Annotated in this window: 54 protein-coding genes and 1 riboswitch (1 of these 55 only partly in view); of the genes, 31 read left to right on the top strand and 23 right to left on the bottom strand. The window is 67.9% G+C overall.

The window, feature by feature from the left end; translation table 11 throughout:
• Positions 1 to 124 precede the first annotated feature (124 nt).
• From J5T34_RS01270 to J5T34_RS01250, 5 genes are all read right to left on the bottom strand, one after another.
• Entirely contained in the window at positions 125 to 607 is a 483-nt protein-coding gene (locus J5T34_RS01270) for a hypothetical protein (RefSeq protein WP_208577790.1), read from the bottom strand.
• Entirely contained in the window at positions 597 to 1,895 is a 1,299-nt protein-coding gene (zigA, locus tag J5T34_RS01265; RefSeq protein ID WP_208577788.1) for a zinc metallochaperone GTPase ZigA, read from the bottom strand. The genes J5T34_RS01270 and zigA overlap by 11 nt, the downstream gene beginning before the upstream one ends.
• Positions 1,896 to 2,114: 219 nt before the next feature.
• The gene (gene dksA / locus J5T34_RS01260) at positions 2,115 to 2,534 is read right to left on the bottom strand and encodes an RNA polymerase-binding protein DksA (protein ID WP_144833041.1); all 420 of its coding nucleotides are present in this window, start codon (positions 2,532 to 2,534) and stop codon (positions 2,115 to 2,117) included.
• A gap of 677 nt (positions 2,535 to 3,211) precedes the next feature.
• Positions 3,212 to 4,315, bottom strand: a complete 1,104-nt coding sequence (locus J5T34_RS01255; protein WP_208577780.1) for a CobW family GTP-binding protein — start codon at positions 4,313 to 4,315, stop codon at positions 3,212 to 3,214.
• Positions 4,303 to 4,860 carry a Fur family transcriptional regulator gene (locus J5T34_RS01250; RefSeq protein WP_208577777.1) on the bottom strand — a complete coding sequence of 186 codons (558 nt, stop codon included), beginning with the start codon at positions 4,858 to 4,860 and terminating at the stop codon, positions 4,303 to 4,305. Before J5T34_RS01250 ends, J5T34_RS01255 begins: the two co-directional genes overlap by 13 nt.
• Positions 4,861 to 5,086: 226 nt before the next feature.
• Between J5T34_RS01250 and glgX the strand changes: the two genes are divergently transcribed.
• Positions 5,087 to 7,255 (top strand): glycogen debranching protein GlgX, encoded by a 2,169-nt coding sequence (gene glgX, locus J5T34_RS01245; RefSeq protein ID WP_208577775.1) that lies wholly within the window; start codon positions 5,087 to 5,089, stop codon positions 7,253 to 7,255.
• 192 nt (positions 7,256 to 7,447) lie between these two features.
• A complete protein-coding gene (locus tag J5T34_RS01240) occupies positions 7,448 to 8,434 on the top strand; it encodes a tripartite tricarboxylate transporter substrate-binding protein (RefSeq protein ID WP_149317267.1) in 987 nt (328 codons plus the stop codon).
• A 125-nt stretch (positions 8,435 to 8,559) separates the two neighbouring features.
• On the opposite strand, the gene J5T34_RS01235 is transcribed toward J5T34_RS01240, so the two are convergent.
• Together J5T34_RS01235 and J5T34_RS01230 are read right to left on the bottom strand one after the other, a co-directional pair.
• Positions 8,560 to 8,841 (bottom strand): type II toxin-antitoxin system YafQ family toxin, encoded by a 282-nt coding sequence (locus tag J5T34_RS01235; protein WP_208577773.1) that lies wholly within the window; start codon positions 8,839 to 8,841, stop codon positions 8,560 to 8,562.
• A complete protein-coding gene (locus J5T34_RS01230) occupies positions 8,828 to 9,220 on the bottom strand; it encodes a type II toxin-antitoxin system RelB/DinJ family antitoxin (RefSeq protein ID WP_279633721.1) in 393 nt (130 codons plus the stop codon). Before J5T34_RS01230 ends, J5T34_RS01235 begins: the two co-directional genes overlap by 14 nt.
• Positions 9,221 to 9,385: 165 nt before the next feature.
• Here J5T34_RS01230 and hslV point away from each other — a divergent pair, with 165 nt between their 5' ends.
• The 5 genes from hslV to J5T34_RS01205 all read left to right on the top strand — a co-directional run bounded on the left by hslV (position 9,386) and on the right by J5T34_RS01205 (position 13,058).
• The gene (gene hslV / locus J5T34_RS01225; protein WP_208577771.1) at positions 9,386 to 9,922 is read left to right on the top strand and encodes an ATP-dependent protease subunit HslV; all 537 of its coding nucleotides are present in this window, start codon (positions 9,386 to 9,388) and stop codon (positions 9,920 to 9,922) included.
• A gap of 116 nt (positions 9,923 to 10,038) precedes the next feature.
• Positions 10,039 to 11,370 (top strand): ATP-dependent protease ATPase subunit HslU, encoded by a 1,332-nt coding sequence (hslU, locus tag J5T34_RS01220; RefSeq protein WP_174107628.1) that lies wholly within the window; start codon positions 10,039 to 10,041, stop codon positions 11,368 to 11,370.
• A gap of 290 nt (positions 11,371 to 11,660) precedes the next feature.
• Entirely contained in the window at positions 11,661 to 12,245 is a 585-nt protein-coding gene (locus tag J5T34_RS01215) for a hypothetical protein (protein WP_208577769.1), read from the top strand.
• A 131-nt stretch (positions 12,246 to 12,376) separates the two neighbouring features.
• The gene (locus J5T34_RS01210; RefSeq protein ID WP_023264984.1) at positions 12,377 to 12,580 is read left to right on the top strand and encodes a CsbD family protein; all 204 of its coding nucleotides are present in this window, start codon (positions 12,377 to 12,379) and stop codon (positions 12,578 to 12,580) included.
• A gap of 160 nt (positions 12,581 to 12,740) precedes the next feature.
• Entirely contained in the window at positions 12,741 to 13,058 is a 318-nt protein-coding gene (locus tag J5T34_RS01205) for a hypothetical protein (protein ID WP_208577767.1), read from the top strand.
• A gap of 82 nt (positions 13,059 to 13,140) precedes the next feature.
• Here J5T34_RS01205 and J5T34_RS01200 read toward each other — a convergent pair whose 3' ends face one another.
• Both J5T34_RS01200 and J5T34_RS01195 read right to left on the bottom strand, forming a co-directional pair.
• On the bottom strand, positions 13,141 to 13,767 hold the full coding sequence (locus tag J5T34_RS01200; RefSeq protein WP_244258624.1) for a response regulator transcription factor: 627 nt from the start codon (positions 13,765 to 13,767) through the stop codon (positions 13,141 to 13,143).
• Positions 13,764 to 15,131 carry an ATP-binding protein gene (locus J5T34_RS01195; protein WP_208577765.1) on the bottom strand — a complete coding sequence of 456 codons (1,368 nt, stop codon included), beginning with the start codon at positions 15,129 to 15,131 and terminating at the stop codon, positions 13,764 to 13,766. Before J5T34_RS01195 ends, J5T34_RS01200 begins: the two co-directional genes overlap by 4 nt.
• Before the next feature lie 243 nt (positions 15,132 to 15,374).
• Here J5T34_RS01195 and J5T34_RS01190 point away from each other — a divergent pair, with 243 nt between their 5' ends.
• Positions 15,375 to 15,845 (top strand): copper chaperone PCu(A)C, encoded by a 471-nt coding sequence (locus J5T34_RS01190; protein ID WP_174107633.1) that lies wholly within the window; start codon positions 15,375 to 15,377, stop codon positions 15,843 to 15,845.
• A gap of 55 nt (positions 15,846 to 15,900) precedes the next feature.
• On the opposite strand, the gene J5T34_RS01185 is transcribed toward J5T34_RS01190, so the two are convergent.
• Positions 15,901 to 16,836, bottom strand: a complete 936-nt coding sequence (locus J5T34_RS01185; protein ID WP_208577763.1) for a LysR family transcriptional regulator — start codon at positions 16,834 to 16,836, stop codon at positions 15,901 to 15,903.
• 101 nt (positions 16,837 to 16,937) lie between these two features.
• Here J5T34_RS01185 and J5T34_RS01180 point away from each other — a divergent pair, with 101 nt between their 5' ends.
• A complete protein-coding gene (locus J5T34_RS01180) occupies positions 16,938 to 17,444 on the top strand; it encodes a DMT family transporter (protein WP_208577761.1) in 507 nt (168 codons plus the stop codon).
• A 35-nt stretch (positions 17,445 to 17,479) separates the two neighbouring features.
• Here J5T34_RS01180 and J5T34_RS01175 read toward each other — a convergent pair whose 3' ends face one another.
• Positions 17,480 to 17,728 (bottom strand): cysteine-rich CWC family protein, encoded by a 249-nt coding sequence (locus J5T34_RS01175; protein ID WP_208577758.1) that lies wholly within the window; start codon positions 17,726 to 17,728, stop codon positions 17,480 to 17,482.
• Between the two features lie 199 nt (positions 17,729 to 17,927).
• Between J5T34_RS01175 and argB the strand changes: the two genes are divergently transcribed.
• The 6 genes from argB (at position 17,928) to J5T34_RS01145 (ending at position 23,675) form a co-directional block, all read left to right on the top strand.
• A complete protein-coding gene (argB, locus tag J5T34_RS01170) occupies positions 17,928 to 18,845 on the top strand; it encodes an acetylglutamate kinase (protein WP_006579752.1) in 918 nt (305 codons plus the stop codon).
• 53 nt (positions 18,846 to 18,898) lie between these two features.
• Positions 18,899 to 19,870: a pyrimidine 5'-nucleotidase gene (locus J5T34_RS01165; RefSeq protein ID WP_208577756.1), complete on the top strand. Its 972-nt coding sequence runs from the start codon at positions 18,899 to 18,901 to the stop codon at positions 19,868 to 19,870.
• Positions 19,867 to 20,541 (top strand): nucleoid occlusion factor SlmA, encoded by a 675-nt coding sequence (gene slmA / locus J5T34_RS01160; RefSeq protein WP_208577747.1) that lies wholly within the window; start codon positions 19,867 to 19,869, stop codon positions 20,539 to 20,541. Before J5T34_RS01165 ends, slmA begins: the two co-directional genes overlap by 4 nt.
• Before the next feature lie 341 nt (positions 20,542 to 20,882).
• Complete coding sequence (gene metX / locus J5T34_RS01155; protein ID WP_208577738.1) at positions 20,883 to 22,112, top strand: homoserine O-succinyltransferase MetX; 1,230 nt, start codon at positions 20,883 to 20,885, stop codon at positions 22,110 to 22,112.
• Complete coding sequence (gene metW / locus J5T34_RS01150) at positions 22,109 to 22,732, top strand: methionine biosynthesis protein MetW (protein WP_006577582.1); 624 nt, start codon at positions 22,109 to 22,111, stop codon at positions 22,730 to 22,732. The genes metX and metW overlap by 4 nt, the downstream gene beginning before the upstream one ends.
• A 112-nt stretch (positions 22,733 to 22,844) precedes the next feature.
• A complete protein-coding gene (locus J5T34_RS01145; RefSeq protein WP_208577736.1) occupies positions 22,845 to 23,675 on the top strand; it encodes an acyl-CoA thioesterase in 831 nt (276 codons plus the stop codon).
• 210 nt (positions 23,676 to 23,885) lie between these two features.
• On the opposite strand, the gene J5T34_RS01140 is transcribed toward J5T34_RS01145, so the two are convergent.
• Positions 23,886 to 25,217, bottom strand: coding sequence for a muropeptide transporter (locus tag J5T34_RS01140; RefSeq protein ID WP_244258622.1), 1,332 nt, complete (start codon positions 25,215 to 25,217; stop codon positions 23,886 to 23,888).
• Between the two features lie 130 nt (positions 25,218 to 25,347).
• Between J5T34_RS01140 and J5T34_RS01135 the strand changes: the two genes are divergently transcribed.
• Entirely contained in the window at positions 25,348 to 26,328 is a 981-nt protein-coding gene (locus J5T34_RS01135) for a M48 family metallopeptidase (RefSeq protein ID WP_244258621.1), read from the top strand.
• An 81-nt stretch (positions 26,329 to 26,409) separates the two neighbouring features.
• Here J5T34_RS01135 and argC read toward each other — a convergent pair whose 3' ends face one another.
• The gene (gene argC, locus J5T34_RS01130) at positions 26,410 to 27,357 is read right to left on the bottom strand and encodes an N-acetyl-gamma-glutamyl-phosphate reductase (RefSeq protein WP_208577733.1); all 948 of its coding nucleotides are present in this window, start codon (positions 27,355 to 27,357) and stop codon (positions 26,410 to 26,412) included.
• A 95-nt stretch (positions 27,358 to 27,452) separates the two neighbouring features.
• The gene (locus J5T34_RS01125) at positions 27,453 to 28,229 is read right to left on the bottom strand and encodes an exodeoxyribonuclease III (protein ID WP_208577731.1); all 777 of its coding nucleotides are present in this window, start codon (positions 28,227 to 28,229) and stop codon (positions 27,453 to 27,455) included.
• Between the two features lie 30 nt (positions 28,230 to 28,259).
• On the opposite strand from J5T34_RS01125, the gene pyrE reads away from it, so the two are divergent.
• Positions 28,260 to 28,943 (top strand): orotate phosphoribosyltransferase, encoded by a 684-nt coding sequence (gene pyrE / locus J5T34_RS01120; protein WP_208577729.1) that lies wholly within the window; start codon positions 28,260 to 28,262, stop codon positions 28,941 to 28,943.
• Here the strand turns inward: pyrE and J5T34_RS01115 are convergent, their stop codons facing one another.
• The 5 genes from J5T34_RS01115 to J5T34_RS01095 all read right to left on the bottom strand — a co-directional run bounded on the left by J5T34_RS01115 (position 28,944) and on the right by J5T34_RS01095 (position 33,490).
• Positions 28,944 to 29,762 carry a polyphosphate kinase 2 family protein gene (locus J5T34_RS01115; protein WP_208577727.1) on the bottom strand — a complete coding sequence of 273 codons (819 nt, stop codon included), beginning with the start codon at positions 29,760 to 29,762 and terminating at the stop codon, positions 28,944 to 28,946.
• Positions 29,763 to 29,789: 27 nt separating this feature from the next.
• A complete protein-coding gene (gene dapF / locus J5T34_RS01110) occupies positions 29,790 to 30,662 on the bottom strand; it encodes a diaminopimelate epimerase (protein ID WP_208577725.1) in 873 nt (290 codons plus the stop codon).
• Between the two features lie 109 nt (positions 30,663 to 30,771).
• Positions 30,772 to 31,665, bottom strand: a complete 894-nt coding sequence (locus tag J5T34_RS01105) for a lipid A biosynthesis lauroyl acyltransferase (RefSeq protein ID WP_208577723.1) — start codon at positions 31,663 to 31,665, stop codon at positions 30,772 to 30,774.
• Positions 31,662 to 32,627: a lysophospholipid acyltransferase family protein gene (locus J5T34_RS01100; protein WP_208577720.1), complete on the bottom strand. Its 966-nt coding sequence runs from the start codon at positions 32,625 to 32,627 to the stop codon at positions 31,662 to 31,664. The genes J5T34_RS01105 and J5T34_RS01100 overlap by 4 nt, the downstream gene beginning before the upstream one ends.
• An 8-nt stretch (positions 32,628 to 32,635) precedes the next feature.
• The gene (locus J5T34_RS01095; RefSeq protein ID WP_208577718.1) at positions 32,636 to 33,490 is read right to left on the bottom strand and encodes a lysophospholipid acyltransferase family protein; all 855 of its coding nucleotides are present in this window, start codon (positions 33,488 to 33,490) and stop codon (positions 32,636 to 32,638) included.
• 287 nt (positions 33,491 to 33,777) lie between these two features.
• On the opposite strand from J5T34_RS01095, the gene metK reads away from it, so the two are divergent.
• Positions 33,778 to 34,941, top strand: coding sequence for a methionine adenosyltransferase (gene metK, locus J5T34_RS01090; RefSeq protein ID WP_208577716.1), 1,164 nt, complete (start codon positions 33,778 to 33,780; stop codon positions 34,939 to 34,941).
• A 204-nt stretch (positions 34,942 to 35,145) separates the two neighbouring features.
• On the opposite strand, the gene J5T34_RS01085 is transcribed toward metK, so the two are convergent.
• Both J5T34_RS01085 and J5T34_RS01080 read right to left on the bottom strand, forming a co-directional pair.
• Positions 35,146 to 35,568 (bottom strand): Hsp20/alpha crystallin family protein, encoded by a 423-nt coding sequence (locus J5T34_RS01085; protein WP_208577707.1) that lies wholly within the window; start codon positions 35,566 to 35,568, stop codon positions 35,146 to 35,148.
• Positions 35,569 to 35,599: 31 nt separating this feature from the next.
• The gene (locus J5T34_RS01080; RefSeq protein WP_208577705.1) at positions 35,600 to 36,115 is read right to left on the bottom strand and encodes an Hsp20/alpha crystallin family protein; all 516 of its coding nucleotides are present in this window, start codon (positions 36,113 to 36,115) and stop codon (positions 35,600 to 35,602) included.
• 230 nt (positions 36,116 to 36,345) lie between these two features.
• Here J5T34_RS01080 and J5T34_RS01075 point away from each other — a divergent pair, with 230 nt between their 5' ends.
• The 6 genes from J5T34_RS01075 (at position 36,346) to J5T34_RS01050 (ending at position 41,074) form a co-directional block, all read left to right on the top strand.
• The gene (locus tag J5T34_RS01075) at positions 36,346 to 37,308 is read left to right on the top strand and encodes a Kdo hydroxylase family protein (protein WP_208577696.1); all 963 of its coding nucleotides are present in this window, start codon (positions 36,346 to 36,348) and stop codon (positions 37,306 to 37,308) included.
• Between the two features lie 217 nt (positions 37,309 to 37,525).
• On the top strand, positions 37,526 to 39,085 hold the full coding sequence (locus J5T34_RS01070; protein ID WP_208577694.1) for a GMC family oxidoreductase: 1,560 nt from the start codon (positions 37,526 to 37,528) through the stop codon (positions 39,083 to 39,085).
• Positions 39,086 to 39,251: 166 nt separating this feature from the next.
• Complete coding sequence (locus J5T34_RS01065) at positions 39,252 to 39,698, top strand: hypothetical protein (RefSeq protein WP_208577686.1); 447 nt, start codon at positions 39,252 to 39,254, stop codon at positions 39,696 to 39,698.
• A 28-nt stretch (positions 39,699 to 39,726) separates the two neighbouring features.
• The gene (locus J5T34_RS01060; protein WP_208577684.1) at positions 39,727 to 40,131 is read left to right on the top strand and encodes a hypothetical protein; all 405 of its coding nucleotides are present in this window, start codon (positions 39,727 to 39,729) and stop codon (positions 40,129 to 40,131) included.
• Between the two features lie 63 nt (positions 40,132 to 40,194).
• Positions 40,195 to 40,590 carry a hypothetical protein gene (locus J5T34_RS01055; RefSeq protein ID WP_208577682.1) on the top strand — a complete coding sequence of 132 codons (396 nt, stop codon included), beginning with the start codon at positions 40,195 to 40,197 and terminating at the stop codon, positions 40,588 to 40,590.
• 28 nt (positions 40,591 to 40,618) lie between these two features.
• Positions 40,619 to 41,074: a hypothetical protein gene (locus J5T34_RS01050; protein WP_208577680.1), complete on the top strand. Its 456-nt coding sequence runs from the start codon at positions 40,619 to 40,621 to the stop codon at positions 41,072 to 41,074.
• Between the two features lie 37 nt (positions 41,075 to 41,111).
• Here the strand turns inward: J5T34_RS01050 and J5T34_RS01045 are convergent, their stop codons facing one another.
• The gene (locus tag J5T34_RS01045) at positions 41,112 to 42,779 is read right to left on the bottom strand and encodes an acyl-CoA dehydrogenase family protein (protein WP_208577678.1); all 1,668 of its coding nucleotides are present in this window, start codon (positions 42,777 to 42,779) and stop codon (positions 41,112 to 41,114) included.
• 257 nt (positions 42,780 to 43,036) lie between these two features.
• Positions 43,037 to 43,138: riboswitch (TPP riboswitch) on the top strand.
• Between the two features lie 103 nt (positions 43,139 to 43,241).
• On the opposite strand from J5T34_RS01045, the gene thiC reads away from it, so the two are divergent.
• The 7 genes from thiC to J5T34_RS01010 all read left to right on the top strand — a co-directional run bounded on the left by thiC (position 43,242) and on the right by J5T34_RS01010 (position 50,680).
• Positions 43,242 to 45,140, top strand: coding sequence for a phosphomethylpyrimidine synthase ThiC (gene thiC, locus J5T34_RS01040; RefSeq protein ID WP_208577668.1), 1,899 nt, complete (start codon positions 43,242 to 43,244; stop codon positions 45,138 to 45,140).
• 163 nt (positions 45,141 to 45,303) lie between these two features.
• Positions 45,304 to 46,512, top strand: a complete 1,209-nt coding sequence (locus tag J5T34_RS01035) for an FAD-dependent oxidoreductase (protein ID WP_208577665.1) — start codon at positions 45,304 to 45,306, stop codon at positions 46,510 to 46,512.
• Positions 46,513 to 46,628: 116 nt separating this feature from the next.
• On the top strand, positions 46,629 to 46,826 hold the full coding sequence (thiS, locus tag J5T34_RS01030; RefSeq protein ID WP_006579970.1) for a sulfur carrier protein ThiS: 198 nt from the start codon (positions 46,629 to 46,631) through the stop codon (positions 46,824 to 46,826).
• A 4-nt stretch (positions 46,827 to 46,830) separates the two neighbouring features.
• Entirely contained in the window at positions 46,831 to 47,658 is an 828-nt protein-coding gene (locus tag J5T34_RS01025) for a thiazole synthase (RefSeq protein ID WP_208577663.1), read from the top strand.
• Positions 47,655 to 48,824, top strand: a complete 1,170-nt coding sequence (locus J5T34_RS01020) for a thiamine phosphate synthase (protein WP_208577661.1) — start codon at positions 47,655 to 47,657, stop codon at positions 48,822 to 48,824. Before J5T34_RS01025 ends, J5T34_RS01020 begins: the two co-directional genes overlap by 4 nt.
• A 169-nt stretch (positions 48,825 to 48,993) precedes the next feature.
• Entirely contained in the window at positions 48,994 to 49,752 is a 759-nt protein-coding gene (locus tag J5T34_RS01015; protein WP_208577660.1) for a type IV toxin-antitoxin system AbiEi family antitoxin domain-containing protein, read from the top strand.
• A complete protein-coding gene (locus tag J5T34_RS01010) occupies positions 49,745 to 50,680 on the top strand; it encodes a nucleotidyl transferase AbiEii/AbiGii toxin family protein (protein ID WP_208577659.1) in 936 nt (311 codons plus the stop codon). Before J5T34_RS01015 ends, J5T34_RS01010 begins: the two co-directional genes overlap by 8 nt.
• A 31-nt stretch (positions 50,681 to 50,711) precedes the next feature.
• Here the strand turns inward: J5T34_RS01010 and J5T34_RS01005 are convergent, their stop codons facing one another.
• Positions 50,712 to 51,518, bottom strand: partial view of a sigma-54 interaction domain-containing protein gene (locus tag J5T34_RS01005; RefSeq protein ID WP_244258620.1) — the final stretch only. Its footprint extends 903 nt past the window's final position; only the last 807 of its 1,710 coding nucleotides appear in the window; its start codon lies beyond the right edge, outside the window; its stop codon occupies positions 50,712 to 50,714.

Below are 51,518 nucleotides of genomic sequence, written 5' to 3'. Positions count from 1 at the left end.
GCCTGGCGGCGCAGCGCGGCGCGCCCCGCCGCGATGGCATGGGCGCGCCGGCGTATGACCGGTCAGCGTGAACGAACGTCGGGATCGCCGGGATCGTCAACAGGCGGCCGCGGGGCGGCCGGGCTCAGGCGAAGGCGAGCGAAGAGGGCGGGGCGCGCGTCAGGAAACTGCGCTGTGGGGGCAGGTGTGGCCAACGCCAGGTGATCCCGGGCGGCACCAGCGGCTTGCCGTGCGACAGCAGCGGCATCGGTGGCGCGCCGCAGGCGCCGGCGGCTTGCGTGGCGGCGTCGAACAGCACGCAGGAATGGGTCAGCAGGCGCGGGCTGTCCGGGGCATGCCCGTCGGTGTTCGTATCGGCGGCGGCGACAGTATCGGCAAGGGAAGCGTGATCCCGGGCGGCCGTCGCCGTTGCAGGGAGAGCCTGCAATGTCCGGCCGGTCGAAACCCGCCCGGTAGCCGCGCCGCCATAGCCGCCGTGCTGGACGCGGTGAACCAGGCCGGCATGCTGCGCCAGCAACAGGCACAGCACCAGCCAGACGGCCCACAGGGCGCCGGTCCGGCGATCCGTGCCCCGGCGCCGCAGCGCGCGCAGCCAATCAGTGCGCATGGCCGCCATGGGAACCGCAGTCGCAGGGGCCGCCATCGTGATCGTGATGGTCGTGATCGCCCTCGTCGTCGAAGGCATCTTCCCAGCTGGGGAATGGATCGTCGTAAGCGGCCCACATCTCGGGACCGGCGGCCATCTCGTCGTCGCTCAGCAGGCAGGCATCGAGCGCTGCCTCGAGCGCGGCACGGTCCATGTTCTGGCCGATCAGCACCAGTTCCTGGCGCCGGTCGCCGAACGGTGCCGGCGCGCCGTCGTCCTCCGAGTCGGCGCGGATGGCGGCCAGCGTCTCGTCGTCTTGCGGCCAGTCGGCGCGATCGACCGCCGCCCACCAGGCCCCGGCACCGCCGTGGCGGCACACGCCGCCCGCCTGGCTCCAGCTGCCGGCCACGTCCATGCGGCTCGCCAGCCAGAAAAAGCCCTTCGAGCGCAGCACGTTGCCGTGCTCGCGCAGCCATTCGGTATGGATCAGATCGGCGAAGCGGCGCGGATGGAACGGGCGCCGGCGCCGGTAGACGAAACTGCCGATGCCGTAGGCCTCGGCCTCGGGCACGTGTTCGCCGCGCAGTTCCGCCTGCCAGCCGGGCGCGGCGGCCGCCGCTTCGAAGTCGAAGCGGCCGGTGTCCAGCACCTTGTCGAGCGGCACGCGGCCGAAGCTGGCCGGCACGATCTCGGCGCGCGGGTTCAGCGCGTGCAGCAGCGCCATCAGCCGTTCGCGTTCGGCTTCGTCGACCAGGTCGATCTTGTTCAGCACGATCACGTCGCAGAACTCGACCTGCTCGATCAGCAGATCGACCACGGTGCGGTCGTCCTCGTCGTCGCGGGCCTGGCCGCGGTCGCGCAGATAGTCGGCCTCGTCGAAGTCCTGCAGGAAGTGCGCGGCGTCCACCACGGTGACGATGGTGTCGAGCCGGGCCAGACTGTCCAGCGCATGGCCGTGCTCGTCTTCAAAGGTGAAAGTCTCGGCGATCGGCAGCGGTTCGGCGACGCCGGTCGATTCGACCAGCAGATAGTCGAAGCGCCCCTCTCGCGCCAGTGCGGCGATCTCGACCAGCAGGTCCTCGCGCAGCGTGCAGCAGATGCAGCCGTTGGACAGCTCGACCAGCCGCTCGCCGGCATGCGCGAGCACGCCTTCGCCGACCAGGCGCGCATCGATGTTGACGTCGGCCAGATCGTTGACGATGACCGCCACGCGCTTGCCTTCGCGGTTGGCCAGCACATGCTGCAACAGCGTGGTCTTGCCGGCGCCGAGGAAGCCGGCCAATACGGTGACGGGAAGACGGTCGGCCATGGCGGTCTGGAGGGTGGGGGATGTCGCGCCGCGGCGCGACAAGGGCCGCGGTCAGCTTATTGCAACAAGGTTGCGACTGTAGCAGAAATGCGCTGCCGCGGCACCCTTGCTGTGGCCTCGCGGCGACGCATCGAGCTGGCGTCGGGGGCGCGCCGTGCGCAAAAAGCAAACGGCCCGGTGTTCCGGGCCGTCGTCAGCGCAGATCGAGGGGCGCAGGCCTCAATCGCCGAACAGCTTCTGGCGCAGTTCGCGGCGCTGCTGGGCTTCCAGCGACAGCGTCGCGGTCGGGCGGGCCAGCAGCCGCGGCACGCCGATCGGCTCGCCGGTTTCCTCGCACCAGCCGTATTCGCCCGACTCGATGCGGGCCAGCGACTGTTCGACCTTCTTCAGCAGCTTGCGCTCGCGATCGCGCGTGCGCAGCTCCAGGGCATGTTCTTCTTCGATCGTGGCGCGGTCCGCCGGATCCGGCACGATGACCGTTTCGCGCAGATGTTCGGTGGTCTGGTCGGCGTTCTTCAGGATTTCGTCGCGCAGCTGTTCAAGGCGGTTCTTGAAAAAGGCCAGTTGGGCCTCGTTCATGTAGTCCTTGTCGTCCATCTTCAGGATTTCAGCTTCAGTCAGAAGTTTATTGCTGCTCATGGTTGCTGCTGATTCTCTTGTTGATGCGACCGGCGGCGTCGTGTTCCGCGCGGATGCAGTGTCGGTCCGCTTGCGCGGTTCGACCGTTTCACTCTGGCTGGCTGCAGTCTTGCTGCTTCGCGTGCCTCCCTTTGCCGCTCCGGTGCCGGCCTGCGCCGAGCCGTTCCGGGGGGTAGGCGCAGCTTGCTGTCCCTGCGCCTTCGTCGTATCGGCCACAGCACCAGCGGTCTTGCTGCGGCTTTCTTTGTTTTTTGCTGCGGCTACCATGGGATCCCTTTCTCGGCGTCGGTCGACATCGGTCGGCGTCGTTGCCCCAGCGGCAACGCCCTGAACGTTGCGGCACGAGATCCCGCGCGTCGACGGCCATCGCACGAGCACAGCGGCCGCACCCGAGGACGGCCGTCTGATGCTGACGACAACCGCCGTCCTGCATATGACGGGGGCGGCGGCAAGACCGCGCTGCCCGCATCACATCCGGCTTATTGTACTTGAACAAATTACCAGGAGATACGGTGGAAAACCGGACCGGATATTCGGTGTTTCACCGAGCGGCGCGCACCGCGTAGATCGGCGCAACAGCGGTGGCGTTTCACCCGGTCGGGTGCCGCACCGCCCCAGACGGTGCGCCCGCGCGGCGGGAACCGAGGCCCGGAGCGGCCTTGGCCTGGTACCGGCGATCAGGCGAGGCAGTTGGCCAGGCCCTTGAGGATGGCGTCCTTGGGCAGATCGACGCCGATGAACACCATTTTGGTGCCTGGCGTTTCGTCGTCCCATTTGCCGCCGATGTCGCTGCCCATCAGCTGGTGCACGCCCTGGAATACCACCTTGCGGTCGACCCCTTCCATATAGAGCACGCCCTTGTAGCGCAGCAGCTTCTCGCCGTAGACGGTCAGGATCCCGGACAGGAACTCCTCGAGCTTGCCGTAGTGGAACGGCTTGTCGCTGCGGAAGACGAACGAGCCGATGCGGTCGGTGTGGTGGTGGTGATGATGGTGGTTGTGCGCGTGACCGTGTTGGTCTCCATGATCATGGCCGTGGTCGTGATCGTGGTCATGGCCGCAGTCGGTGCCGCAGTGCTCGCCATGCTCGTGGTCATGGTCGTGCTCGTGCTCGTGCTCCTCGGCGCGCAGGAAGTCCGGGTCGATCTCCAGCTTGGCGTTCAGGTTGAAGCCGCGCAGGTCGAAGATCGAGTCGATCGGCGCCTCGCCGAAATGCGCGGTGCCGATTGGCGCGCGCGGGTTCATCTGCAGCAGGCGGTGGCGCAGGTCGGCCAGCTCCTGCTCCGACACCAGATCCGCCTTGGTGATGAAGATCGCATCGGCGAAACCGACCTGGCGCTGCGCCTCTTCCTGCTTGTCGAGCTGCTGGTTGCCGTGCTTGGCATCGACCAGCGTGACCACCGCGTCCAGCAGATATCGCGAAGCGATCTCGTCGTCCATGAAGAAGGTCTGCGCCACCGGGCCCGGATTGGCCACGCCTGTGGTTTCGATGACGACCCGGTCGAAATCGATCTCGCCGGCGTCGCGGCGGCCGATCAGGTCGGACAGCGCCTGCACCAGATCGCCGCGGATCGTGCAGCAGATGCAGCCGTTGCTCATCTGCACGATCTGCTCGCGGCCGTCCTGCACCAGGATCTCGTTATCGATGTTTTCCTCGCCGAACTCGTTTTCGATCACGGCGATCTTCATGCCGTGCTGTTCGTTGAGGATGCGCTTGAGCAGCGTGGTTTTGCCGCTGCCGAGAAAGCCCGTCAGGATCGTGACCGGGATCAGTTTGGACATGTTGGTTCTCCGGGATGGGGGGAAGCGTCAGCGGCACCTTCAGTGGCACCCGCGGCGGGCGCATCGGCCACGGTGTGCGCACCGCATTCCGCGCAGATGCCGTTGACGGTCAATTCGACGTGTTCGACCGCGAAGCCGCTCGGCACGCGCGGCGCGGCCTGCCGCGGCGGCGCGCTTTCCGCGTCGAGGCAGAAGGTGCGGTCGCACCGGCTGCAATGGAAATGGCTGTGCTGGCGATGGACCTCGGCACGCGCCGCCTCATGTTCGATCAGGCTGAAGCGGAAGACGCGGTCGTTGCCGGCGCGCTTTTGCGCCAGCCCCTGCTCGACCAGCCAGTCCAGCACCCGATAGACGGTAACGCGGTCGATCGCGTCGGCGCCGCCCGGAAGACGGTCGATCACGGCCTGGTGGGTCAGCGGGAGGTCGCTGTCGATGAGGCACGCCAGGATGCAGACGCGCGGTTGCGTGACGCGCGCACCCAGCGCCCGGAGGCGCTCCTGTGCCGCATCGACGGCGGCCGGCAGGCTGGGAGTGGGCGAAGACATGGGGCGATTTAACCATAGTGCCCACGGAGATGCAATTGAGTTGCGACAGCGGGCGATCCGAGAGACGCGTGGCGCCCATGTCGAGCGATGGTCCGCCCCTGTAGTTTTGACAAGGGTGCCGGACCGGCAACGGCAAATATGGGAAGCGGCGACCCGGCGTCATGGTCTGCACGCGGGCATGCGCCGTGCTCCGCACCATCGTTTCCACACGGGAGTGCCGCACGCCATGTCCAATCACACCATCAGCGAAGGCTTGCCGTTTCCCCTGGGCGCCACCTGGGACGGCGACGGCGTCAACTTCGCGCTGTTCAGCGCCCATGCCACCAGGGTCGAACTGTGCCTGTTCGACCAGAACGGCGAACGGGAGATCGAGCGCATCGCGCTGCCCGAATACACCGACGAGGTCTGGCACGTCCGCGTGCAGGGGCTGGCGCCGGGCGCCGTCTACGGCTACCGCGTGCACGGTCCTTACGATCCGGCCAACGGCCATCGCTTCAATCCGAACAAGCTGCTGCTCGACCCGTACGCCAAGGCCTATGTCGGCGAGCTGCGCTGGGACCCGGCGGTGTTCGGTTATCGAATGGGGGAGGACGACCTGAGCTTCAGCGAGGCCGACAGCGCGCCATTCATGCCGAAGTGCCAGGTCGTGGACCAGGCCTTCACCTGGGAGCACCCATTGGGCGTGCGCGTGCCGTGGGAGCGCACCATCTTCTACGAGACCCATGTGCGCGGCTATACCAGGCGCCATCCGGCCGTGCCCGAGGCGATGCGCGGCACCTTCGAGGGGTTGGGCCAGCGTGCGGTGATCGACCATATCAAGGCGCTGGGCGTGACCTCGGTCGAGCTGCTGCCGATCCATGCCTTCCTGAACGACAGCCATCTGCTCGACAAGGGCCTGACCAACTACTGGGGCTACAACACGATCGGCTTCTTCGCGCCGGATCCGCGCTTCTTCGCCCGCGGGCCGGGCGCGGTGGCGGAGCTCAAGCAGATGATCGACCGTTTCCACGAGGCCGGGCTCGAGATCATCCTCGACGTGGTCTACAACCACACCGCCGAGGGCAGCGAACTGGGCGCGACGCTGTCGTTCCGCGGCATCGACAACCTGTCGTATTACCGGCTGATGCCGGACGAGAAGCGCTACTACATCAACGACACCGGCACCGGCAACACGCTGAACCTGTCGCATCCGCGCGTGCTGCAGATGGTGATGGACAGCCTGCGCTACTGGGTCACCGAGATGCAGGTCGACGGCTTCCGCTTCGATCTGGCCACCATCCTCGGACGCGAGCCCGGCGGCTTCGACTACGGCAGCGGCTTTCTGAAGGCGTGCCGGCAGGATCCGATCCTGTCCAGCGTCAAGCTGATCGCCGAGCCCTGGGATTGCGGCCCCGGCGGCTATCAGGTCGGCGGCTTTCCGGCCGGATGGGCCGAGTGGAACGACAAGTTCCGCGACACGGTGCGCGACTTCTGGCGTGGCGAGGAGGGCGTGGCGCCGGAACTGGCGGCGCGGATTACCGCGTCCGGCGACAAGTTCAACCACAGCGGACGGCGGCCCTGGGCCAGCGTCAACTTCATCACCGCGCACGACGGCTTCACGCTGCACGACCTGGTTTCGTACAACGACAAGCACAACGAGGCCAACGGCGAGGACAACAACGACGGCACCAGCGACAACCGCTCCTGGAACTGCGGCGCGGAAGGGCCGACCGACGACACCGAGATCGTCGAGCTGCGCGAGCGCCAGAAGCGCAATCTGCTCGCGACGCTGCTGTTCGCGCAGGGCACGCCAATGATGGTCGCGGGCGACGAGTTCGGCCGCAGCCAGCAGGGCAACAACAACGCCTATTGCCAGGACAACGAGATCAGCTGGGTCGACTGGGAAATCGACGAGCGCGGCCGCGGGCTGATCGAGTTCGTGCGCAAGCTGACCGCGCTGCGACGGGCGCTGCCGGTGCTGCGGCGGGGCCGGTTCCTGACCGGCGAGTTCGACGAAGAACTGGGCGTGGCCGACGTCAAGTGGATCAGCGCCGCGGGCGACGACCTGACGCCCGAACACTGGGACGACGCCTCGATGCGCTGCTTCGGCCTGGTGATCGACGGTCGCGCGCGCGCCACCGGCATCCGCCGCCCGGCCTCGGACGCGACGCTGCTGCTGGTGTTCAATGCCTATCACGACATGGTCGAGTTCACCTTGCCGCAGATTCCCGGCAGCGACCAATGGACCTGCCTGATCGACACCAATATGCCGGTGCGCGAGGAGCTGCCGGAGTTCTCGTCCGGCGACGTCTACCAGGTCACCGGGCGCTCGGTGCTGCTGTTCGCGCTCGAGGCGCGCGGTTCCACCAAACGGGTGTTCGAGCGGCTCGAAGGCGTATTGACCGACGACGCCTGACCGGCAACGGGTCGGCGCGTGAACCCGGGCGGAGCCGCTCCGGCCCGGGTATTTCCTGATATTTGGGGCAAGTCGCCGTTGATAGCATGGCGGCTCCAAGCCGCGGCCTCCGGTGAGGCGGCCCACGTCGCCATGGAGGCAGGGCGGCATGGCAGTCTGCACGACGGGAAGTCGGGGAAATCAGGAGAAATAATGAAACACGTTGCAAAAACCGTGGCCGCCGCCCTTGCGGCCGCCGCACTGGGTCTGCCTGGCGTGGTACAGGCGCAGGACTATCCGGGCAGCCGGCCGGTCTCGGCCGTGGTGCCGTTCGCCGCGGGCGGCCCGACCGACAAGGTCGCGCGCGAGCTGGCGCAGGTCATGTCCAAGCATCTGGGCGCGACCATCGTGATCGAAAACCTCGGCGGCGCCGGCGGCACGATCGGCGCGAAGAAGGTGGCCCAGTCCAAGAACGACGGCCACACCGTGCTGATCCACCATATCGGCATGTCGACCGCCCCGGCGCTGTACCGCAATCTGGGCTTCGATCCGCTGAAGGACTTCGAGTACATCGGCGAAATCGCCGACGTGCCGATGGTGCTGGTCGGCAACAAGAACCTGCCGCCGAACACGCTGAAGGATCTGCTGCCGTACATCAAGGCCAATGCCAGCAAGCTGTCGCTCGCCAACGCCGGTATCGGCTCGGCCTCGCACCTGTGCGGCCTGCTGTTCCAGAGCGCCATCCAGACCGAACTGACCACGGTGCCGTACAAGGGCACCGCGCCGGCGCTGACCGATATCCTGGGCGGCCAGGTCAACCTGATGTGCGACCAGACCACCAATATCGCCGGCCAGCTCAAGGCCAATGCGCTCAAGCCCTATGCCGCGATGCAGCCGCGCCGCGTCGAAGCGTTCAAGGACATCCCGACCGCTGCCGAGCAGGGCCTGTCGAACATCGAGGTCAAGATCTGGCACGCGATGTACGCGCCCAAGGGCACGCCGCAGCCGGTGATCGAGAAACTGTCGGCGGCGCTGCAGAAGTCGGTGACCGACCCGGGCTTCCGCGCCAAGATGGCCGAGCTGGGCGCCGAAGCGGTACCGGCCCAGCGCGCCACGCCGGAGTCGCTGAAGACCTTCCTCGGCAACGAAATCAACAAGTGGACCCCGGTGATTCGCAAGGCCGGCGTCTATGCGGATTGAGTTGACCCGACGCTGACCGATTCGCCGCCGCTGCATCAGGCACATCAGCGGCGCGGCGGAACGGCACCCGAGGCCACGCGGCAACGCGTGGCCTTTTTGTTTGCGCTTTTTTGTGCTGCTCGCCGCTACAGGCCGAGCTCGCTGTGTGAGCCCAGCCGGACCAGTTGCAGCGTATCGTCGTCGGGCCTGCGGTAGATCAGCACCAGATCTGGCCTGATGTGGCAATCCCGAAAATCCTTCCACTCTCCGGTCAGCGCGTGGTCTCGATGCCTGGCCGCCAACGGGCGGTCCTTTGCCAGCGCGCTCACCACTTCCTTGAAGTCCGCATCCAGCGTCGCGCGATGCGGACCCTTCCTTTCCCGCTTGAAATCCCGTTTGAACTGCCCTGTCAGCTCAATCGTCCTCATTCTCCAGATCCGCCATCAGTGCCTCGACGGACGAGAATTTGCGCAGCCCGCGGGCCCGCGCTTCCTTCATCGCCGCGATCGTCGTCGGGTTGGGCGTCACCAGTTCGAAGGGAAGGGCCTTGTCGTGCGCGACGCGGGTCAGCGTCATGCGGACAACGTCCGAAACGGACAGTCCCATTGCTTCCAACACGATCGAGGCTTCCTCTTTGATATCCGCGTCGACGCGGGCGCGGACAAACGTAGTGCTTGCCATGGTGATTTCCCTTTGCTGCCTGGTAGTCGGTAACGGAATCCCTTGGAGTAGATAGGGATGAGTCGACAGCGCCGCGGTGGCGCGGCGACCGATCGATGGGAATTCCTGAGGCGCAGTGTAGCTCAATTGAGCTACAAGGCAAAGGAGATTTGATGGCGCTCCGGGAGTTCGGAGGTCACATTTCGCCACACCGGCCCGGCGTCTATAGTGGTGGAACGCTCCAGGCGCCGGCCCCTTGAATTCGACGGCGGCGCCGCCAAGTAGCTGCCTGAACCCAACTCAGAAGCCACCATGGAACAGTATCACGGCACTACCATCGTCAGCGTCCGGCGCGGCAACCAGGTTGCCCTGGGCGGTGACGGCCAGGTCACTCTCGGCAATATCGTGATGAAGGGCACCGCACGCAAGGTGCGCCGCATCTACAACGGCAAGGTCCTGGTGGGCTTCGCCGGCAGCACCGCCGATGCGTTCTCGCTGCTGGACCGTTTCGAGGCCAAGCTCGAGAAATACCAGGGCAATCTGACGCGCGCGGCGGTCGATCTGGCCAAGGACTGGCGTTCGGATCGCGCGCTGCGCCGGCTCGAGGCGATGCTGATTACCGCCGACCGCGACACCACGCTGGTGATCACCGGCAACGGCGACGTGCTCGATCCCGAAGGCGGCATCGCGGCGATCGGCTCGGGCGGTGCCTACGCCCAATCGGCGGCCAAGGCGCTGGTCGAAAACACCGAGCTGTCGCCCAAGGACGTGGTCGAGAAATCGCTGCGCATCGCCGGCGAACTCTGCATCTACACCAACACCAATTTCGTCATCGAGACGCTCGAGTGAGCGTTCGCATGACGCTTCACGCGCGTGACGCCGGCCTGGCGCACCACCGTGCGGCGGTGCGCCGTGGCGGCGCACCGACCGGCCTTCATTGAACGGATACCCGGATACCGAGACCCATGTCCCACACCATGACTCCGTCGGAAATCGTTTCCGAGCTCGACAAACACATCATTGGCCAGAACAAGGCCAAGAAGGCCGTCGCGGTGGCACTGCGCAACCGCTGGCGCCGCCAGCAGGTGGCCGACCCGCTGCGCCAGGAAATCACGCCGAAGAACATCCTGATGATCGGACCGACCGGCGTCGGCAAGACCGAGATCGCCCGGCGCCTGGCCAAGCTGGCCGACGCGCCCTTCATCAAGATCGAGGCGACCAAGTTCACCGAGGTCGGCTATGTCGGCCGCGACGTCGACACGATCGTGCGCGATCTGGTCGAAATGGCGATCAAGCAGACCCGCGAGTCCGAGATGAAGAAGGTGCGGACCAAGGCCGAGGATGCCGCCGAGGACCGCCTGCTCGACGTGCTGCTGCCCCCGCCGCGCGACATCGGCTTCGCCCAGCCCGAGGAAAAGGACTCCAATACCCGCCAGGTCTTCCGCAAGAAGCTGCGCGAGGGACAGCTCGACGACAAGGAAGTCGAGCTGGAGGTGGCCGCCGCGGTGCCGAGCCTCGACATCATGGGCCCGCCGGGCATGGAGGACATGACCGAGCAGCTGCGCAGCATGTTCGCCGGCCTGGGGCAGGGCAAGAAGCTGCGCCGCAAGATGAAGGTCAAGGAAGCGTTCAAGCTGCTGATCGACGAGGAAGCGGCCAAGCTCGTCAACGATGACGACCTGAAGCACAAGGCGCTGGCCAATGTCGAGCAGAACGGCATCGTGTTCCTCGACGAGATCGACAAGATCGCCAGCCGCAGCGAACTGGGCGGCGGCGAGGTGTCGCGCCAGGGCGTGCAGCGCGATCTGCTGCCGCTGGTCGAAGGCACCACGGTCAGCACCAAGTACGGCATGGTCCGGACCGACCATATCCTGTTCATTGCGTCGGGTGCGTTCCACCTGTCCAAGCCGAGCGATCTGATTCCGGAGCTGCAGGGGCGCTTTCCGATCCGCGTCGAGCTCGAATCGCTGTCGGTGGCCGACTTCGAGGCGATCCTGACGCAGACCGACGCCAGCCTGACCAAGCAGTACCAGGCGCTGCTGGCGACCGAACAGGTCGAACTGGTGTTCGCGCCGGACGGCATCCGCCGCCTCGCCGAGATCGCCCATTCGGTCAACGAGAAGGTCGAGAACATCGGCGCGCGCCGGTTGTACACGGTGATGGAGCGCCTGCTCGAAGACCTGTCGTTCCACGCCACCCGCTCGAGCGGCGAAACGGTGACGATCGACGCCGCCTATGTCGACGAACGGCTGGGCGATCTGTCGGCCAACGAGGATCTGTCGCGCTACGTGCTGTAACCGCGACGGGCGGGCCGTCCTGAAGCCCGCTCCAACGTCGCCAACGTCGCTCCACGAAGTCACGCGATGAAGTGCGCCTTCTCAGCCATGAGAAGGCGCATTTTTTTCGTCTGTGCCGCTCGACAGTGACGTCGTCTCCCTATGTGGGAATCGTCTTACTCCCCTTTCGGAAGCCCCCGCCTGCTTGCAAAAGCGCACCGCACATAACCTTCATATACGACGAGACAGCAAGGCGAACGTCATCGTCGTCCTTGCGAACTCAAACCGATCGACAACGACAGGAGCGCGACATGATGAAGAAATGGCTGTCTGCTGCAGTGTGTTCGATGATGGTTGCCGCACCGGCAGGCTTTGCACTGGCGCAGAGCGCGCCGTCGGGTGCCCGCGCCGACTATGACGCCGCCGTTTCGCGGGCGGACGCGGACTACAAGAACGCGAAGACGAAGTGCGATGCCCTGAAGGACAACGCCGAGGACGTCTGCGAGGCCGAGGCCAAGCGCGATCGCGACGTGGCGAAGGCCGAGGCCGAAGCGCGCCGCGACGGCACCGAAGCCGCCCGCGCCAAGGTGCTGAAGGTCAGGGCCGACCGCGAATACGAAGTCGCGAAGGAGCGCTGCGACGACAAGAAGGGCAACGACAAGGACGTTTGCGTGAAGGAAGCCAAGACGGCGCACGAGAAGGCGCTGGGCGAGGCCAAGACCACGCGTGCGGCGGCCGGCGGCGGCACGCGCACCGATGTGGCCGAGGCGCGCCGCGAGGCTCGCAAGGACACCAGCGACGCGGCCTACAAGGCCGACAAGGAGAAGTGCGACGCGATGTCGGGCGATGCCAAGGACCGCTGCGAGGCCGACGTCAAGGCGAAGTACAACCGCTGATGAGTTCCGGCCGCGGCTGATGCGGTCAACCTGGACGATGGCGAGCGGTGGGCGCGCAGGCGCTGCGGCAGCTCCGGCGCGCCCCCATCGTCTTGACCACCGACGTATCCATCCAGATTGAGGAGCAGATCATGAACTGGGACCAGATCGAAGGGAAATGGGAGCAGGCCAAAGGCAAGGTCAAGGAGAAGTGGGGCCAGCTGACCGATGACGATCTCACGCAGATCAACGGCAAGCGCGATCAGCTCGCCGGCAAGATCCAGGAGCGCTATGGCTACACCAAGGAGCGCGCCGAAGAGGAAATGCGCGAGTGGGAGCGGGATACCCGCTGGTGACATCGACCGTGACATCGGCCGTGACAGCGGCCGGTGACATCCGTTGACGGCAGGTAAGCCAGGTAAGCGTTGGTAAGCAGGCTGGCACGGTCGCCGCGACGATGAGAAGCTTGCGCCTCGTTAGCGGCCGCAGCATGGCCGTGAGAGCAGGAGGTCCAACATGAAGCATATCGGTTTGATGTCGGCAGGCGTTCTGGGCGGGCTGGTCGCGGCAACCGCGTTCCTGTGCGCCGTGCCGGACCGCAGCGAGGCCACGCGGATCGACGCCGCCTCGGCCGGCGGCAACGTCAAGGTCTCGCATGCGGTGTTCGTCAGCGAGTCCGCCGAGTACGGTGCACGCTCGAACCGGCATGCGTTCGACGCGCTGCGGGTTGGCAGCACCGGCGCGGCCGGCACCCTCGGCGCGGCCGGCATCGCCAATCGTGCGGCCAACGGCGGCGACGACCTCGGCTGGGACTACGTGCAACTGCGCCTGTGAACCGGCGCGCGGCGATGGCCGCGATGCGATGCGATGAAGAAGGGCCTGCGATTGCAGGCCCTTTTTTCGTCCGCTCGATGCCTCAGCGCGACACCGGCCGCTTGGCGAGCTTGCGTTGCAGCGTGCGCCGATGCATGTTCAGCGCGCGCGCCGTCGCCGAGATATTGCCGCCGTGTTCGGCGAGCACGCGCTGGATATGTTCCCACTCGAGCCGCGGCACCGATAACGGCAGCGGATCCTCCAGCGCGGCTTCGGCGGCGACCTCCGACACACCCGACTTCAGTGCCGCAAGGATCGAATCGACATTGGCCGGCTTGGCCAGATATTCGTCGGCCCCCTGTTTGACCGCGGCCACCGCGGTGGCGATGCTGGCGTAGCCGGTCAGCACCAGGATGCGCGCCCACGGCAGCATTGCGCGCAGCGGCGCCACCAGCTGCAGGCCGGAGTCGGCCGGCGCCGTCACGCCGGCCGCGGGCGCGGCGGCCAGATGCAGATCCAGCGTGACATAGCGAAACGCGGTCTTCTCGGCCAGCGCCAGCGCCTGTTGGCGATGGTGTGCGACCTGGACCGCGAAGCCGCGACGCGACAGCGCGCGTGCGAGCGTGTCCGAGAACACGGGGTCGTCGTCGATCACCAGGAAGGGCGCGCCGCCGTCGCCATTGTCGGCGGGGACAGCAGGGGAAAGGGAAGCGCTCGATGTCAGGCTCATGCCACGTGCTCCGATGCATCGGGGTTTGCCGGCAGCCGCAGCTCGGCCACGGTGCCGCCTTCGGGGCGATCCTGCCACAGCAGCCGCCCGCCCATCTGGCGCGCCACGCTCTGCGCCAGATAGGCGCCGATGCCCTGGCCGCCGTGCGTGCTTGCCACCGGAGCCTCGCCCAGCCGTGCACGCAACGCCGCCGGCATGCCGATGCCATGGTCGATGACCCGCAGTACCAGTTCGCCGGGTTCCCCGCTCGGTTCCGGTGCGATGGACAGACGCAACGGCAGCTCGCCGCGACCGGCGGCCTGCTGGCTGCGCGCCGCATTGTCGAGCAGGATGGTCAGCATCTGTCCGGTGCGTGCGGGCTCGATCGGCACGTCGGCGGCCTCCGCGGCGATCGCCGTCTCGACGCGCGCCTGCGGATGGCGCAACTGCCAGCCATCGGCAAAGGCGGGCAGCCACTGCCCCACCGGCTGCAGGGCACTGGCGCGGTTCGCCTCGCGCAGGCGCGCCAGGATGCCGCGGCATAGCGCCAGCTGCTGCTCGACCGTATGCAGGTCGGGCAGATAGTCGCGTATCGCGGTCTTGCCGCGCGTCGCATCGGCGGCGTCGGCGCGCAGCTCGCCGGCGATCACGGCCAGCGTTGCCAGCGGCGTGCCGATCTCGTGCGCGACCGTCGCCGCCTGCGCGTTCAGCGACTCGACCCGCGCCTCGCGCAGCAGCCGCTCGCGCGCGTCGGCCAGTTGCCCTTCGCGTTCGCGCAGCACGCCGGACAGCCGCGCGACGAACAGCGCGATCATCACCGCGCTGGCGACGAAATTGAGCCACATGCCGACCAGGTGGTAGACCACCGCATTGTCCGGGTCGTGCAGATGCAAGGGCACGTATTCGAACAGCATCAGCGAATAGCAGGCCAGGGCGTACAGCGCCAGCGCGACCACCTGCCGCCACGGCACGATCGCGGCGGCCAGCGCCAGCCCGGGCAGATAGAAGGAGACGAAGGGATTGGTGGCGCCGCCGGTGAAGAACAGGATCGCCGACAGCGCAGTCAGGTCGACCAGCAGCTGGCCCATCAGCTCGGCGTCGCCCGGCACCGAGCCGGCGCGCGCATGTTGCCGCAGCCGCCACGCGGTCAGCAGATTGAAGATCGCCTGCAGCACGAAGATCGACAGCAGCGGCCGATAGGGCAGCTCCAGCCCGGCCAGCGTCTCGGCCCACACCAGCAGCAGCCCCTGTCCGCCCAGGATGGCCCAGCGCAGCCAGTACACCCGGCGCAAGCTCAGCAGGCCGTCCCTGCCGAGGCCTGGTGCTCGGAGGGCATGGCCGTCGGAGGCGGTGGCGTGGGCGGCAGCGTGGGCAGGCATCGTCATGCCGCGAGTGTAGCAACGGTGCCGCCGCCGGCCGCCTCGTGCGACACCATGCCGCATTGGTCGCCGCGCGCGGCACTGCCAGACTGGCGGACTGCGCCGCATGCGCCGGTGCATCGTCTATGCACGGTGCCCGTGTCGCGGTGGCCCCGTGTCGGTTCATGTTCTAATCCCGTTTCTACGCGGACTTCCCGCTGCCGTTGGACCGTTTTTCGTTTGAACGAATTGCACCGAGAAAGGATAGAGATGCAAGCCAAGCTGTTCGTCGCCGCCGCATGCTGCGCGCTGTTTTCCACCGCTGCGCTCGCCCAGGTCGACATCCGCAATGCATGGGCGCGCGGCACCGTGCCGGCGCAGACGGCCACCGGCGTCTTCATGACGCTGCACGCGCACCAGAACGCGCGCCTGGTCGGGGTGTCGACGCCCGTGGCGGCGACGGCCGAGGTGCACGAGATGAAGATGGAGGGCAACGTGATGCGGATGCGCGCGCTCGACGCACTGCCGTTGCCGAAGATGGAGGACGTCGAACTGAAGCCCGGCGGCTATCACGTGATGCTGCTGGGTCTGAAGGCGCCGCTGAACGCCGGCGACAAGGTGCCCGTGACCCTGAAGATCGAGCAGGGCGGCAAGCTGATCGAGCAGCGTGTCGAGGCCGAAGTGCGCGGGCTGACCGCGCCCGCCCAGGGCGGCGGCGCGGCCGGCAACCACAAGCACTGAAACAGCAAAAGCCGGTCGGTGCATGCGCCGGCATCGGCGCCGGCCGAGCCGCCGCTCAACCGCGCAGGCTGATCGCCTCGTCCAGTCCCTGACCCGCGCCGACCGCGAGCAGCCGCTCGCGCAGCCATGCATGGCCAGGATCGGCATCGTTGCGCTCGTGCCAGATCGCGCTGAAGGTAAACCCCGGAAACGCGAACGGCGGCTCGAACACCGCGAAGCGCGGATCGTCCTCCAGCGCCGCAAGGCTGCGCCGGGCCGTGGTCAGCACGAGGTTGGTACCGGCGATCAGCGCCGGCGCGACGCTCCAGTGCGGCACCACGCAGGCGATCTTGCGGCGCCCGCCATGCTTGGCGATGGCCGCGTCGATCGGGTCGACCCGTTCGTTGTGGGCGGCCACCAGCACGTGCGAACGGGCCAGGTAGGCGACCTGGTCCAGCCGGCCATGGTCGCGCACCGTCGCCGCGTCGACGGCGCAGCCGTATTCCTCCTCGAACAGCGCCGCCATCTTGACGCCCTCCGGCTGATAGACGAACACGCCCAGCGCCAGATCGACCTCGCCATCGGCCACCTGCGCCGACATCGCTTCGCGGCTGCCCTGCGTCACCACCAGTTCGATGCCGGGCGCGGCCTTGCGGACCGCGCGCAGCAGGTTCGGCAGCACCACCATCGCGCCGTAGTCCGACATCGCCAGCCGGAAGGTGCGCCTGGCCGTGGCCGGCTGGAAGCCCGACGGTCCCAGCAGGATGCGCACCTGCGCCAGCGCCTCGGCCAGCGGTCCCGACAGTTCGTGTGCCCGCGCGGTCAGCACCAGGCCGCCCTGGCCGCGCACCAGCAGCGGGTCGTCCAGCAGCTGGCGCAGCCGCGCCAGCGCATGGCTGACCGCCGGCTGGCTCAGATGCAGCCGCAGCGCGGCGCGAGAGATATGACGTTCGGCCAGCAGGGCCTCGAGCACGACCAGCAGGTTCAGGTCGACGTTGCGCAGATTATTCATCCGGCGAATATTAAACGTTCGAAACCAGAATTGGAAATCCATCCGGCGTAGGGGCAGACTGGCGCGGTCTCTTCTTTCTTCCACCACCCCGGAGGTCGCGCATGTTGTCCTCGTCCCATCCCGTCGGCCCCGCGCTCGCTGCCGCGGTGCCCGTGCTGATCGTCGCGCTGGCCGGCGCGATGATCCCGTTGCAGGCGGGCGCCAATGCCGCGCTGGCTCGCACGCTCGGGCATCCGCTGTGGGCCACGCTGGTGTCGCTGCTGGTCAGCCTGGCCGTGGTGGTGGCGCTGATGCTGGCGCTTCGGGTCGGTCCGCCGGCCGCCGGCTGGACCACCGGGCCGGCGTGGATATGGATCGGCGGCGCGCTCGGCGTGTTCTATCTGACCGCGGCGCTGATGCTGGCGCCGCGGCTGGGCGCCAGCGGCTTTATCGCGGCGGTGGTCGCCGGGCAAATGCTGGGCTCGCTGTGGATGGACCATGCGGGCCTTGCCGGCTTTGCGGTGCGCGAACTGACGGCGCCGCGGCTCGGCGGCGCGGTGCTGATCGTGCTCGGCGTGGTCGCCATGCAGTGGAGCGGATCGACGCGGGTGGCTGGCGCGCTGGATTGATACGGCGGCTGACATGGGCCGCTGACGTAGTCCGCTCACTCCCCCGCCTGCGCCTGCCGGCGACGCAGGCAATCCGGACACAGGCAGTGCTGCCCCGGCACGATCAGCCGGGCGGGCAGCAGCGGCATTGTCGCGCACCAGCAGTGCGGCAGGCCGGCGGCATGACCGCAGACGAAACGCGCGCCGCAGGCCGCGCACTGCTCGACCGGCCGCAACTGGCCGGTCAGCACGGCAGCGGGGCCGGCGCCTGGGCCCGGGCTTTTGCCTGCGCCTTCTCCTGACATCGCAGTGGCTTCCGTTGGCGTGGTTGTTGCATGAAAAGAACGGCCGATGGGCCGTCGGACGCACCGTTGGCGCCCCGCGCGGGCCTCGGTCTGCCGTCTCGCTAGCGTGGCACCCCGTTTCTTGTAAAATTCGGGCGCCTGCCGCGGGGCGCCGGATGCGCCGCGTTGCCATGATACCTGTCGAATTTCACGGATTGCCATGACCTCCGATACCTCCGGGCCCACCGCAACCGCAGTGGCCGCCATCGCCCCCGCCCTCAAGGCCGAGATCCTTGCCGAGGCGCTGCCCTATATCCGCAAGTTCCATGGCAAGACCATCGTGGTCAAGTACGGCGGCAATGCGATGACCGAGGAGAAGCTCAAGCACGGCTTCGCGCGCGACGTGATCCTGCTGAAGCTGGTCGGCATGAACCCGGTGGTCGTCCACGGCGGCGGCCCGCAGATCGACGAGGCCCTGAAGAAGGTCGGCAAGGTCGGCACCTTCATCCAGGGCATGCGCGTCACCGACGAAGAGACCATGGAAGTGGTCGAGTGGGTGCTCGGCGGCGAGGTCCAGCAGGACATCGTGATGCTGATCAACCAGTACGGCGGCCAGGCGGTCGGCCTGACCGGCAAGGACGGCGGCCTGATCCGCGCCAAGCGGCTGAAGATGCCGGACCGCGAGAATCCGGGCGCGTTCATCGATATCGGCTATGTCGGCGACATCGAGGCGATCAACCCGGCGGTGGTCAAGGCGCTGCAGGACGACGCCTTCATCCCGGTGATCTCGCCGATCGGCTTCTCCGACGACGGCCAGGCCTACAACATCAACGCCGACGTGGTGGCCGGCAAGATGGCCGAGATCCTCAAGGCCGAGAAGCTGGTGATGATGACCAACATCCCCGGCGTGATGGACAAGAAGGGCAATCTGCTGACCGATCTGTCGGCGCGCGAAATCGAAGAGCTGTTCGCCGACGGCACCATCTCGGGCGGCATGCTCCCCAAGATCTCGTCGGCGCTTGACGCCGCCAAGAGCGGCGTGAACTCGGTGCACATCATCGATGGCCGCATCGAACACTCGCTGCTGCTGGAGATCCTGACCGAGCAGGCGTTCGGCACCATGATCCGCTCGCACTGACGCATCGCAACCAGGCGCGCGCCGTCGCTGCGGCGGCGCAGCGCCTTCCCCTCGTGCCTTCCCACGCCTCCCGCCGCTCTCCCTACCGCCTGCGGCATCGTCCGGCCGGCAACAACGCCGGCGACACGGTCTGGCTGTTCGATCTCGACAACACGCTGCACGACGCCTCGCACGCGATCTTCCCGGCGATCAATGCCGCGATGACCGCCTACGTGGCGCGCGTGCTCGCCTGCGACGAGGCCACGGCCAGCCGCGTGCGGGTCGACTACTGGCAGCGCTATGGCGCGACGCTGCTCGGCATGATCCGCCATCACGGCGTCGACCCGGCCGACTTCCTGCGCGCCGCGCACGAATTCCCCGACATCGCGCAGATGGTGCGCGTGCGCCGCGGTCTCGCAGCCCAACTGCGCCGTCTGCCCGGGCGCAAGGTGCTGCTGACCAACGCGCCGCAGGACTATGCGCACGCGGTGCTGCGCGTGGCCGGCATCGAGCACTGTTTCGAGCGCGTGATCGCGATCGAACAGATGTGGGTCCATGGCGATCTGCGTCCCAAGCCCGATCGACGCATGCTGCGCCGCCTGCTGGCGAAACTGCGGATCGCGCCGGGCCGCGCGGTGCTGGTCGAGGACACGGTCTCGCACCTGAAGCGCTATGCTGGCCTGGGCATCCGCACCGCGTGGATCACCGGCTATCTGCGTTCGACGACGCCGAGCCGCCCGCATGACGTGCCGGCCGGCGCCGCGCGCGATGCCGCGCAGCAGGCGGCGCTGCGCGCCGAGGCGCAACGCCATGCGCACGACCGCGACGCCGATCACGCGGCCCGGCAGCAGGCGGTGACGCTGGTCGCCGCCGAGAACCAGGCGCCCGTGCCGCGGCTTTCGCCGGAAGCGCAGCAGGCCGGCCGCAATGCGGGCCGCAACCCTGGTCGCCAGCGGGCCCGCATGGTGCACCGGCCCGGCTATGTGGACATAAAAGTACAATCGGTGCATCAACTCCATCGACGAATGCGGAGAAACGGGTCATGACGCAGAGCAACGAGGCAGCCGCGCCGGCCGCGAATGCGGACGAGCGGGCCGGGCAGGGCGAGGGCGGTGGCGCGGCGGAGGCGGCGGTCGCGCGCAAGCGGCCGCGCCCGGGCGAGCGCCGCGTGCAGATCCTGCAGACGCTGGCCAGCATGCTCGAACACCCGCGCTCCGAACGCATCACGACCGCCGCGCTGGCGGCCCGCCTCGGCGTCTCGGAGGCCGCGCTGTATCGGCATTTCGCCAGCAAGGCGCAGATGTTCGAGGGCCTGATCGCCTTTATCGAGCAGACCGTGTTTGGCCTGATCAACCAGATCACCGCGCAGGAGGAGCACGGCCTGCGCCAGGTGCAGGCGATCGTGCGGATGCTGCTGTCGTTCGCCGAGAAGAATCCGGGCATGACGCGCGTGCTGACCGGCGAGGCGCTGGTCGGCGAGCACGAACGCCTGCAGGAGCGCATCAATCAGCTGGTCGACCGCATCGAAGCGTCGATCCGCCAATGCCTGAAGGTCGCCGCGACGCAGGGCGCGTTTCCGCCCGACGCCGACGTGTCCGCACGCGCCGCGCTGATCGTCGCCACGGTGCAGGGGCACTGGCATCGCTATGCCAAGAGCGGCTTTCGCAAGCTGCCGGCGGGGCAGATCGACGCGCAGCTGCGGGTGCTGCTCGGCTGATCCGCTGGGCTGCAGTGCGAGACCGAAGCGCGGTTCCGATGTCCCGTTCGAGCGTGCCTTTCGCTGGTGTCTTTCGCTTTGCTCTATAATCTGCCGGTCGCGCCGATTTGATGACTGGCTTGCGGGCGCGCGGCGAGGAACATCCTCGCCACTATAAATGCGGCTAAAGAGGTTGGTCGGCGCCCCTCTCCGATAGAACCGATAAAACGGATTCCCGGGATGACGCCACCGCGCGGCGGACAGCGAAGCACCCGGCGCGACAACAACCCGACTTGGCTGCGTGATTCCAGACGCAAGACCGGTCGGGTTTTTTTATGCCCGCTTCGCACGGGCCCGCCTACATGACTGACGTTGCCTCGCCGTCCGCCAACGCGGAACCGGCCGCTTCCGCCGCCGCTGCTTCCGCCGCCGCCTCTGCCGCGCTGCACCTGCCCCTGCCGCCCGACTCGGTCGGCATCGTGACGCCGCAGCGCATGCATTTCGCCGAGCCGCTGCCGCTGCGCAACGGCTCTTCGCTGGCCAACTACGACCTGATGGTCGAAACCTACGGCACGCTCAATGCCGCGCGCACCAATGCCGTGCTGGTGTGCCACGCGCTGAACGCCTCGCACCACGTGGCCGGCGTCTACGCGCACGATCCGCGCGACGTGGGCTGGTGGGACAACATGGTCGGCCCCGGCAAGCCGCTCGACACCGATCGCTTCTTCGTGATCGGCGTCAACAATCTGGGCTCGTGCTTCGGCTCGACCGGTCCGATGAGCCTGAACCCGGCCACCGGCCAGCCGTTCGGCGCGACGTTCCCGGTGGTCACGGTCGAGGACTGGGTCAATGCGCAGGCGCGTGTGGCCGACGCCTTCGGCATCGAGCAGTTCGCCGCGGTGATGGGCGGCAGCCTGGGCGGCATGCAGGCGCTGGCCTGGAGCCTGATGTATCCGGAGCGGCTGCGCCATTGCATCGTGGTGGCCTCGACGCCGAAGCTGTCGGCGCAGAACATCGCCTTCAACGAGGTCGCGCGCAGCGCGATCCTGTCCGACCCCGACTTCCACGGCGGCAACTATTACGCGCACGGCGTCAAGCCCAAGCGCGGGCTGCGCGTGGCCCGGATGATCGGCCATATCACCTATCTGTCCGACGAGGACATGGCGGCCAAATTCGGCCGCGAGCTCAAGGCCGAGGACATCCGCTTCTCGTTCGACGTCGAATTCCAGGTCGAGAGCTATCTGCGCTACCAGGGCGACAAGTTCGCCGAGTATTTCGACGCCAATACCTATCTGCTGATCACGCGCGCGCTCGACTACTTCGATCCCGCGCTGACCTTCGGCGGCGACTTGACCCGCGCGGTCGCGCATACCAGGGCGAGCTTCCTGGTCGCCAGCTTCACCACCGACTGGCGCTTTGCGCCGAGCCGCAGCCGCGAACTGGTCAAGGCGCTGCTCGATAACAAGCGGCCGGTCAGCTACGCCGAGATCGACGCCCCGCACGGCCACGACGCCTTCCTGCTCGACGATCCGCGTTACCACAATCTGATGCGCGCCTACTACGAACGCATTGCCACGGAGATCGGCGCATGAATGCCAAGTCCATCACCGAAGCGGCCAACGGCGTGCTGGCACGGCGGCCGGATTTCCGCGCGATCGCGCGCTGGATCGAACCGAATGCGACCGTGCTCGACCTCGGCTGCGGCGACGGCAGCCTGCTGCGCGTGCTGCAGGACGAGCTCGACGTGCAGGCCTACGGCATCGAGATCCGCGACGAGGGCGTGCTGGCGTGCGCGCAGAAGGGCGTGCATGTCATCCAGCAGAACCTGGAGGGCGGGCTGGCGCTGTTCGAGGACAAGAGCTTCGACACCGTGATCCTGTCGCAGACGCTGCAGACCATCCACAACACCGCGCAGGTGCTGCGCGACACGCTGCGGGTCGGGCGCGAGTGCATCGTGTCGTTCCCGAACTTCGGCTACTGGCCGCATCGGCTGTCGGTGTTCCGCGGCCGCATGCCGGTGTCCGAGTCGCTGCCCTACCAGTGGTACGACACGCCGAACGTGCGCGTGCTGACGATCAGCGATTTCGAGGCGCTGGCACCCAAAGTGGGCTTGCGCATCCTCGATCGCGTGGTGATGCACGAAGGCATCACGGTGAACTGGGGCGTCAACTGGCGCGGCAGCCTGGCGGTCTATCGGGTCTGCTCGGCCTGAGTCGGGGCTTCGAGGAAAGCTTCGGAGGGGACGGCCGGCACTTGACGAGCGGCCACCGGGGCGACTACCGTACGGAAATTACGAACGATCGTTCGATTTTCGGCGAGGCCCCATGTCCGCGACATCCGAGCTGCATCCCTTCGACGACGCGATTGCGTTGACCCCCGCCGGCGAGCACCGCTTCGACGGCCGCACGACCGAGTCGTACTGGAACATGATCGGGCCGTACGGCGGCATCACCGCGGCGACGCTGTTGCAGGCGGCGCTGCAGCATCCGCAGCGGCTCGGCGACCCGATCGCGCTGACGGTCAATTTCGCCGGACCGATCGCCGAAGGGCCGTTCACGATCGAGGCGCGCCCCTCGCGCACCAACCGCTCGACCCAGCACTGGTCGCTGGAACTGGTACAGAACGGCGAGGTGGCGACCACCGCCAGCGCGGTGTTCGCCGTGCGGCGCGACACCTGGGGCTGCGGCGAGGCCGTCTTTCCCGAGGACGTGCCGCCCGCCGATGCCATCGCGCCGCTGCCGACCGGCTTCGCGCCGGTGCGCTGGCTCAAGTCCTACGAGATGCGGCCGGTGCGCGGGGCCAAGCCCGCGACGGCCGAGCCGGGCACCGAGCATCCCGACAGCCTGACGCAGTTCTGGCTGCGCGACCACCCGGCGCGCACGCCCGACTACGCGTCGATCGCGGCCTGGTGCGACAGCTTCTATCCGCGCATCTTCCTGAAGCGCGCCGGCTTCGTGCCGGCCGGCACGGTCTCGCTGACCACCTATTTCCACGCGGATGCCGCCACGCTGGCGGCGCTGGGCGAGCGCCACGCGCTCGGCAGCGCACGGGCCCAGGTGTTTCGGCAAGGCTTCTTCGACCAGAGCGCGCAACTGTGGAGCCCGGACGGCGAGCTGTTGGCCAGCTCGCATCAGATCGTCTACTACAAGCAGTAGACGCGCCGGCTGCCCTCTCCCCAGCCCTCTCCCGCAAGCGGGAGAGGGAGCCAGTCCGCGTGCATTGGTCGATGTCGCTTCGATGAGGTCCTCTGCCGCGGCCGCTCGCACTCGGCTCCTCTGCTACGGCCGCTCGCATTCGGCTCCCCTCTCCCGCTTGCGGGAGAGGGGTGGGGGAGAGGGCAGGGCGATCGCTGTGCCACCGAAGCATCAACCCTCGCGAACCCCCTTGCCCTCTCCCCGGCCCTCTCCCGCACGCGGGAGAGGGGGAACAACCCCAGCCTCGACAACCGGCGTGCGCGTCTGGCTTTCATACCGCTCGACGGTGCCGCGCATCGCGCGCAGCAGGAACAGCCCCGGCAGCGCGACCAGCACCGTGCCGAGATAGAACGGCGCCCAGCCGTACGATTCGACCAGATACCCCGAGGACGGCCCGACATAGACGCGCCCGACCGAGGCCAGCGCCGACAGCAGCGCGTACTGCGTCGCCGAGAACGAGCGATTGCACAGCGCCATCAGCAGCGCGACGAAGGCCGCGGTGCCCATGCCGCCGCACAGGTTCTCCACCGCGATGGTCGCGCCCATCGACCACAGATGGGCCGGGGTCACGGCCAGCAGCCAGTAGCCGAAGTTCGACACCGCCTGCAGCACGCCGAACAGCATCAGCGAGCGGTACAGGCCGAGCTTGACCATCAGCGTGCCGCCGAACAGCGCGCCGATGATGGTCGCGGCCAGGCCGAGCGTCTTGTTGACGAGCCCGACCTCGCCGGCGGAGAAGCCCACGCCGCGGATCAGGAAGGTGGTCGACAGGCTGCCCGCGAAGGCGTCGCCGAGCTTGTACAGCACGATCAGCCCCAGCAGCCACCAGGCGCCGGTGCGGCCAAAGAAATCGCGCAGCGGGCCGACCACCGCCTCCTCCAGCGAACGCGGCGCGCGCGGCGGCGACTCGGCGCGCGGCGCCCACGGCAGCGTCAGCAGGCCGACGGCCATCAGCGCCGCCATCAGCAGATACATCTGCTGCCAGCCCAGCACACGGTCCGCCAGCCACAGCGCCAGGCCGCCCGAGACCAGCATCGCCAGCCGGTAGCCGAGCACCTTGACCGCGGCGCCGGCGCCGCGCTCGGCGGGCCGCAGCACGTCGGTGCTGTAGGCGTCGAACACGATGTCCTGCGACGCCGACAGGAAGGCCACCAGCGTGGCCAGCCCCGCCAGCAGCCACAGCGCCTCGCGCGGCGGGCAGAACGCCATGCCGGCGATGCCGAGCACCAGGCCGATCTGCGTCAGCAGCAGCCAGCCGCGCCGCCGGTCCAGCAGCGGCGGCGTGTAGCGGTCCATCAGCGGCGCCCACAGGAACTTGAAGATGTACGCCTGGCCGACCAGCGAGAAGAAGCCGATGGTCTTGATGTCCAGCCCTTCGACCGTCATCCATGCCTGCAGCGTGCCGGAGGTCAGCGCCAGCGGCAGCCCGGAAGCGAAGCCGAGCGTCAGCATGGCGCCGATGCGGCGGTTGCGGAAGATATCGAGATAGTCTTGGAAGGTCATGAAGGCGGGAGCAGGGGCCGGGCCGGAACAGGTGCCGGAGTCGCCATAGGGCGCCGTGTATTATTGCATCAGCCTTCGTGATGTCTGTCGCATTCTCGTTGAAACGATGCCCCTCCCTTTGCGTCTGGCCATGTCCGCTCCCTCCGTTGCCGTTACCTCATCGCGTTCGCTTGCTGTCGCCGCGCCGCTGCGCCGGCTGACGCTGGCGGTGCTCGGCGCCGTTGCGCTGCTGGGCTCGCCGGCCATACAGGCACAGTCGGATGGCATCAACGTGCAGCGCGGCGGCGGCATGGTGCGCGAACTGGTGCCGGCCGATGCGATCGAGCAGCAGGCCTCGCAGGAATACGAGCAGATCAAGCAGGAGGCGCGCGCCAAGGGCGCGCTGGCCCCGTCCAGCGATCCGCGCCTGGCGCGCCTGCGCACCATCACCGAACGCATCCTGCCGCAGACCGGGCGCTGGAACGACCGCGCCCGCAACTGGAAGTGGGAAATCAACCTGATCAAGGCCAAGCAGGTCAATGCGTTCTGCATGCCCGGCGGCAAGATCGCGGTCTATACCGGCTTCCTCGACCAGATCAAGCCGACCGACGACGAACTGGCGATGGTGATCGGCCACGAGATCGCCCATGCGCTGCAGGAGCATGCCCGCGAGCGCGCCGCCAAGGCCGAGATCACCAACCTCGGCGCCAACGTGATTTCGCAGCTGTTCGGCTTCGGCAACCTGGGCAATCTGGCGCTGGGCACCGGCGCGCATCTGCTGACGCTGAAGTTCTCCCGCTCGGACGAGACCGAAGCCGATCTGGTCGGCATGGATATCGCGGCCCGCGCCGGCTACGATCCGCGCGCCGCGGTGACGCTGTGGCAGAAGATGGGCAAGGTGTCGCAATCGTCGGCCGCCGGTGCCAGCATGGACTTCCTGTCCACGCACCCGTCGGGCCAGTCGCGCATCGCCGAACTGCAGCGGCATCTGCCCGAGGTGCTGCCGCTGTATGCGCGCGCGATCGGGACCACGGTCGAGCGGCTGCCGGCGTACCGGACCAATATGGGGGGCCTCGCCAACGCGCCGGTCGATCGCGGCGACGAGGACAAGCAGCAGCCGCTCAAGCGGTAGCAATCCCGCCGGCAGGCTCGCCGGCGCCCCAAATGCAAACGGCCCCGAACAGGGGCCGTCTGCATGGCGAAGCGGGACGCGTCAGGCGGTCAGCCCGGTCGCCTCGTCCGCGCCGATATGCACGTTCATGCATTGGACCGCGGCGCCGGCCGCACCCTTGCCGAGGTTGTCCAGCCGCGCGATCAGCACGATGCGGTCGGCCGAGCCGAACACGAACAGGTCGACGCGGTTGGTGTCGTTGTTGGCCTGCACGTCGAAGAAGCCGTTGTCCAGGTGCTCGTCGCTGGCCGCGGGCATCACGCGCACGAACTGCTCGCCCTCGTAGTGCTTGCGGTAGATCTCGGCGACCTGCTCCGGCGTGACCTTGCGCGCCAGGCGATCCGGGAACACCGGCACCGTGACTGCCAGGCCCTTGTAGAACTTGCCGACGATCGGGCTGAAGATCGGCGCCTGCGCCAGGCCGGTCTGCACGCGCATTTCGGGCAGATGCTTGTGCTCGAGCCCCAGCGCATAGGCGCGCGGGCTGTCGAGCTTCGGATTGCCGCCCGCCTCGAAGTCCGCAATCATCTTCTTGCCGCCGCCGCTGTAGCCGGTCAGCGAGAACGCGGTGACGGGGTAGTCGGGCTGCATCACGCCGGCATCGACCAGCGGACGCACGGCCAGCACGAAGGCGCTGGCGTGGCAGCCCGGCACGGCGATGCGCTTGCTGGCGCGGATCTTCTCGCGCTGGCCGCGCACCAGTTCGGGCAGGCCGTAGGCCCAGTTGTCGGCGGTGCGGAACGCCGTGCTGGCGTCGATCACGCAGGTATTCGGATTGGTCACCAGCGACACCGCCTCGCGCGAGGCCACGTCCGGCAGGCACAGGAAGGCCACGTCGGCGGCGTTCAGGAAGCGTGCTCGCTCGGCCGGATCCTTGCGCTTGTCTTCCGCGATGCGCAGCAGTTCGACATCGGAACGGCCGGACAGATAATCGAGCAGCCGAAGGCCGGTGGTGCCTTCCTGGCCGTCGACGAACACTTTGAATGCCATGGTGGACTCGCTTGGGTATTACGGGTGAGGGTGCATTGTAGCGAGGATGCCCGGGCACCGCAGCGGCAATGCGCCCCGGCGGCTGGACGTCCCCGTTACAGCGGGAAGTCGTAGTCGATCGACAGCGGCGCGTGGTCGCTGAACTTCTCGTCCTTGTAGATCGAGCACGCCCTGGCCGTGTCGGCGATCTTCGGCGTGGCCAGGTGATAGTCGATGCGCCAGCCGACGTTCTTCGCGTAGGCCTGGCCGCGGTTGCTCCACCAGGTGTATTGCTCGGGCCGCGGGTCCAGCTTGCGGAACACGTCGACATAGCCGTGCACGTCGAACAGCTCGCCGATCCAGGCGCGCTCCTCGGGCAGGAAACCGAAGTTCTTCAGGTTGCCCTTCCAGTTCTTGATGTCGATTTCCTTGTGCGCGATGTTGACGTCGCCGCACAGCACGATCTCGCGTCCGCTGGCCTTGAGCTGCAGCAGATGGGGCAGGAAGGCCTCCATGAAGCGGTACTTGGCCATCTGCCGTTCCTCCGAGCTGGAGCCCGACGGCACGTAGACCGAGATCACGGCCAAGTGCGGATACTGCACTTCGACATAGCGGCCCTCGCTGTCGAACTCGGCGTTGCCGAATCCGGTGATCACCCGCTCGGGTTGGTGGCGGGTGTACAGCCCGACGCCGCTGTAGCCCTTCTTCTCGGCGTAGTGGAAGTAGCCGTGATAGCCGTGCGGGGCCAGGAAGGCCTCGGTCATGTCGGCGGCCTGCGCCTTGAGCTCCTGCACGCAGACCATGTCGGCGTCCTGCTTGCCCATCCAGTCGAAGAAGCCTTTCTTGCTGGCTGAGCGGATGCCGTTGAGGTTGGCACTGATAATCCGTAACATCTCGGGAAATTTTTGGAACAGAGAGAAAAGATGACGCAGCAACCCACGCCGGCGGCGGACGACCTCAGCCAGACCTTCATCCGCTTCGCGCTGGACGCGGGCGTGCTGTCCTTCGGCGAGTTCGTCACCAAGGCGGGACGCAAATCGCCGTATTTCTTCAACGCGGGGCTGTTCAACGAGGGCGCCACGCTGGGCCAGGTGGCGCAATTCTATGCGAAAACCCTGCTGGCCTCGGGTGTCGCATTCGACATGCTGTTCGGGCCGGCCTACAAGGGCATCACGCTGGCGTCGGCCACCGCGGTGGCGCTCGCCGGCATGGGCCGCAATGTCGGCTTCGCCTACAACCGCAAGGAAGCCAAGGACCACGGCGAGGGCGGCACGCTGGTCGGCGCGAAGCTGCAGGGCAAGGTGGTGATCGTTGACGACGTGATCTCGGCCGGCACCTCGGTGCGCGAGTCGGTGCAGATGATCCGCGCCGCCGGCGCCGAGCCGGCCGCGGTGCTGATCGCGCTGGACCGGATGGAGAGAAGCGGCACCGCCGAGCAGATCGGCCAGCATTCCGCGGTGCAGGACGTGCAGCGCGAATTCGGCGTGCCGGTGATTGCGATCGCCTCGCTGGCCGACCTGCTGGCCTATCTGGACGCCGCCAAGGATCCGGCGCTGTCCGCGTCGCGCGATGCGGTGGCGGCGTATCGTCAGCGCTACGGGGTCTGATTACTCGACCTTCAGCTCGTCCAGCCCCGGCGCGGACGGCGGATACGCCGGCCTGAGCCGGGCGAAGGTCTCGCGCAGGATCTCCGCGACCATCAGATTGCGGTGCGTCTTCGAATCGGCGGGAATCACATGCCAGGGCGCGTCCGGTGTCGCCGTCGCGGCGATCGCGTCCTGGTAGGCGTCCATATAGGCGTCCCAGTGCCGGCGCTCGGCCAGATCGTTGGGATCGAACTTCCAGTGCTTCTGCGGATCGGCGAGCCGCGCCTCCAGGCGCGCCTTCTGCTCGTCCTTCGAAATATGCAGGAAGCATTTGACCAGCGTGGTGCCGGTCTCGACCAGCAGGCTTTCGAAGTGGCGGATCTGCCGGTAGCGGCGTTCGCATTCGGCCGCGTCGATCCAGCCATGCACGCGCGTGATCAGCACGTCCTCGTAGTGGCTGCGGTTGAACACCGCGATTTCGCCCGCGCGCGGGACCTGGGCATGGACGCGCCACAGGTAGTCGCGCGCCTTCTCCTCCGAGGTCGGCGCCTTGAAGCCGACCACGCGCAGCCCCAGCGGATCGAAGCTGCGGAACACGCCGCGCACGGTGCCATCCTTGCCGCTGGTGTCCATGCCCTGCAGGATCACCAGCAGCTTGCGCGAGCCCTCGGCGTAGAAGATGTCCTGCTGCTCGTCCAGGTGCGTCGACAGCTCGGTCAGGCGGGCCCGGTCGCTGGTCTTGTCCCCGCTGGAGAAGGGCTTGGCGCCCGCATCGAATCGATCCAGGCGAAAGCCCTTGCCATCGGCGATGCGGTAGGGGTCGAGCGGCGTGGCTGGCATGGGCGCTTCTCCTGACAAGCGCGGGGATCAGCCGCGCGGCTGCAGCGCGTCCAGATCGATCGAGCCTTCGAATACCGTGGTGGCGGGGCCCGTCATCCGCACCGGCGTGCCGGCGCCGTCCCAGGCGATGGTCAGGTCGCCGCCGTGCGTATGCACCTTGACCGGCGAATCGAGCAGGCCGCGCCGGATGCCGGCGACCACCGCCGCGCAGGCGCCGGTGCCGCAGGCCAGCGTCTCGCCGGAGCCGCGCTCGAACACGCGCAGCCGGATCGTATTGCGGTCGACCACCTGCATGAAGCCGGCATTGACCCGCTTCGGGAACGCCGCATGGTGCTCGATCACCGGGCCGTCCTCGCGCACCGGGAAGCGTTCGGTGTCGTCCACCACCTGCACCGCGTGCGGGTTGCCCATCGACACGGCCGAGATCCACACCGTGCGGCCGTTGGTTTCGATGCCGTACAGCGTATCGCTGCCCTCGGTCCGCGTCGGCAGGCCTTCCGGCAGGAACGGGATGCGCGCCGGCTCGAACTCGGGCGCGCCCATGTCGACCGTGACCTGGCCGTCGTCCTGCAGCGTCAGCGTGATGACGCCGTTCATCACCTCGACGCGGACCGAGCGCTTGTCGGTCAGGCCATGGTCGGTGACGAAACGGACGAAGCAGCGCGCGCCGTTGCCGCAGTGCTCGACCTCGCCGCCGTCCGCGTTGAAGATCCGGTAGCGGAAGTCGACGTCGGGCCGGGTCGGCTTCTCGACGATCAGGATCTGGTCCGCACCCACGCCGAAATGCCGGCTCGCCAGCGCGCGCCACTGTTCGGCGCTCAGGTTCAGGGTCTGGTGGATGCCGTCCAGCACGACGAAGTCGTTGCCGGCGCCGTGCATCTTGGTGAACTGGATTTTCATGGCGCGGGTCGGGAAAAACCGGGAACCGGTCAGGACCGGAAACCGGGCGGCCGCGGGCGGCCGGTGTCAGTGTTTCTGGGTTTGCGGCCGCCGATATGTCGGCCGAACGTCAATATATCTCGGGTTCGCCCGGCGGGCGATGCTTGAAGCGTTTGTGCACCCAGTAGTACTCGGCGATGCGCGGGCGGATGCAGTCCTCGAAGAAGGCGTTCATCCGGCGCGTGTCCTCGGTCACGCTCTCGCCCGGGTAGTTGTCCCAGGCGGGCAGGATGCGCAGCACATAGCCGCGGTAGTCGGGCAGCTGCTCGGTATAGATCGGCACCACCTTGGCGCCGGTCAGCCGCGCCAGCCGCGACACCGAGGTCAGCGTCAGCGCCTGTGCGCCGAAGAAGGGCACGAACTCGGAATCGCGCTCGCCGAAGTCCATGTCGGAGATCAGCTGCAGCGCCTCGCCCTTCTTCAGGCAACGGATGATGTCGCGCACGCTGTCGTTGCGGGCGATCATGTTCGCGCCGAAGCGGCCGCGGGCCTGCTTCAGGAAGCCGTCGAACAGCGCGTTCTTCTGCCTGGTGTACAGCGACGCGCCCGAGCGGCCCACGTGGTCGCGCAGATAGATCGTCAGCCGGATCGCGCCGGCCTCGACGCCGGACAGGTGCAGCGTGACCAGGATGTGCGGCTCGCCGTCGAGCGCGACCAGATTGGCACGGTCGTCGATCTGTACCCAGCGGCGCATCTGCGCCTCGCTGCCGGTCCAGAAGATGCCGCGCTCGGCGAAGCTGCGAAAGACCGAGCGGAACGACTGGCGCGACAGCTCGGCGATCTCGGCGTCGGACTTGTCCGGAAACGCCAGGCGCAGATTGGCCTGGACCACCTGCCGGCGGCCGCTGGGGAACAGATACAGCAGGCTGCCCAGCCCCTCGCCAAAGCGGGCGACCAGCGGATAGGGCAGCTTGCCGAGCACGGTCAGCAGACCGATGCCCAGCCAGGTGAAAAGACGGCTCATGAGTGTGAAGTCGGGGAAGTCGGTTCCGTGGCCGCGGCGTCGGCCGCGGCGGGGCGCGATGCCGGCGTGGCAGGCGACGTGGATGGCGTGGTCGGCGGCAGCGCGTCGGGCGGCCACGACGGCGGCAGTTCCGCCCCCGCCGGGTGCTTGTAGCGGTTGTAGCCCCACAGGTACTGGGTGGGGGCCAGCCGTACCAGCTCCTCGACCACGCCATTGATCACGGCCGCGGCGGCAGCCCGGTCTTCCGGCAGCGGCTCCTCGATCACGCGCAGATACGCGCGATAGCCGCCGCCGCGCGGCAGCCGGATCGAGGCCACGATGGCGACCGGGGCGCCGCTCCATTGCTGCAGTCGCTGTACCAGCGTCATGGTGTATGCCGGACGGCCGAAGAACGGCGCCCACGCGCCTTCGCCGCCGATCGGCACCTGGTCGGGCAGGATGCCGATGGCCTCCTTGCGCTTGAGCGCCTTGACCAGCATGCGCACGCCGCGCGGGTTTGCCGGTGCCGTCGTCATGTTGTGGCGGTTGCGCATGCGCTCGACCCAGTTGCGAAGCCAGGCCTGGTGCGGCGGCTTGAACAGCACCGTGACGGGCCGGCGCATCGCATACGATTGCGGCAATACCTCGAAACAGCCCAGGTGCGGCGTCAGCACGATCACCCCCCGTCCCTGGTCCTGCAGCCGGTCCAGCGCTGGCCAGACCACCTCGTTGAAGTCGTACAGCTTCGCCTTGATGGTCTGGCGCGTCCAGAAATACGGCATCTCCAGAATCATGCGTCCCATCGAACGGGCGGCCTCGTCGACCATCTCGTCGGTGGCGTCGGGAAAGGCGTGGCGGAAGTTTTCGGTGAGGCGCTTCCCATAGCGGCCCGGCACTTTCGCCGCCAGCAGGCCTAGCGCGCCGCCGATGGCCTGCAACCAGGCCAGGGGCAAGCGGGAAATCAGCCAGAACAGGAACGTCATGGGATCTGCTACGCGGCCTGGGGCGGAAGCTCCGCACCGGCCGGGTGCTTGTATCGGTTGTAGCCCCACAGGTATTGGGTCGGCGCTTCGGCGACCAGCGATTCGACCGTGCGGTTGAGCACGGTGGCGGCCTCGACGGGGTCGTCGGGCAGCCGGTCTTCCAGCACGCGCATATGGGCGATATAGGTGGCCCCTTGCGCGGTGCGCTCGGCGAAGACCATCGCAATCGGCGCGCCCGTCAGTTGCTGCAGGCGTTGCACCAGCGTCATGGTGTACGCAGGCTTGCCGAAGAACGGCGCCCATACCCCTTCGCCGCCCTTGGGCACCTGGTCGGGCAGGATGCCGATCGACTCGCCGCGCTTGAGCGCCTTGACCAGCGTGCGCACGCCCCGCGGCGTGGCGGCCGCCATCACCAGATTGGGGCGGGTGCGCATGCGCTCGATCCAGTCGCGCAGCCAGGGCTGGTGCGGCGGCTTGTACAGCGCGGTCACCTTGTGGCGCAGCGCGTACGCCTGCGGCAGCACCTCGAAGCAACCCAGATGGGGGACCAGCATGATCAGCCCGTTGCCCTTGCCCAACAGCCGGTCGAGTTCCGGCCAGGTGTGCTCGGAGAACCCGGCAAGCCGGGCCTTCAGCGTCTTGCGGCTCCAGAAATACGGCATCTCCATCACCATGCGGCCGGTGGAGCGGGCCGCTTCGGCCAGCATCTCGTCGGTGGCGTCCGGATAGGCCTGGCGGAAATTCTCGGTGAGTCGCCTGCCATAGCGGCCCGGCAGGCGCGCGGCCAGCAGGCCGAGCACGCCGCCTATGGCTTGCAGCCATGCCAGCGGCAAGCGGGCAATCAGCCAGAACAGGAAGGTCATGGAGTCCCAACAAGGGGCCGGCCCGGGGCCGGCGTGGTTCATTCTTCGGCCGTTATTGTTTCGCGGCCGCTGCCGATCGCCTCGGCGAGCGCCGATGGCCTCGGCACACCGTTGCGGCGGGGCGTGTGCCGCGCCGCGCAGGCGCGTATAATACCGCGCATCGCCGAGTTAACTGACAACTTGCGGGGCGATACCGTCCCATTCGGACGCGCTAAAAATACCGCTAAAGCGTCGCCGCCCGGACTGAGCATGGTTGGCGCGCAATAGCTAACCTGGAGAAAAAGTTCGTGGCAAACGACTTCCTCTTTACTTCGGAATCCGTCTCCGAAGGCCATCCCGACAAGGTCGCCGACCAGATTTCCGACGCCGTTCTGGACGCCATCCTCGCCCAGGACAAATATGCGCGCGTCGCCGCCGAAACCCTGTGCAATACCGGGCTGGTGGTATTGGCCGGTGAAATCACTACCACGGCCAACGTCGACTATATTCAGGTCGCGCGCGAAACGATCAAGCGCATCGGCTACGACAACACCGACTACGGCATCGATTACAAGGGCTGCGCGGTGCTGGTGGCCTACGACAAGCAATCGCCCGATATCGCGCAGGGCGTCGACCGTGCCTCGGACGATTATCTGAACCAGGGCGCCGGCGACCAGGGCCTGATGTTCGGCTATGCCTGCGACGAGACGCCGGAACTGATGCCGTTCCCGATCTACTATTCGCACCGCCTGGTCGAGCGCCAGTCGCAGTTGCGCCGCGACGGCCGCCTGCCCTGGCTGCGTCCGGACGCGAAGTCGCAGGTTACCGTCCGCTATGTCGACGGCCGCCCGCACAGCGTCGACACCGTGGTGCTGTCGACCCAGCACGCGCCGGACGTCACCCAGGCGCAAATCCGCGAGGCGGTGATCGAGGAGATCATCAAGCCGGTGCTGCCGCCCGAAATGCTGAAGGACACCAAGTATCTGGTGAACCCGACCGGCCGCTTCGTCATCGGCGGCCCGCAGGGCGACTGCGGCCTGACCGGCCGCAAGATCATCGTCGACACCTATGGCGGCGCGGCGCCGCACGGCGGCGGTGCGTTCTCGGGCAAGGACCCGTCCAAGGTCGACCGCTCGGCCGCTTACGCGGCACGCTACGTGGCCAAGAACGTGGTGGCGGCGGGTCTGGCGCGCCAGTGCCAGGTGCAGGTCAGCTACGCGATCGGCGTGGCGCGCCCGATCAACGTGACGGTCTATACCGAAGGTACCGGCAAGATCTCCGACGAGGCGATCGCCAAGCTGGTGATGGAGCACTTCGACCTGCGGCCCAAGGGCATCGTACAGATGCTGGACCTGCTGCGTCCGATCTACGAAAAGACCGCCGCCTACGGCCACTTCGGCCGCGAGGAGCCGGAATTCTCGTGGGAAGCGACCGACAAGGCCGCGGCACTGCGCGCGGCGGCGGGGCTGTAATTTGCCTGGTGCGGGGAGAGGGGGGAAAGACCACCCCCTCTCCCCGGCCCTCTCCCCCTGAGGGGGCGAGGGAGCAAGACCTGCCTTCTCCCCGTGAGGCGGAGGGAGCAAGACCTCCCCTCTCCCGCTTGCGGGAGAGGGGCCGGGGGAGAGGGTAGCGGCGCGGACCGCCGCCACCGCCGCCTTCTCTCACCCCACCTCTGATTACCCCACCTTCACCTCAATCCGCCGCGGCTGCGCTTCGGCCTGCTTCGGAATCCGCAGATTCAGCACGCCGTCCTTCAGCACGGCAGAGATCGCGCTGCTGTCCAGCTCGCGGCTCAGCGTGAACACGCGCTTGTAGCGCGCGATCTGTACCTCGGCATAGACCGGCTCCAGCCCATCGGGCATTTCCTGCCGGATCTCGCCCTCGATGGTCAGGCTGTCGCGGTCGGCCCGCACCTGCAGCGTGTCGCGCGACACGCCGGGCAGGTCCGCCAGCAGCGTGATGCCGGTCGGATCCTCGGTCACGTCCACGCGCGGCAACAGCGTCGCATTGGCGGCGGCGTTGCCGTTGTCGTTCTTCCCGCTGACGTTCGCATTGACGTTCCGGTCCTGGTCGGTCCGGGTGACGGCTTGATCGTTCATTATGAACCTCCTGCTCGGTGCAAACATCGGGTCAGTTCACGGTGATCCGGCGCGGTTGGGCCGATTCCTGGCGAGCGATCGAGATCCGCAGCAGCCCGTCGCGATAGGTGGCATCGATCCTCGCGGTATCGACATCCTCGGGCAGCGAAATCACGCGCCGGAAGGTCCCGTTGAAGCGCTCGCGCACATAGACGTTGGTGTCGTCGCCAAGGGTCGACGTGCTCGCGGCCGCCTGGCCCTGACCGGCTTGCTGACCGGCTTGCTGATCCGTCGGCTGTCCGGTGCGCTCCGTCTGTGCGGTGCGCTGTCCCGCGATGGTCAGCAGGCCGCGGTCGACGCTGACCTCCAGCGTGGACGGGTCGATACCGGGCGCGAAGGCATAGACCTCGACGCTGGACGGCGTCATGCCGATATTGATCGCCGGAAAGGCGCCACGCGCGACCGCGCGGATGCTGCTCGGCGTCGAGAAGACCTGTTGCAGCTCGCGCTGCAGCCGGTCGAACTCGGCAAACAGGCTGCCCGGAGAACTCAGCAACGATGCGTACATGGCATTACCTCCTGCTCCTAGCTACTCCTTGCTACTGGTGCATTGGGACCGGCGCGGCCGGCCCGCGGCGTGCCGGACCTGGCCGGCGCGCTCCGACACGAATGTAGTGTCGGACGTCGTCGCTTCAAGAGTCGGATGCGGGGCAAAACGCCGGCGCGCGAAGGCTGCGGCGGCACGGCGGTAGAATCGCGCCATCAGGCGTGGCACACGCCAGCATGCCGAGGAATCCCATGTCCGTTCAAACCGCCGTCCCTCCCGCCGTGCCTGCCACCGGCGCAACACAGTCCGCCGCGTCCGCCGCCACGGGCGGGCTCGACCTGATCCGCCCGCAGCCCTATACCGACTGGGCGCCGCAGCTGCGCGCCGAAACGGCCGCGGGATTGCGGCGCGAGCTCGAGCAGGGCGCCGTGCTGTATTTCCCCGATCTGCATTTCCGCTTCGAACCGGGCGAGGAGCGTTTTCTCGACAGCCGCTGGTCCGACGGCAAGTCCAAGAACATCAATCTGCGCGCCAACGACACCGCGGTGCGCGGCGCGGTGGGCAGCCCGAAGGACCTGGCCGACCTGTACGAGCTGATCCGCCGCTACGCGGAGTACAGCGAGCGTCTGGTGCTGTCGCTGTTTCCCGAATACGGGCCGCATCTGGAACGCGCCGGTACCTCGCTGCGGCCCAGCGAGATCGCCGGGCGTCCGGTCAGCTGGCGCAAGGACGACACGCGGCTGCACGTGGACTCGTTTCCGTCCAACCCGCTGCACGGCAAGCGCCTGCTGCGCGTGTTCCACAACATCGACCCGCAGGCCCCGCGCGTGTGGCGCGTCGGCGAGCCGTTCGCCGACTTCGCCGCGCGCTTCGTGCCCCGCACCAAGGGCATGTGGCCGGGGCAGGCCTGGCTGATGAAGCAGCTGCACATCACCAAGCGCGAGCGTTCGGAATACGACCACCGCATGCTGCAGCTGCACGATATGGCCAAGGCCGATCTCGACTACCAGGCCAAGGTGCCGCAGCAGGAATTCCACTTCCCGCCGGGCTCCACCTGGATCGTCTTCAGCGATCAGGTGCTGCACGCGGCCATGCGCGGCCGCGCGATGATGGAGCAGACCTACTACCTCGATCCGCGCGCGATCTCCGACCACACCCACTCGCCCGAAGCCGTGCTGTCGCGGATGCTGGGCAAGCCGATGCTGAAGTCGTAATTCCCGCCGCAAGGGCAGGGCGCGCGCGGGTCGCGCCTTGCCGCCTCCCCGCCGTCCCCCGAGGCCGCTGCGGCCCCTGCGTTCCCCTCCTTCCCCCTTCACAAAGCGCCTACACTGGGCAGCATAGACCGCGTTCGCGCCCCGTCCGCCGGCCCTCCGTGGCAGCCCGACGCGCGAAGCAAGCGGCGCGCCGACTTGCCATCGTGCGAGGGGACAAATGGAAACCAGTTTCGATTACATCGTGATCGGGGGCGGCGCGGCGGCGTGCGCGCTGGCCGGCAGGCTGGCCGACAGCGGCAGCGAATCGATCGCACTGCTCGAGGGCGCCTGGCATGACGATGACGCGCCGGACTGGGGGCCTTATCTGCGCGGGGCGCCATCGGACTACGACAGCTGGGCCGAGGCTGGCTGCGATGGCTGGTCCTGGGACGATGTCCTGCCGTGCTTTCGCCGCGCCGAATGCAATACCCGCGTGATGGGCCGCGACGACGACCCCTGGCATGGCGGCAACGGTCCGTTGCATGTCGGCGATCCGCCCGCACCTTCGCCGCTGGCGCGCTACTTCGTCGAGTCCGCCGCGCACGCCGGCCATTTCCGCAACGACGACTTCAATGGCGCCTGCCAGGAGGGCGTCGGCTGGTTCCAGAGCGCGCGCCATCGCGGCGAGCCGTGGAGCGCGGCGCGTGCCTATCTGCATCGCGGCGTCGGCGGCAACCTCCAGGTCCTGAGCGGCATGCAGGCGCAGCGCATCCTGTTCGAAGGACGGCGCGCGGTCGGCGTGCAGGCGCTGCGCCACGGCCGGACGATCCAGCTGCGCGCCCGGCGCGAGGTGGTGCTGGCAGCCGGCGCGATCGGCTCGCCGCAACTGCTGATGGTCTCGGGTATCGGCCCGGCCGATCATCTGCGCGAGCATGGCATCGCCGTCGTGCAGCATCTGCCTGGCGTGGGCCTGAACCTGCAGCAACCGGTCGGCATGCTGCTGCACAAGCGCGGCCCGACGCCGCCGTCGCTGCGGCAATCGTTCGGTCCGCGGTTTGTCGGCGCGGACTCGTGGCTCGGCCGATCGTTCGCTGCGGCATGGCAATGGCTGCGGCATGGCGCCGGGCTCGCCGGACGGCGCGGCGCGCCGATGCAGGCCGAGCCGATCAGCGCCGGTGCGTTGCTGAAGAGTCAGGCCGAGCTGTCCGAACCGGATCTGCAGCTGCGCTTCGTCGTCGGGCCCGGCCATGCGCGGGGCGACGGTGCCACGCACGGCCAGAGCTACGGTTGCCGCGTGCTGTTGCTGCGTCCGCGCAGCCGAGGCCAATTGCGGCTGGCGGGCAGCGATCCGCAGCGCCGGCCGCTGATCGACACCGGCCTGCTCGGCGATGCGCAGGACGTGCGCGACCTGGCCGCGGGCGTGGACCTGGTGCGGCGTATCCTGGCGCAGCCGCCGCTGGCCGCGTTCGGCGGCAAGGCGCTGTACTGCGGCGCAATGCGTGCCGACCCTGGCGACGCCGCGGCCATCGATGCACTGGTCCGCGCCCATGCGGAGCCGGCGGAGCGGCCGGCCGGCACCTGCCGCATGGGCATCGACGCGCTGTCGGTGGTCGATCCGCAATTGCGGGTGCGTGGGGTCGAGGCGCTGCGCGTGGCCGATGCGTCGATCATGCCGACGCTGGCCGGCGGCGATGCCGATGCGCCGGCGATCATGATCGGCGAGCGCGCGCACGACCTGATCCGCCACGGCCCGCGCGTGCGGTTGCGCGCGCTCGAGACCTTGCTCGCGCGCGCGTGAGCCGCCACTCCGGCACGACGCGGGGCGGCCCTTTGCCCGTTTTTGCGGATTTCCTTTCCATTCCGGACGGCCCGACACCGTCCATCGGCAACGTGGCGGCGCCGAGCCATTACGCTGAGCCCTTCGCCAATCACGGAGAGGCACAGTGCAAGGTACAAGACCCACCATGCCGCGTGCGGCCGCGTACGGCGCTATCGCCAGCGGACCATCGTCGGCCAACCGGAACGCGGATTCCGCCTCCTCCTCCGCCGCCGCCGGGCAAGGTTCGGTGCATCGCTTCGACGCGAACCTCGAGCAAGGCGATGCGGTCGACCGGTTCTTCTACAGATTGTTCACGTGCACGTCGCCACGGCTGAACGCCTGCGTGCAGTGGACCGTTCGCATCGCCCGCGCGCCGCAGGGCCCTCCTGCCGTGATCGGCGCAATGGCTGGGGCCGTCGTTGCGCTGCCGCTGACGATCGCTGCAGCGGTCTTGCTATCCCGGCCAGATCCCGCCTCGCGGGAAGTGGGCTCCGACCTGATCGGGTCGGCGGCGGTGATCTGGGTCGTCATCTGCTTCGCCGTGCTGGCGATCCGCCTTCCCATTCCGACAGGCGAGGGCGACCGCGTCTGACCGCGGCGATCCGCAAAGGAGATCGATCATGGAATGCGCTTCGGCACGGGTCCGACCACCTGCCGCCGAATCGGCTGGCCCGCAGCACGTGGTTCGCACGGGGACGTCGGGCTCGCTGTCGGTACATCGCATCGAACACGACGCACAGCGTGGCGATTGCCTGGACCGCGGCTGCGAACGAGCATGGAGCGCGGTCTGCCGCGCGCTGACCCGGCATCGAACGGCCAGCACCGCGGCCATTGCCACGTTGATCGCCGCGCCCGTGGCGATCACCGGCCTGGTGTTCTTCGCCAAGGGAGATGTAACGGTCGGCCTGAGCCTGACGATCCCTGCGGCCGGCACGGCGTTGATCGTCTGGAGCGCCCTCTGTTGCGTTTGCCATTGCGCCCACCTGCCCAGCAGCGGGCCGAGATGGCGCTATGAGCCGGTCTGATCGGGCCTCAACGACGTTCAAGGAGAGAGAACCATGCGAGGCGCAACACCTGTCGATCGTGCCATGCCTGCCGGCGCGCCTTCGGCCCGCTCGCACGGCGGCCATCCGTCCAATGCCGCCACCGGCTTGTTGTCGTCATATCGGATCGAGCAACGCGGCGTCGCGGATGGCGACAGCGCATGGGACCGTTGCGCCGGCGCATGGGAGCGCGCGTGGGCGATCGGCGGGCCCTGGATGGACCGGCATCGCGCCGTGACCACGGCCGCGATCACCACGGCGCTTACCCTGCCGCTCACCGTGGCGGGCATGGTCGTGCTGGCGCGCGGTGGAGAGGAATCGCTGGACCGGGGCCTGACACTGACGTTGGCGGGCGCCGGGATGTGGCTGGGCAGTTGCTGTTTCGTGTCCGTGGTGAACCATCGCGTCGCCGAAGGCGGTGCGCCGGTCCGCAACGTGTAGCGATAACCCCCTTGCAAGGAGAGACAGGATGAGAGCAAACCAGAGTTCGGCCCGGTCGGATCCGATGATGGACTTCATGGAAGCGCTGCTGCGCGAGAGCCTGTACATGGCGGCCGAGCATGAAGCGGACGCGCCGTCTTCTTCGGTGCGGCCCGCCCGGCGTCACGTTGTCGAACTGGTGCCGGATGACGAGGGCGACTGTTGCGACCGGCGCTGTGTGGGCTGGATCCGGCAGATCGGCCGATTCTTCGATCGCCACAGGATGTTGTGCAGCGTCACGGCCGGAAGCTTGCTGACCTCCCCCCTGACCTTGATTGGCGTCGGCTTTTGGGCTTCCGATACGGCGCGCGACGTCGGCATGGGCCTGGCGCTGAGCGGCTTCGCGCTCGGCGTCGCGCTCGGTCCCCTGATATTTTGCGTCCGGCACGTTCTCGATCAACCCGCACCGCCGCAGCCCGCGACCGGCTACGGTACTTACGCTTGAGCGCAACGCGGCCGGCGCGCTCACGCGGCCGGCGCGCTCAAACTGGCCAGGCCCGGTCGATCAGCCGTCCCAGTTGCGCCGCGCTGCCATCGAGCGTGCCGAACACGCGCCCATGCTGCCGCTCGAGCCGGCTGGCGACGAAGCGCTCGGCGCTGTCCGCATCGGCATGCGCCAGCATCAGCGCCGCCTGCGCAGTCAGCACCAGCCCCTGGGCAAAGCGCCGCGCGCACGTTTCCTGTTCTTCCGGCGCGGCGCGCAGCATCGCCTGCAGCGAAGCGAGTTCGGCGCGCACCGCGGCATGCCCGCCGGCGCGCTGGCCGAGATCCTGCAGCAGCCGCAGCGCATCGTCGGGACTGCGCTGGATCGCGCGCAGCACGTCCAGGCACATGATGTTGCCCGACCCTTCCCAGATCGAATTGACCGGCGCCTCGCGGTAGAGCCGCGCCATGGGCCCTTCCTCGACGTAGCCGTTGCCGCCCCAGACCTCCATCGCCTCGCCGGTCGCCTCGATCGCGCGCTTGCAGATCCAGAACTTGGCGGCGGGCGTCACGATGCGCTTCCATGCGCCGGCCAGCGGGTCGGTGCCGGCATGTTCGAACGCGTGCGCGAGTTCCATCATCAGCAGCGTCGCGGCCTCGCTCTCGAGCGCGAGATCGGCCAGCACGTTGCGCATCAGCGGCTGATCGGCGAGCCGCTTGCCGAAGGCGCTGCGGTGGCGCGCATGGTGGATCGACTGGACCAGCGCCGTGCGCAGCAGCGCGGCGCTGCCGATCACGCAATCGAGCCGCGTATTGGTGGCCATCTCGATGATGGTCGGAATGCCCCGTCCTTCCTCGCCGATCAGGATGCCGCTGGCACCGCGGAATTCCACTTCGCTGCTGGCGTTGGAGCGGTTGCCGAGCTTGTCCTTGAGCCGCTGGATATGGATCGCGTTGCGGCTGCCGTCGTCGCGAAAGCGCGGCACGAAGAAGCACGACAGCGGCCCTTCTTCGGCGCCCATGCGGGCCACCACCAGATGCGCGTCGCACATCGGCGCGGAGAAAAACCACTTGTGGCCCGTCAGCGCGTACTCGGCGCCGCGGCCTTCGCCGCGCACCGGCCGCGCCACCGTGGTGTTGGCGCGCACGTCGGAGCCGCCCTGTTTCTCCGTCATGCCCATGCCGATCATCGCCGCGCGCTTGTCGCGCCACGGCCGATCGTCGGGATCGTGCGCGGTGGCATACAGGCGCGGCGCCAGTTCGCCGAACAGCGCGGCCTCCTTCTGCAGCACCGGGATGCTCGCGAAGGTCATCGTCGCCGGGCACAGCGAGCCCGATTCGAGCTGCGCCTGCAGGAAGTAGCCGGCCGTGCGCGCGGCCCAGGCGCCGGGACGCGGTTGCGCGAATGGCAACGCGTGCAGCTGGCGGCTGCGCAGCAGCGACAGCAGCGCATGCCAGCTCGGATCGAAGCGGACCTGGTCGATCCGTTCGCCGGTGCGGCTGTGGGTGTGCAATTCGGGCGGATGGCGGTTGGCCTGGTCGGCCCAGGCCTGGACCTCGGGCTGGCCCAGCGTCGCGCCGAACTCGCGCAGCTCGCCGGCATGCCAGCCGCCGCCGAGGCGTTCGAGCGCGGCGCCAAGCGCGGTGTCGATCGCGAACAGATTGTGGTGCGCCAGATCGGGGACCTGGTTGAAGACGCGGTGGGTGGCGGCGTCGCTGGTGCTCATGGTGTCTCCTGTGGCGGACGTTCCGGTCTCTGCCCATGCCCGTCGCCGTTGCGGTTGCCGTTGCAACCATCGGCGGCCGGCGCGCGCGCATCGGGCGCGCTGTCTGCATGGTAGAGCAACGCGCGACGCCGTGGCTTCGGGTGACGGCGGCGTCCCTCTGTGCGATGCCGAACGGGCGATCCGATACCGCAGCGCACCACAGTGCGAACGAAACAAGGCTGGCGCAGCCAGTTCCCTTGTGCTTAAATTGGGCCCGTTGGATGAAACAGGGGTGCCGTACGGATTGGCCGTGCGGCTGAGAGAGTCCCTTCGAACCCGATCCGGTTAGTACCGGCGTGGGAAGTTTCACTGAAGACCGCAGTTCCCGCCGGCGCGCATTTCAGCCGCGCCAGCATGGTCCCCAAGGGACATGCTCACAGGACTCCTGGTTTCGTCCATCCCCAAAGAGAGAGGACGATATCCATGGCCCGCAATAACGCTGCCCCCGCCGCATCTTTCGAATCGCTCGCCAGCGATCTCGACCAGAAGTTCGCCTACCCCGCATCGAACAAGACCTATCTGACCGGCAGCCGTCCGGACATCCGTGTGCCGATCCGCACCATCCTGCAGACCGCCACGCGCACCGAGCAGGGCGAGATGCCGAACCCGCCGATCCCGGTCTACGACACCTCGGGTCCGTACAGCGACCCCGACGTGCGCATCGACCTGAAGGCCGGTTTGCCGCCGGTGCGGGCCAAATGGATCGAGGAGCGCGGCGATACCGAGGTGCTGCCGGGCCTGTCGTCCGAGTATGGCCAGGCGCGCGCCAACGATCCCGCTACCGCGCACCTGCGTTTTGCGCAGCTGACCAATCCGCGCCGCGCCAAGGCCGGCGCCAATGTCACGCAGATGCACTACGCCCGCCGCGGCATCGTCACGCCCGAGATGGAATACATCGCGCTGCGCGAATCGCTGAACCTGCAGGCGCTGTACGACAAGCCCGAGTACAAGGCGCTGCTGCGCCAGCATCCGGGCAATGCGCTGGGCGCCGGCCTGCCGCTGCGGCCAGAGGACATCACGCCGGAATTCGTGCGCCAGGAAGTGGCCGCGGGCCGCGCGATCATCCCCGCCAACATCAACCACACGGAACTGGAGCCGATGATCATCGGCCGCAATTTCCGCGTGAAGATCAACGGCAACCTGGGCAATTCGGCGGTGACCTCGTCGCTGGCCGAGGAAGTCGAGAAGATGGTCTGGTCGATTCGCTGGGGCGCCGACACCATCATGGATCTGTCCACCGGCAAGCATATCCATGAGACGCGCGAATGGATCCTGCGCAATTCGCCGGTGCCGATCGGCACGGTGCCGATCTACCAGGCGCTGGACAAGACCGGCGGCATCGCCGAGGACCTGACCTGGGAGATGTTCCGCGACACGCTGATCGAGCAGGCGGAGCAGGGGGTGGACTACTTCACGATCCACGCCGGCGTGCTGCTGCGCTATGTGCCGCTGACCGCGGACCGCGTGACGGGCATCGTCTCGCGCGGCGGCTCGATCATGGCGAAATGGTGCCTGGCCCACCACAAGGAAAACTTCCTGTACACGCACTTCGACGAGATCTGCGAAATCATGAAGGCCTATGACGTGTCGTTCAGCCTCGGCGACGGCCTGCGTCCCGGCTGCATCGCCGACTCGAACGACGAGGCCCAGTTCGGCGAACTGCGCACGCTGGGCGAGCTGACCGCCAAGGCGTGGAAGCACGACGTCCAGGTGATGATCGAAGGCCCGGGCCACGTGCCGCTGCAGCGCATCCAGGCCAATATGGACGAGGAACTGAAGCACTGCTACGAGGCCCCGTTCTACACGCTCGGACCGCTGGTTACCGACATCGCGCCGGGCTACGACCACATCACCAGCGGCATCGGCGCGGCCAATATCGGCTGGATGGGCACGGCGATGCTGTGCTACGTCACGCCGAAGGAGCACCTGGGCCTGCCGGACAAGGAAGACGTGCGCGAGGGCATCATCACCTACAAGATCGCCGCGCATGCCGCCGATCTGGCCAAGGGCTGGCCGGGTGCGCAGCTGCGCGACAACGCGCTGTCGAAGGCCCGCTTCGAATTCCGCTGGGAGGACCAGTTCAATCTGGGCCTCGATCCGGAACGCGCGCGCTCCTTCCACGACGCGACGCTGCCTGCCGAAGGCGCCAAGATCGCGCACTTCTGCTCGATGTGCGGGCCCAAGTTCTGCTCGATGAAGATCACGCAGGACGTGCGGGACTACGCCGCGTCGCTGAAGTCCGAGGAGGTCGCGCAGGCCGAACGCGGCATGCAGGAAAAGTCGATCGAGTTCGTCAGCAAGGGCGGCAAGATCTACTCGTAAGCGAGAGCTTGTCGTTCCCGTGAGCGCGGGAACCCAGCGGCTTGATTCGGCCGAACGGGAATCGAGACGCTGGGCCCCCGCCTGCCGCGGGGGCGACGAAGCGACCGGCTCGCGAAACCGACGTTCGCCGGCCCGGCACGGCCGGGCTGGCACAATACACCCCATGAAACAGCAGTTTGACGTCGCCATTCTCGGCGCCGGCCTGGCCGGACGCCTGGCCGCCTGGCGCCTCGTTCGCGGTGGCCTGCGCGTGGCCCTGGTCGAACGCGCCGGTCCCGACGGCGCGGGCGCGGCCGCCCATGTCGCCGCCGCGATGCTGGCGCCGCTGGCCGAATCGGCCATCAGCGAGCGCCGCATCGTCGAGCTCGGCATCGCCAGCGTGGACCTGTGGCGCGCATGGGTGGCCGAGCTGAACGCCGAACAGAACGCCGAACAGGCGGACGAGTCCACCGCGGTCGACCCCGTCTTCTTCCAGCAGGACGGCACGCTGGTGGTCTGGCACGCGCACGACCGCGGCGAGATGCCGCTGTTCACCAGCCGCATCCGCGCGGTGTCGCCGCCCGAGCTGGTCGCCGAACGGCTGCGCCGGCTCGACGCGGCAGGCATCGGCGCGCTGGAGCCGGCACTGGCCGGGCGCTTCCAGCAAGGGTTGTTGCTCGAGGGCGAGGGCCAGCTGGACAACCGTGGCACCTTGCGCGCGCTGCTGGCCTGCGCCGTTTCCGCCGGCGTGCATTGCGTCTGGGAAGCGGGCGCGATCGACGAGCGCGATCTGCCGCGGCTTGGCATCGATGCCCGTGTCGTGCTCGATTGCCGCGGGTTGGGCGCGCGTGCCGCCTGGCCTGCCGAGGGCGCCATCGGCGGGGGAGGGATGCCGGGCCTGCGCGGCCTGCGCGGCGAGGTGGTGCGGGTGTTCGCGCCCGAGGTCTCGCTGCACCGGCCGGTGCGGCTGCTGCATCCGCGCTATCCGATCTATATCGCGCCCAAACCGAACCATCTGTACGTGATCGGCGCCACCGAACTGGAAAGCGAGGACGATTCGCCGATGAGCGTGCGCTCCGCACTGGAGCTGCTGTCGGCCGCGTATTCGCTGCACCCGGCCTTCGGCGAGGCGCGCGTGCTGGAGCTGAACGTGCAGCGCCGTCCCACGCGTCCCGATCATCTGCCCGCGGTGCGGGTCGACGAGCAGGCGCGCGTGGTGCGCCTCAACGGCCTGTACCGGCACGGCTTTCTGATCGCGCCGGCGGTGGTCGAGGCGGCCTGCGAGGTCGTGCGCGCGCTTGCCGACGGCGATCCCGCCGCGCACGCGGTGCCCGCCTCGGCGCGCTGGCCCGGCATGATCGCGCCCGTGCATGGCGCCGCGGTGCTGCATTGATGCCCGCATCGATGTCAGCCTGCGCCGCGAATGCCGACGCAGCCGCGCCCGACCCGCGCTCGCCGAATGTCGAACTGCCCGGTTCGTCCCAACCGATGACTCACGCGCTGAACACCATGGAAATCCTGCTCAATGGCAAGCCGCTGGCGCTGAACGCGCCGGCCACGCTGGCCGACGCGGTGGCCGCGGCGCAGATCCCGCCACCGTTCGCCGCCGCGCTCAACGGCCGCTTCGTGCCGCGCGCCGCCCATGCGGATACGCCGCTGTCCGCCGGCGACCGCATCGATCTCGTGCAACCCGTAACCGGAGGCTGATCCCATGACCTTCCCGACCGAGGATGCCGTGCGCGATCCCTTCGTGCTCTACGGCCAATCGTTTTCTTCGCGCCTGCTGCTGGGCACCGCGCGCTATCCGTCGCCGGCGACGCTGCAGTCCGCGGTCGAGGCCGCGCAGCCGGCCATGCTGACCGTGGCGCTGCGCCGCCAGGGCGCGGTCGGCGACGGCGAGGGCGGCCAGGCCTTCTGGCAGATGCTCAAGTCGATGCAGGTCCCGGTGCTGCCCAATACTGCCGGCTGCATGGCGGTGCAGGAGGCGATCACCACCGCGATGATGGCGCGCGAGGTGTTCGAGACCGACTGGATCAAGCTGGAACTGGTCGGCGACGACTACACGCTGCAGCCCGACACGCTGAACCTGCCGGCAGTGGCCGAGACGCTGATCAAGGAAGGCTTCAAGGTGCTGCCGTATTGCACCGAGGATCTGGTGCTGTGCCGCCGCCTGCTCGACGCCGGCTGCCAGGCGCTGATGCCCTGGGCCGCGCCGATCGGCACCGGCAAGGGTGCGGTCAATCCGCATGCGATGCGGGTGCTGCGCGAGCGCCTGCCGGACACGCCGCTGATCGTCGACGCGGGCCTGGGCCTGCCCTCGCACGCGGCGCAAGTGCTCGAGTGGGGCTACGACGGCGTGCTGCTGAACACCGCGGTGGCGCAGGCTGCGTATCCGATCGAAATGGCGCGTGCCTTTGCGCGCGCGGTCGAGGCCGGGCGCCTGGCCTATCTGGCCGGGCCGATGCCCGAGCGCGAGATCGCGCAGGCCAGCACGCCGGTGGTCGGCATGCCGTTCTGGCACGCTCAGGAGCACGCATGACGCGCCAACCGACGCCGATGCCGGTCGATACCGCGCTGCAATCCGCGCTGGTCGCGCGTCATCGCGAAACCTTCGGCTTGGCCGACCGTGGCTGGCGCGCCTGGCGCCTGCAGGACACGCTGACGGCCGATGCCGCCGAAACGCTGGGCCAGGCGGATCTGCTGCTGGCCGATGGCGAGGTCGATGCCGAGACGCTGGAACGCGTGGCCGCGCGCGGCGCCATGCTCATCCAGACCGAGCGCGAAGGCGGCCAATGGATCGACACGGTGCGCTCGCCGATGGGGACCTGGGTGTTCGCCACGCCGGCCGACGCCAACGACGATGCCGCGCAATCGCCGGCCTTCGTCGCGACGCTGCTGGCTGCCCTGGCGCTGCATTTCCCCGCGCACGACGCGCTGTGCCTGGCGCGCGCCTGGCAGCCCGGCGCGCTGGACTGGCCCGCGGAGTTCGCCCACTTTCCGCGGGTGCGTCACGCCGCGCTGGTCGCGCCCGAGCAGTCGGCCGAGCCGTTCGTGCCATGCCCGGCACGCCTCGGCCTCTACGCCGTGGTGCCGACCGCCGACTGGATCGAACGGCTGGTACCGCTCGACGTCCCGACGCTGCAACTGCGCTTCAAGTCCGACGACGCGGCCGCGGTGCGCGAGCAGATCGCCCGCTCGGCGGCGGCCGCGCGTGGCAGCCGCAGCCGGCTCTTCATCAACGACCATTGGCGCGCCGCGCTGGACTACCACGCCGCCAACGGCAACGACAGCGCGGCCAGCGGCATTTACGGCATCCACCTGGGCCAGGAAGACCTGGACGAAGCCGACCTCGACGCGCTGCGCGCCTCGGGCCTGCGGCTCGGCGTTTCCACCCACGGCTACGCCGAGATGCTGCGCGTCGCACCGCTGCGTCCCAGCTATCTGGCGCTCGGCGCCATCTTTCCGACCACCACCAAGGTCATGCCGACCCAGCCGCAAGGCCTGGGACGCTTCTACGCCTACGCCCGCCTGATGCGCGAGCAGGTGCCGGCGCTGGTCGGCATCGGCGGCGTCGACGCGGGCAATCTGCCGCAGGTGCTGGCAGCCGGCGTCGGCAGCGCGGCGGTGGTGCGCGCGATCACCGAGGCGGCCGACGTGCCGGCGGCGGTGGCGCGTCTGATGGCGGCGTTCGAGCAGGCGGGCTGACGCGCAGGGCGGCGTCGTATTTCCCTGGCGAGTTCGTCGCCGGGGGATACACCACCGTGGAAGTCATCTGATTAGACTTTGTCACGGAAATAAACCAAAACGCGAATCGTTGGGTGGCGAATCAATCAGCCAACCCACGGTTGCTTAGATCTGGTGCTATTCTTCAACCATGGTTGAAGTTACCCGATACCAGATAATCAAACGCCTGCAAACCGGCCTGCACCGGGGGGCGCCCTTCGACCTGGCCACGCTGCGCGAATTTGGGGTATCGCCCCAACTCGCGGCGCGATATGCCGACGGCGGCTGGCTGCTTCGCCTTGCACAAGGTGTCTATGCCTTTCCCAACGACAACTTCGGCGTCGAAGGCTCGCTACGCTTTCTGCAGCAGCAAGTGCGCGGACTGCACGTAGGCGGCAAGACGGCGCTCGCCTGGCAGGGGATGCGACACAACCTGGGCAGCGGCCAAGCTCTCGTGCTTTGGGGCGATGCGCGATTTTCCCTTCCGGAGTGGTTCACAGAGCGGCATCCGGCGCGCTATGTCCATGCCCGCTTGTTCGATTGGCCAGACGCGACGCTGGCAAAGCGGACGCTGATCACGCCGCCCGGCATGGCGACGGGAGTGCGCGTGTCGGTTCCGGAGCGTGCCGCACTTGAGATGCTTTACGAGGTGGGTGTTAAGCAGAGTCTGGAGGAGGCGCGTAACGTCTTCGACGTTTTACGCGCCCCTCGCAAGGACCTGCTTGGCCAATTGCTATCGTGCTGTACCAGCGTCAAAGCCGTTCGGCTTTTCCTGACATGGGCTCGGGAAACCGAACTCCTCGACGTCGACGCCCTGCTGGCACAGCACCGGGTACGCTCAGGCAGCAACAATCGATGGATCAGCCGTCTTGACGACGGCACGTTGCTGACCCTGAAGCCCCATGGATAACGCCTACGCAGATACCGTGCGTCTCCTCCTCGCCGTGTCCCCCGCCGTCTTTGCCGGCGACCTGCTCGCCATGAAGGGCGGCACCGCCATCAACCTGTTTCTGCGAGATATGCCCCGCCTGTCAGTCGACATCGATGCGGTATATGTGCCGCGCGACGTTCGTCGAGAAGACGCGGTTCATGCCATACGAAACGAGCTGACCGCTGTCGCGAAGCGCGCTGCCTCGATGGGTTTACGAGCGCGACTGATCGGAGCACGGGACCAAAGCGAAACCAAGCTTGTCGTCGGAAACGATGTCAGTCAGGTCAAAGTGGAGGTCAACCTCGTATTTCGCGGCACCGTGCTGCCCGTCGAACGGAGGGCACTGAGCGCGAGGACGGCCGATCTGTTCGGCGTTGAATTCGACGTGCCTATCCTCGCGCCCGACGAGCTCTACGCCGGCAAGCTTGTTGCAGCATTGGACAGACAGCACCCTCGCGACCTGTTTGATGTGTGGCAGCTTTACGAGTCGGGCGGGATCACGGATGGCATGGTGGAGTGTTTTGTGGTCTATCTGGCTGGGCACAATCGTCCGACGCATGAAGTGCTGTTCGGCAATGACAAGGACATTGCGGCCGAATACGACCGCGCCTTTGTCGGCATGACCGAGGTCGACTGCTCACTGAAGACGTTGACGGATACGCGTAACCGATTGAGGCAAGAATTGCCCGCAAGACTTGCCGAAGCCCACAAGCATTTCCTGTTGGGACTGTCTCGCGGTGCGCCGGACTGGTCCCTCCTTCAATGCGGGCATGCGGCCGAACTGCCGGCATTGCGGTGGAAGCTCAGCAATCTTGAAACGTTCCGCCAGCGGCGACCGGCCGAGTTCGCCCGGCACGTCGAGTCGCTGGAGGCAAGTTTCGCGGGTCCCGCCCGAGCAGAGAGGTGAAGCTTCGAGGCGGGGAATATGAGTCTGCGCTTTACCGCTCCATGCCACCCCCCGCCCCCCGTGCCAGCAACGTGTACAGATGCGAACGTGAAATCCCCAGCGCCTGCGCGGCGCGCTTCTTGTTGCCGCCGTGTTCGGCGATGGCTTTTAGTGCCGCTTCGTAGGCCAGTTCCCGCAGTGCGGACGGTCTGACGGCGGGCGTGTCTGGAACGGGCGGTGGCATCTCGCGGTGCGGCCCGTCTTCCAGCTCGGGCTCGGCATAGCTTCGCGCCAGCGGGTGCGGCGCCGCGTCCGGGGCCAATGCCGTTGCCGCGCTCTCGTCCCCTCGGGCGAAGTCGGCCACGCGCAGGCGGCCCCCGTCGCAAAACACCAGCGCTTCCTCGATCTTCTGCCGCAGTTGCCGGATATTGCCCGGCCACGGGCGTTCGGCCAGATGGCGCGGGACCGCGCTGTCGATGGCGGGCACCGGCACATTGTTGCGTTGGCAGAAACCCTGCACGAAGTGCTGCAGCAGGGCCGGAATATCTTCGCGGCGCTGGCGCAGTGCCGGGATGCGCAGCACCACGCCGCTGAGCCGGTAGTACAGGTCGAGGCGAAAGCGGCCGGCGTCGATCAGCGCCTGGATGTCGCGATTGGTGGCCGCCACCAGCCGGAAGTCGATGCGGCGCGCCTGGCGGCTGCCGATGCGTTCGACCAGGTGGTCCTCCAGCACGCGCAGCAGCTTGACCTGCATCTCCATCGGGATATCGGCGACCTCGTCCAGAAACAGCGTGCCGCCGGCCGCCTGTTCGAGCTTGCCGGACTGGCCCTGGCGGCGGCTGCCGGTAAAGGCCCCGGG

Origin of the sequence: Cupriavidus gilardii, assembly GCF_017598945.1 — a bacterium.
Classification (GTDB): Bacteria; Pseudomonadota; Gammaproteobacteria; order Burkholderiales; family Burkholderiaceae; genus Cupriavidus; species Cupriavidus gilardii_E.
This window is presented reverse-complemented; position numbering and strand designations above follow the sequence as displayed.

Bases quoted from the DNA above. Each gene is read 5' to 3' on its own strand.
- J5T34_RS01270 (WP_208577790.1), bottom strand. From the start codon at position 607: ATGCGCACTGATTGGCTGCGCGCGCTGCGGCGCCGGGGCACGGATCGC.
- zigA (WP_208577788.1), bottom strand. From the start codon at position 1,895: ATGGCCGACCGTCTTCCCGTCACCGTATTGGCCGGCTTCCTCGGCGCC.
- dksA (WP_144833041.1), bottom strand. From the start codon at position 2,534: ATGAGCAGCAATAAACTTCTGACTGAAGCTGAAATCCTGAAGATGGAC.
- J5T34_RS01255 (WP_208577780.1), bottom strand. From the start codon at position 4,315: ATGTCCAAACTGATCCCGGTCACGATCCTGACGGGCTTTCTCGGCAGC.
- J5T34_RS01250 (WP_208577777.1), bottom strand. From the start codon at position 4,860: ATGTCTTCGCCCACTCCCAGCCTGCCGGCCGCCGTCGATGCGGCACAG.
- glgX (WP_208577775.1), top strand. From the start codon at position 5,087: ATGTCCAATCACACCATCAGCGAAGGCTTGCCGTTTCCCCTGGGCGCC.
- J5T34_RS01240 (WP_149317267.1), top strand. From the start codon at position 7,448: ATGAAACACGTTGCAAAAACCGTGGCCGCCGCCCTTGCGGCCGCCGCA.
- J5T34_RS01235 (WP_208577773.1), bottom strand. From the start codon at position 8,841: ATGAGGACGATTGAGCTGACAGGGCAGTTCAAACGGGATTTCAAGCGG.
- hslV (WP_208577771.1), top strand. From the start codon at position 9,386: ATGGAACAGTATCACGGCACTACCATCGTCAGCGTCCGGCGCGGCAAC.
- hslU (WP_174107628.1), top strand. From the start codon at position 10,039: ATGTCCCACACCATGACTCCGTCGGAAATCGTTTCCGAGCTCGACAAA.
- J5T34_RS01215 (WP_208577769.1), top strand. From the start codon at position 11,661: ATGATGAAGAAATGGCTGTCTGCTGCAGTGTGTTCGATGATGGTTGCC.
- J5T34_RS01210 (WP_023264984.1), top strand. From the start codon at position 12,377: ATGAACTGGGACCAGATCGAAGGGAAATGGGAGCAGGCCAAAGGCAAG.
- J5T34_RS01205 (WP_208577767.1), top strand. From the start codon at position 12,741: ATGAAGCATATCGGTTTGATGTCGGCAGGCGTTCTGGGCGGGCTGGTC.
- J5T34_RS01200 (WP_244258624.1), bottom strand. From the start codon at position 13,767: ATGAGCCTGACATCGAGCGCTTCCCTTTCCCCTGCTGTCCCCGCCGAC.
- J5T34_RS01195 (WP_208577765.1), bottom strand. From the start codon at position 15,131: ATGACGATGCCTGCCCACGCTGCCGCCCACGCCACCGCCTCCGACGGC.
- J5T34_RS01190 (WP_174107633.1), top strand. From the start codon at position 15,375: ATGCAAGCCAAGCTGTTCGTCGCCGCCGCATGCTGCGCGCTGTTTTCC.
- J5T34_RS01185 (WP_208577763.1), bottom strand. From the start codon at position 16,836: ATGAATAATCTGCGCAACGTCGACCTGAACCTGCTGGTCGTGCTCGAG.
- J5T34_RS01180 (WP_208577761.1), top strand. From the start codon at position 16,938: ATGTTGTCCTCGTCCCATCCCGTCGGCCCCGCGCTCGCTGCCGCGGTG.
- J5T34_RS01175 (WP_208577758.1), bottom strand. From the start codon at position 17,728: ATGTCAGGAGAAGGCGCAGGCAAAAGCCCGGGCCCAGGCGCCGGCCCC.
- argB (WP_006579752.1), top strand. From the start codon at position 17,928: ATGACCTCCGATACCTCCGGGCCCACCGCAACCGCAGTGGCCGCCATC.
- slmA (WP_208577747.1), top strand. From the start codon at position 19,867: ATGACGCAGAGCAACGAGGCAGCCGCGCCGGCCGCGAATGCGGACGAG.
- metX (WP_208577738.1), top strand. From the start codon at position 20,883: ATGACTGACGTTGCCTCGCCGTCCGCCAACGCGGAACCGGCCGCTTCC.
- metW (WP_006577582.1), top strand. From the start codon at position 22,109: ATGAATGCCAAGTCCATCACCGAAGCGGCCAACGGCGTGCTGGCACGG.
- J5T34_RS01145 (WP_208577736.1), top strand. From the start codon at position 22,845: ATGTCCGCGACATCCGAGCTGCATCCCTTCGACGACGCGATTGCGTTG.
- J5T34_RS01140 (WP_244258622.1), bottom strand. From the start codon at position 25,217: ATGACCTTCCAAGACTATCTCGATATCTTCCGCAACCGCCGCATCGGC.
- J5T34_RS01135 (WP_244258621.1), top strand. From the start codon at position 25,348: ATGTCCGCTCCCTCCGTTGCCGTTACCTCATCGCGTTCGCTTGCTGTC.
- argC (WP_208577733.1), bottom strand. From the start codon at position 27,357: ATGGCATTCAAAGTGTTCGTCGACGGCCAGGAAGGCACCACCGGCCTT.
- J5T34_RS01125 (WP_208577731.1), bottom strand. From the start codon at position 28,229: ATGTTACGGATTATCAGTGCCAACCTCAACGGCATCCGCTCAGCCAGC.
- pyrE (WP_208577729.1), top strand. From the start codon at position 28,260: ATGACGCAGCAACCCACGCCGGCGGCGGACGACCTCAGCCAGACCTTC.
- J5T34_RS01115 (WP_208577727.1), bottom strand. From the start codon at position 29,762: ATGCCAGCCACGCCGCTCGACCCCTACCGCATCGCCGATGGCAAGGGC.
- dapF (WP_208577725.1), bottom strand. From the start codon at position 30,662: ATGAAAATCCAGTTCACCAAGATGCACGGCGCCGGCAACGACTTCGTC.
- J5T34_RS01105 (WP_208577723.1), bottom strand. From the start codon at position 31,665: ATGAGCCGTCTTTTCACCTGGCTGGGCATCGGTCTGCTGACCGTGCTC.
- J5T34_RS01100 (WP_208577720.1), bottom strand. From the start codon at position 32,627: ATGACGTTCCTGTTCTGGCTGATTTCCCGCTTGCCCCTGGCCTGGTTG.
- J5T34_RS01095 (WP_208577718.1), bottom strand. From the start codon at position 33,490: ATGACCTTCCTGTTCTGGCTGATTGCCCGCTTGCCGCTGGCATGGCTG.
- J5T34_RS01085 (WP_208577707.1), bottom strand. From the start codon at position 35,568: ATGAACGATCAAGCCGTCACCCGGACCGACCAGGACCGGAACGTCAAT.
- J5T34_RS01080 (WP_208577705.1), bottom strand. From the start codon at position 36,115: ATGTACGCATCGTTGCTGAGTTCTCCGGGCAGCCTGTTTGCCGAGTTC.
- J5T34_RS01075 (WP_208577696.1), top strand. From the start codon at position 36,346: ATGTCCGTTCAAACCGCCGTCCCTCCCGCCGTGCCTGCCACCGGCGCA.
- J5T34_RS01070 (WP_208577694.1), top strand. From the start codon at position 37,526: ATGGAAACCAGTTTCGATTACATCGTGATCGGGGGCGGCGCGGCGGCG.
- J5T34_RS01065 (WP_208577686.1), top strand. From the start codon at position 39,252: ATGCCGCGTGCGGCCGCGTACGGCGCTATCGCCAGCGGACCATCGTCG.
- J5T34_RS01060 (WP_208577684.1), top strand. From the start codon at position 39,727: ATGGAATGCGCTTCGGCACGGGTCCGACCACCTGCCGCCGAATCGGCT.
- J5T34_RS01055 (WP_208577682.1), top strand. From the start codon at position 40,195: ATGCCTGCCGGCGCGCCTTCGGCCCGCTCGCACGGCGGCCATCCGTCC.
- J5T34_RS01050 (WP_208577680.1), top strand. From the start codon at position 40,619: ATGAGAGCAAACCAGAGTTCGGCCCGGTCGGATCCGATGATGGACTTC.
- J5T34_RS01045 (WP_208577678.1), bottom strand. From the start codon at position 42,779: ATGAGCACCAGCGACGCCGCCACCCACCGCGTCTTCAACCAGGTCCCC.
- thiC (WP_208577668.1), top strand. From the start codon at position 43,242: ATGGCCCGCAATAACGCTGCCCCCGCCGCATCTTTCGAATCGCTCGCC.
- J5T34_RS01035 (WP_208577665.1), top strand. From the start codon at position 45,304: ATGAAACAGCAGTTTGACGTCGCCATTCTCGGCGCCGGCCTGGCCGGA.
- thiS (WP_006579970.1), top strand. From the start codon at position 46,629: ATGGAAATCCTGCTCAATGGCAAGCCGCTGGCGCTGAACGCGCCGGCC.
- J5T34_RS01025 (WP_208577663.1), top strand. From the start codon at position 46,831: ATGACCTTCCCGACCGAGGATGCCGTGCGCGATCCCTTCGTGCTCTAC.
- J5T34_RS01020 (WP_208577661.1), top strand. From the start codon at position 47,655: ATGACGCGCCAACCGACGCCGATGCCGGTCGATACCGCGCTGCAATCC.
- J5T34_RS01015 (WP_208577660.1), top strand. From the start codon at position 48,994: ATGGTTGAAGTTACCCGATACCAGATAATCAAACGCCTGCAAACCGGC.
- J5T34_RS01010 (WP_208577659.1), top strand. From the start codon at position 49,745: ATGGATAACGCCTACGCAGATACCGTGCGTCTCCTCCTCGCCGTGTCC.